Origin of the sequence: Methyloceanibacter sp. (assembly GCF_050726195.1) — a bacterium.
Lineage (GTDB): Bacteria > Pseudomonadota > Alphaproteobacteria > Rhizobiales > Methyloligellaceae > Methyloceanibacter.
In genome coordinates, this window is record NZ_JBOHJC010000003.1 from 57,672 (window position 1) to 115,342 (window position 57,671).

The window sequence follows — 57,671 nt, forward strand, 5'->3', positions numbered from 1 at the left end:
GCGGACCGCGCAGGCAACGCTGCCTCGAAGATCGATCGCACACGATCGGTTTCTCGACGCAGCGTTTTTGTTTTCGCGCGCCGGACGGCGCGAACAAGGAGAACTAGATGACGAGGTTGGGATTTAGGGTAGCGAAGAACTGGGACCTTGCGGCGAAGGGGTTCGCGTTCGCAGCGGCGTTCGGACTTATCGGCGCGCACGCGTTACCGGCGCATAGCGGCGAGCTGGAGAAGGATCAGCTCAAGTTCGGTTTCATCAAACTTACCGACATGGCGCCGCTCGCCATCGCCAAGGAAAAGTTCTTCTTCGAGGAGGAGGGACTGCAGGTCGAGCTCGAGGCGCAGGCCAACTGGAAGGTGCTGCTCGACCGCGTGATCACCGGCGAGCTCGACGGCGCGCATATGCTCGCTGGCCAACCGTTGGGTGCGACCATCGGCTACGGGACCAAGGCCGACGTGATCACCGCGTTCTCCATGGATCTCAACGGCAACGCCATCACCGTGTCGAACGCCGTGTTCGAGGAGATGAAGAAGCACCTCGAAATGGACGCCGACGGCAAGCCGAAGCATCCGATCTCGGCAGCGGCGCTCAAGCCGGTGGTCGAGCGCTATCGCGCCGAGGGCGAGCCGTTCAGCATGGGCATGGTGTTCCCCGTATCGACCCACAATTACGAGCTGCGCTACTGGCTCGCGGCCGGCGGCTTGCATCCGGGCTACTACTCCGCTGACAACACGGCAGGGCAGATCCAGGCCGACGTGCTGCTCTCGGTGACGCCGCCGCCGCAAATGCCGGCGACGCTCGAAGCCGGCACCATTCTCGGCTATTGCGTCGGCGAGCCGTGGAACCAGGCCGCGGTGTTCAAAGGCATCGGCGTTCCCGTCATCACCGATCACGGCATCTGGAAGTTCAACCCGGAGAAGGTGTTCGGGGTGACGGCCAAATGGGCCGAGGAGAATCCAAACACCCATCTCGCGGTGGTCAAGGCGCTGATCCGCGCGGGCCAGTGGCTCGACGATCCGGCGAACCGTGCCGAAGCGGTGAAGATCTTGTCGCATTCCGCCTATGTCGGCGCCGACGAAAAGGTGATTGCCAACTCGATGACCGGCTCGTTCGAGTACGAGAAGGGCGACAAGCGCCCAGCGCCAGAATTCAACGTCTTCTTCAAGCACTTCGCGACCTACCCCTATTACTCCGACGCCATCTGGTACCTGACCCAAATGCGGCGCTGGGGGCAGGTCGGCGAGGCAAAGTCCGACGACTGGTATTTCGAGACCGCCAAGAGAGTGTATCGGCCCGACATCTATATGCAGGCCGCCGAGGCGCTGATCGCCGACGGCCACGCCAAGAAGGAAGACTTTCCCTTCGGCACCGACGGCTTCAAGGCGCCAACGGCCGAGTTCATCGACGGCGTCGAATACGACGGCAAGACGCCGAACGAATACCTGTCGAAATTCCCCATCGGCCTCAAGGACAAGCAGACCGTGGCCGGCAACGAGGTGGTCGGCGGCTGATGTCGCGGACCCTGCCATTCACCCAAGAAGGACATCCGCGAATGACGATCATGGACCACGCCGTCGCGCCGCCGCGCCCGTCGCTAAAAGAGCGGCTTGCGCCGGCCTTCGAACGGCTCGACCGGGCCTTGAAGCCGCTTGGCCTTGGCTGGCTCGTGCCGTTGGGGCGCTTGTCCGTCGGCGACCGGCCACAAGCTCAGGTCAAGGAGATCTGGCACAGCCTCCTCGTGCCGCTCATCGCCATTGGCTGCTTTCTCCTGCTGTGGGCGACCCTCGCGCCGCGGGTGGTCACCTCGCTCGGCGCAATCCCCGGACCGGTGGAGGTCGCCAAGCAGGCCGATGTGCTGTGGCAGGACCATTTGTCGGAGCGCGCGAAAGAGGCGGCGTATTACGAGCGGCAGGAGCAGCGGAACGCAGAGGCGCTGGCGAAGGACCCCAACGCGGAGGTGAAGTGGCGGAGCTATATCGGCAGGCCGACCTTCGTCGACCAGATCCTGACCTCGCTCAAGACGGTGTTCACCGGATTCCTGCTGGCGAGCCTCATCGCCATTCCGCTCGGCGTGTTGTGCGGGCTGTCAGGCACGTTCAACGCGGCACTCAACCCGATCATCCAGATCTTCAAGCCGGTGTCGCCGCTCGCGTGGCTGCCCATCGTCACCATGGTGGTGTCGGCGGTCTACATCGAGGAGTACGCGGGCTTTCCGAAGAGCTTCGTGACCTCCGCGGTCACGGTGATGCTGTGCTCGCTGTGGCCGACCCTGATCAATACCGCCGTCGGCGTCGCCTCGATCGACCGCGACCTCGTCAATGTCGGTCGGGTGCTGAAGCTGTCGTGGACGACCAAGGTGTTCAAGGTCGTGCTGCCGTCGGCGCTCCCGTACATCTTCACGGGCTTGCGGCTTTCGCTCGGCGTCGGCTGGATGGTGCTGATCGCCGCGGAGATGCTGGCGCAGAATCCGGGTCTCGGAAAGTTCGTGTGGGACGAGTTCCAGAACGGCTCGTCCGACTCGCTTGCTCGCATCATGGTCGCGGTGCTGACCATCGGGATCATCGGTTTCCTGCTCGACCGCCTGATGGTGGCGCTGCAGACCGCCGTCACCCACAGCCCGGCACGCTAGGAGGATCGAGGATGGCAATTCTCGAGCTCAAGGCCGTGTGCGCGGGCTATGGCTCGGCGCAGGCCCGCACCGAGGTGCTCAAAGGCATCGACCTTGCGGTCGAGGACGGGGAGATGCTCGCCGTGCTCGGCTTCTCCGGTACCGGCAAGACCACGCTGATCTCGCTGCTCGCCGGCCTGAAAGCGCCGGACAGGGGCGAGGTGCTGTTCAAGGGCAAAAGCGTGGCGGGCCCGGGGCCGGAGCGCGGCGTCGTGTTCCAGAGCTACGCGTTGATGCCGTGGCTCACCGTCGAGGACAACATCGCGCTCGCCGTCAATGCGGTACACGCGAAGGCACCCCGCGCGGAGCGTCAGGCATTGACCAAAAAGTACATGTCCATGGTCGGCCTGACGCATGCGCGGGACCGGAGACCCGCTGAGCTGTCGGGGGGCATGCGTCAGCGGGTCTCCGTCGCCCGGGCCCTCGCCATGCAGCCGGAAGTGCTGCTCCTCGACGAGCCGCTGTCGGCGCTCGACGCGCTGACGCGCGCCAAGCTCCAGGACGAGTTCGCCGAGATCCGCGCCGAGACCAATGCCACCATGGTGCTCATCACCAACGACGTGGACGAGGCGATCTTTCTCGCCGACCGCATCGTGCCGCTCAATCCGGACGGTTCGCTCGGACCGGACTACAAGGTGGAGCTGCCGCGTCCGCGCAACCGCGTCGCCCTCAACCACGACCAGACCTATCACCGGCTGCGCGGCGATATTACCACCTACCTGATGAAGGTGGGCGCGCTGCGCAAGACGGAGGGCGACGGCGGCATCGCCTTGCCCAACGTTGTGCCGTTCTTCGCCAAGGAGGAGCTGCCGAGAGCCTATGTGAAGGCGGCATCGGAAGCGCGGCGCGAGGACCGCTATCTCGACTTCAGCCAAATCTCCAAGACTTACCCGACGCCGAACGGTCCGCTCACCATCGTCGACGGCTTCGACCTGAAGATGGACAAAGGCGAGTTCGTCTCGCTGATCGGCCATTCGGGCTGCGGCAAGTCCACCGTGCTGTCGATGGCGGCCGGGCTGCAGAACGTGAGTCTTGGCGGCATCTTCCTCGACAACCGCGAGGTGCACGAAGCAGGGCCCGACCGCGCCGTCGTATTCCAGTCGCCGTCGCTGGTGCCATGGCTCACAGCGGAGCAGAACGTGGCGCTCGGTGTCGACCGGGTCTATCCCGACGCTACCCGCGCCGAGCGCCAGGACGTGGTCCATTACTATCTCGCCCGTGTCGGGCTCGGCGACGCCATGACCAAATACGCCGTCGAGCTGTCGAACGGCATGAAACAGCGGGTCGGGCTTGCGCGAGCCTTCGCGCTGTCGCCGAAGCTGCTGCTGCTCGACGAGCCGTTCGGCATGCTCGACAGTCTCACGCGCTGGGCGCTGCAAGAGGTGCTCATGGAGGTGTGGACGCGCACTTCGGTCACCGCGGTGTGCGTGACCCACGACGTGGATGAAGCGATTCTCCTCGCCGACCGCGTGGTGATGATGACCAACGGCCCGCAGGCGCGGGTGGGGCGCATCGTCGATATCGACATCCCGCGGCCGCGCACGCGCCAAGCGCTGCTCGCGCATCCCCGCTATTACGAATATCGCGAGGCGATCCTCGGCTTCCTCGACGAGTTCGAGCACGGCGCCGTCAGCAAGTCCGATGCCGAGAAGCCTCTGGAGGCCGCGGCATGAGCGAGCCGCTCGTCATTGTCGGCAATGGCATGGCGGCAGCCCGCCTGGTCGAGGAGCTCACCGCGCGCGCGCCGGGCCGCTACGCGATCGCCGTGATCGGCGAGGAGCCGGCGCTTGCCTATAACCGCGTGCTCCTGTCCTCGCTGCTTGCGGGCGATGTGGCGGAAAACGACATCGAGCTCAAGCCCCGCTCGTGGTGGCTCGCGAAAGGTGTGACCCTCATCTACGGGCGCCGGGCGGTGGGGATCGACACCACCGCGCGACATGTGCGTCTCGACGGGAGCGCAGAGCTTTCCTTCGCAAAGCTTGTGCTGGCGACGGGATCGGAGCCGATCCGGCTGCCGCTTCCCGGCACCGCGCTTCCGGGCGTCCATACGTTCCGCGACGTGCGCGACGTCGGCGCCCTCCTTGCGGGCGCCGGACCAAAGCGGCGCGCCGTAGTCATCGGCGGCGGCCTCCTAGGGCTCGAGGCGGCCTACGGACTCCGCAAAGCCGGCGCGGAGGTGGCGGTCGTGCACCTCATGGACCGACTCATGGAGCGCCAGCTCGATGCGCGGTCGGCGATGATGCTCAAATCCGCCCTCGAGGCGCGCGGCATCGAAGTGCTGCTCAATGCCGACAGCGTCGGCGTCGAGGGGCGGGGTCGGGTCGAGGGCCTTCGCCTGGCCGATGCCCGCGTCGTTCCCGCCGATCTCATCGTCATGGCCGCCGGGATCCGACCTCGGGCCGAGCTTGCCCGAGCTGCCGGGCTCGAGGTCAAGCGCGGCATCGTCGTCGACGACCACATGCAGACAAGCGCGCCCGGCGTCTTCGCTCTCGGCGAGTGCGCTGAGCATCGGGGGATCTGCTACGGCCTGGTCGAGCCGGCCTACGAGCAGGCGAAGGTGCTCGCACACCATCTCGCCGGCACGCCGACGCGCTACGAGGGCTCGCTGCTCGCGACCAACCTCAAGGTCTCGGGCGTCAACGTGTTCTCGGCGGGCGACTTTCTCGTCGCGCCGGGGAGCGAGCCAATCGTGCTGACCGACCCCGAGCACGGCATCTACCGCAAGCTCGTGGTGAAGGATGGGCGGCTTTCAGGCGCGGTTCTGCTTGGCGATACGGCAGACGCGCTCTGGTATCTCGATCTCATCCGCTCCGGGGCGCCGATCGGGCCAATGCGCCAAAGTCTCGTGTTTGGGCGGGCCTTCTGTGCCCTGCCCGACAAGGTGGCCTGCGGGCCGCAGGCGGAGGCGGCATGAGCGTCATCGAGACCAAGACCGAAACCTTCACCGGCGAGCAGAAGAGCTATCTCGAAGGCTTGGTCTCGGGTCTCCAAGCCAAGCGCGCTTCCCAGGGCTTGAAGCCGCTCGGCGAAGGCAGCGGCGCGGCGGAGCCCGTCGGGCCTGACGCCGCGCATCTCAAGGCGCAACGCACGGTCGAAGCGGCGGGCAAGAAACTCTGCGACCAGGAGAAGTGGAAGCGCGAGGAGCATCCCTTCGACGCCTATGCGCGCCTCAACGACCAGGCGGCCAAGTCCGAGTTTCCCAAGCCGGCAGACAATTTCCGCTGGCGCTATTACGGGCTGTTCTACGTGGCGCCGAACCAGGACAGTTATATGTGCCGGCTGCGCATCCCGAACGGCATCCTCAGCGCGGCGCAGTTCGAAGGCGTGGCCAAGGTGGCGGAGGAGTTCGGCGGCGGCTACGCCCATGTCACCACCCGCGCCAATCTGCAAATCCGCGAAATCGGCGCGGCGAACGCGGTGCATGTGGTCGAGGCGATTCAGGGTTTGGGCCTTACCACCCGCGGCTCCGGCGCCGACAACATTCGTAACGTCACCGGCACGCCGACCGCCGGCATCGACCCTCAAGAGCTGCTCGACACGCGGCCTTTCGCCCGCGCCTGGCACTTCCATGTTCTGAACGACCGGTCGCTCACCGGCCTGCCGCGCAAGTTCAACGTGGCCTTCGACGGCGCCGGAAAGGTCGCGGTGCTTGAAGAGACCAACGACATCGGTTTCCAGGCGGTGGAAGTGGCCGAGGGCGCGCCGGTGCCTCCGGGCATCTATTTCCGCCTCGTGCTCGGCGGCATCACCGGACACAAGGACATCGCGCGTGACACCGGCGTGGTGTTGGCGCCTTCCGAGGCAACGCGCGTCGCCGACGCCATCGTGCGCGTGTTCATCGAGCACGGCGACCGCACCAACCGCGCCAAGGCGCGCCTAAAATACGTGCTCGACGCCTGGGGCTTCGACAAGTTCCTGGCCGCGGTCGAAGACAGGCTTGGGGGCAAGCTCGCACGAATCGAGCCGGCGCACATCCGCCCGCGGCCGCAAGCCGACCGCATGGCGCATCTCGGCGTGCACAAGCAGAAGCAGGGCGGGCGCAATTGGATCGGGCTTGTACTGCCGGTGGGTAGACTCACAGTTGCGCAAATGCGCGGGATTGCGGCGCTCGCCGGCGATCTCGGCGACGGGGATATCCGGCTCACGGTGTGGCAGAACCTGCTCATCTCGGGCATTTCCGATGCGAACGTGCCGGAGGCGGTCGCGCGCATCGAGGCGATGGGCCTGTCGGCCAAGGCCACGGCGATCCGCGCCGGTCTCGTCGCCTGCACCGGCAATACCGGCTGCAAGTTCGCCGCCGCCGACACCAAGGGCACCGCCGAGGCGATCGCCGCACACATCGAGGGCCGGCTCGAGCTCGATCAACCGGTCAACATCCACCTCACCGGCTGCCATCATTCCTGCGCGCAGCATTATATCGGCGACATCGGCCTGATCGCCGCGAAAATCCCCGTCAACGACGAGGGCGACACGGTCGAGGGCTTCCACATCGTGGTCGGCGGCGGCACCGGCGCGAACGCGCGCATTGGCCGCGAGCTGACGCGCGACATCAAAAAGGAAGACTGCCCGCGGAAGATCGAGCAGTTGCTCCGCGCGTATCTCGCGCATCGCATGAGCGAGGACGAGCCGTTCTTTGCCTTCGCCAATCGCCACGATATCGAGGCGTTGAGCCGGCTCGCGGAGGAGCAAGCCGCATGACCATGCAGAGCCCGCCTCCCGCGACGCCGCTCATTCCGGACTCCGCGCCGTTCAACGCGGATCAGCGCGCTTGGCTCAACGGCTTCTTCGCCGGGCTGTTGTCGCTCGACCCTGGGGTGACGCCGGCGTCGGCTGGTTCGGTTGTCCTCCCCGGTGCGGCCGCAGACGGCGACGACGGCGAGGCGCCGTGGCACGACCCGTCCATGCCGCTCGACGAGCGCATGAAGCTCGCCGATGGGCGGCCCTTACGCCGGCGCATGATGGCGGCCATGGCCCAGCAGGACTGCGGCCAGTGCGGCTACAACTGCCAGGACTACTCCGCGGCGATCGCCGAGCAGGCAGAGCCGCGTCTCAATCTGTGCGTCCCCGGCGGCAAGGCGACGGCGCGCATGTTGAAGAGCCTCGTCGAGGAGATGGGCGGCGGCGTGCTCGATCCCGACGAGCAGGCGGCTAAGGAGGCCGCGCGCCCGCCAAAGTCCGAGGATCTGCGGCCCGGCCGCTGCCGCGAAAATCCCGTCGTCGCCACGTTCAAGTCGCGCCGACGTCTCAACAAGGAAAGCTCGGAGAAGACCACAAACCACATCGTCATCGACCTTTCCGAGAGCGGCCTTGATTACGAGGTTGGCGACAGTCTCGGGGTGTTCGCGGCGAGCGATCCGGCGCTCGCGGACAAGATCATCGCTCAGATCGGCGCGCCACCAGACTTCCCCGTCATGGACAAGACGCTGCGCGAGGTCCTGATCGACGACACGGCGCTTGCGCCAGCGCCCGATGCGCTGTTCGAGCTGATCTCGTACCTGACGGGCGGCGAGCGGCGGAAGAAGGCGAAGGAACTCGCCAAAGGTGGCGACCCGGACGGCGACGCCGAAACGCTCGACGTGCTCGCCGCGCTCGAGAAGTTTCCGGGCATCCATCCCGATCCCGAGGCTTTCGTCGAGGCCCTCGAGCCGCTTCAGCCGCGCCTCTATTCCATCTCCTCCTCGCCAAAGGCCGACCCGGGCCGTGTGTCGCTCACGGTCGACGCGGTGCGCTACACGATCGCAGGGCGCTTACGCGAGGGCGTCGCCTCCACCTTCTTCGACGGCCGCATCGCGCCGGGTGCCAAGCTCAAGGTCTATGTGCAGAAGGCGCATGGCTTCGCCCTCCCCTCAGACGGTGCGACACCCATCATCATGGTCGGTCCCGGCACGGGCATCGCACCGTTCAGGGGTTTCCTTCAGGAGCGGCTGGCGACTAGTGCGACCGGCCCGGCGTGGCTGTTCTTCGGTCACCAGCGCAGCGCTTGCGACTTCTTCTATGAGGAGGATCTGGATGGCCTGCAAGCCGCCGGCGTCCTGACCCGGCTCTCCCTTGCCTGGTCGCGCGACGGCGACAAGAAGGTCTACGTGCAGGACAGAATGCGCGAGGAGGGACCCGAGATCTTTGCGTGGCTCGAGCGCGGCGCGCGTTTCTATGTATGCGGCGATGCGCAGCGCATGGCGAAGGATGTCGACACGGCGCTCACCGACATCGTCGCCGCTTGTGGCAACACCTCGCCTGACGACGCAAAGGCCTACGTCGAAGACCTGAAGTCGTCCGGTCGCTACCAGACAGATGTCTATTGAGGGCCGGCATGGAGCTATCGCTGAAGGTCCCTCCGGTGCGCACCACCTGCCCCTATTGCGGGGTCGGCTGCGGCGTGCTGGCCAGCCCGGATGGAAGCGGCGGTACGCAAATCACAGGCGATCCCGACCATGCAGCGAATTTCGGCCGGCTCTGCTCCAAGGGCTCGGCGCTCGCCGAGACCTTGAGCTTCGAGGGACGGTTACTGCATCCCATGATGCGCGGCCCGGACGGCGTGATGGCGCAGGTCTCGTGGGATGCGGCGCTGAGCCGCGTGGCGCGCGGCTTCCGCGACACGCTTCAGCGCCACGGCCCTCAATCCATCGCCTTCTACGTCTCAGGCCAGTTGCTCACCGAAGACTACTACGTCGCCAACAAGCTGATGAAGGGGTTCCTCGGCTCTGCCAATATCGACACCAACTCACGGCTATGCATGGCGTCGTCCGTCGCGGGCCACCGGCGCGCGTTCGGCGCCGACACCGTGCCCGGTTGCTACGAAGACCTCGATCAGGCCGACCTCTTGGTGCTGGTCGGCTCCAATGCCGCCTGGTGTCACCCGATCCTGCACCAGCGCATGGTCAAGAACCGGCGCGAGCGGGGCGCGCGCATCGTCGTCATCGACCCCCGCCGTACGGCAACGACGGAAGACGCGGACCTTGTGCTGCAAATCGCGCCGGGCACCGACGGCGTGCTGTTCTCGGGGCTGCTGGCGCATCTCGCCGAGCGCGAGGCCCTCGACCAAACCTTCATCGGTGATTGCACCAGCGGCTTCGCTGCGGCGCTGGCTCGCGCCCGGAAGATTGCGCCCGACCCCGCCACGATCGCCGAGTCATGCGGGGTCGCGCGCGAGGACGTGACCACCTTCTTCGACTGGTTTCGCGTCACGGAGAAGGTGGTCACCCTCTACTCGCAAGGCGTCAACCAATCGGCGCAGGGCACGGACAAGGTCAATGCCATCATCAATTGTCATCTCGCTACGGGACGCATCGGACGCCCCGGTATGGGCCCGTTCTCGTTGACAGGCCAGCCGAACGCCATGGGCGGACGGGAGGTCGGCGGTCTCGCCAATCAACTCGCCGCCCACATGGATTTCGAACCGGAGAACGTCGACAGGGTCCGGCGCTTCTGGAATGCGCCGGCGATGGCCAAGGCGCCAGGGCTGAAGGCCGTCGATCTGTTCGAGGCGATCGAAGCGGGGCGCATCAAGGCGCTGTGGGTGATGGCGACCAACCCGGCTGTAAGCCTGCCGCGCGCCGACGCCATGCGCGATGCGCTCGGCAGGCTCGATCTCCTCGTCGTATCGGAGGTCGTGGCCTCCAACGACACGGTCGCCGCAGGGCCGCACGTTCTCCTTCCCGCCGCAGCGTGGGGCGAGAAGGACGGCACGGTCACAAACTCGGAGCGGCGCATCTCTCGGCAGCGCACGTTCCTCGTACCGCCGGGCGAGGCGAAGCCTGACTGGTGGATCGTATGCGAGGTGGCGAAACGCTTGGGGTTTGCCAAGGCCTTTGCCTATCAGTATGCGAGCGAGATCTTCCGTGAGCACGCGCAACTTTCCGCGTTTGAGAACGGCGGCACGCGCGATTTCGATCTCGGCGGCTTGAGCGACCTCTCGCCCCACGCCTATGCCGAGCTCGCACCGACTCAGTGGCCGGTCACAGAGGAGGGGCGCGACGGCCACGCGCGGCTCTTCGCCAACGGCCGGTTCTTCACGCGCAACGGGCGCGCCCGATTCGTGGCGATCGATCCCCCGGGGCTTCACGAGACGCCGGAGGCACCCTACCCGTTTCTCCTGAATACCGGCCGGGTGCGCGATCACTGGCACACCATGACGCGCTCAGGGAAGTCCCCTCGCCTCAGCGCTCACACCGACGAGCCATTCGTCGCAGTCTCCCGTGAGGACGCCGCCGCCCTAGGCCTCGCGGACAGCGGGTTCGCCCGGGTATTCTCCAAGCACGGCATGGCCGTGCTGCGGGTCAGGCTGAGCGAAGGGCAGCGGGCGGGCGAGCTCTTCGCGCCAATCCATTGGAACGCCGAGACGGCATCGCATGGGAGGGTCGGCGCGGTCGTACATGCGGCGTGCGATCCTCACTCCGGACAGCCGGACTCAAAAGCGACGCCGGTGGCAATCGAGCCGGTGAATTTCGCCGCGCACGGCTTTCTTCTGTCGCGCGAGCCGATCGTCCTTCCCGACGACTTCTGGTGGGCGCGGACCACCGTCAGGGGGGGCACCTTGGTGCGGTTCGCCATGAACGCGCCGGCGGATGCCTGGATAGGAGTGGTGCATCGCCTGCTCGGCGACGACGGCGCCATCATCGAGCTTCATGACGCAACGGAGCAAACCTACCGCGCTGCGAGCCTGAAGGACGAACAGCTCAAGGCGTGCCTCTATCTCGCCGCCGGGACCCGCCCCTTGCCCGGGCTCGACTGGCTCAAGCATCAGCTCAGCGCGCCCATGATCGAGAACGGCGCGCGGAAGGCGCTGCTCGCCGGCCGCGCTCCCGACGGCATGGCCGATCCGGGGCCGCTCGTGTGCGCGTGTTTCGGCGTCGGGCTGGCAGCGATCCAAGATTTGATTGCCAGCGGCGCGGCCGGCTCGGTCGAGGCGGTCGGACTGCATCTCAAGGCAGGCACCAATTGCGGCTCCTGCCAGCCGGAAATCAAAAGACTTGTAACGACAATCAATGGAGGACGCGTCCTTGCGAGCGCCGATGCCTAGCGCCGCGCGGCCGGATATTTGAGTTCACCGCATGGCTTTTACATCAACAACAAGCATAAGATTGGGTGGCGAGAATGTTCGGTGCGAATTCGCGGGGACTCCACATACCGGCACGGCCTCTCTGGGTCGGGCTATCTTTGATCGTTTCACTGGGGGCCGGAGTTGCTTCAGCCATGGCGCAGAGCGCCTATTACGACCCTCAACAAGGCTCCGAGACCGGCTACCAGCCGCCCTATACGGGCTTCTTCAACGGCAAATTTTGGACCGATACGCGCTACCGCTATGAGTTCGTCGACCAGGGCAATCTGCCGAAGGACGCGCGCGCCTCGACCCTGAAGAACAAGACCGGCGTCGAGTCCGGCTTCTTTCATGGCTTCCGCGCCGGCGTTGAGGGCGAATTTATCGTCGAGCTGGGGCCCGACGACTTCAACAACACGATCAACGGCAAGACCGAGTTCCCCATCGTCGCCGATGTCGAATCGGCCGAGGTCGATCAGGCGTATCTCGAATCGCACAACATTCCGGGCGTCGCACTCCTTGGTGGGCGGTTCTTGGAGAATCTCGACAACGAGCGCTATGTCGGCTCGGTCGCCTGGCGCCAGAACGACCAGACATTCGACGGCGGCAAGGCGACGATCACCGCCCTCCCCGGCATGACCGGGCTCTACGCCTATATCGGCAACGTGAACCGCATCTTCAGCGACGACTCGCCGGTCGGCAACATTCCCGCCAACACGCACCTATTCCATCTCGAGAGCAAGAAGATGACGATCGGCACGCTGACGGGTTACACCTACCTGATCGACCTGTTCGATCTCGACCCACTATCGAATGCGAGCTTCGGTGGCTTTCTCAAGGGCAAGCAGCCCCTGGGCGACGGCTTCGACTATCACTACCGCCTGGAGTACGCCCGGCAGATCGACTATGGCGACAACCCCATCGACTACGCGGTGAACTATGCGCGCATCGAGCAGGGCTTGTCGTGGAGCGGGTTCACCACAACGCTTATTTATGAGTTTCTCGGCAGCGACAACGGCGTGGCCGCGTTCCAGACGCCGCTCGCCACGGGCCACATCTTCAACGGCTTTGCCGACGTGTTCCTGGTGACACCGCCGACCGGCCTTCAGGATTTCTACGTGGAGACCAAGTACAAGGTGTCGGCCAAGTCAGGCGGCCCGTTCGGCTATTTCGACGGGCTCCTGCTCCTTGCCCAGTATCACGAGTTCCGGTCCGCCGTGCGGGATCTCGACTACGGATCGGAGTTCGACTTCTACGCCTACCTCCCCTTGCGCAACGGCGTCTACGCGCAGCTCAAATATGCGAACTACAGGGCAGACGAGTTCTTCACCGACGTGGAGAAGGTGATCTTCGGGCTCGGCTGGCAATATTAGGGGGAGGCGACGGCGGGGAAGATGGCCGGCTTTAATGGTACCGCTGGGGGGATTCGAACCACCGACCTCCTGATCCACAGTCAGGCGCTCTAACCAACTGAGCTACAGCGGCACACGGGCAATTGCCTAGGCCGGAACCTAAGGGCAGGCAGGAAAGGTTGCAAGCGGGCGGAGACATCCTCGCGCGGGCTGTCCGCTCGGGGATCGCACACAAACAAAAAGGCCCGAGGCTGGCCTCGGGCCCTACGCATTACTTGACGCAGTACTCGTTTACACTTGTTTGGCGCGACGGCGCCATGCGCGTCCCGAAGGAGAGACTTACGACGCCTTACGCACCGCCTCGAAGGAACGCGAAACCTGATCCTTGAGGGGCTCGGTGGTGTCCTGGGCGATCTTGGTGGTCAGCGCCCGAACCTCCTGGGCCTGGCTCGCGAACACGTCGAACTGGCCGCGAATGAAGGCCGACTGAAGCTCGACGATCTCGGCGAGGTTCTTGGCGCCGGCCAAGCTCTTCGCCAGGTCGAAAGCGGAATTGAGATTGCGCTGGGCAATGTCGATAAGCTTGCGGTTGAAGGCGGTCGCGCCCTGGCCAGCGGCGTCAAAGGAACGCTCCAGCGCATCGATCGACTCTTCCAGCGCTTCCTTGCCGCGCTCATACGCCTCGCGGGTCTGGTTCACGGTCTTCTCGGCGAGTGCGCGTACGCTCTCGGGTACGGTGGTATCGATTTTGAGCGCCTCGAACTCCTTGGTGGCTTTCTTGAAGGTATCGCGCACCTGTTCGGCAGCTTCTTGCGGGGAAAAGGTCTCACTCATGATGGCACCTCTTTGTCGATCTCCTCGATCGCTCTGGCGGGGGAACAGCGCGGATCTGCACGAATGCAGCCGCCTCTTTTTGTTGCACCGCAATATAAATGGTGCACTGCGATAATGCAAGAGGCAGTTTGCCTAATCCGGCGTCTTTTTCGACCTGTGGCGAATTTCCCGGTTTCAGGCTATGCAATGGAGCGAATTCGCCTAAATTTAGTGGTTGAGTCGAGTAATCGCCCCAATAGGGGGGTTCCCGAGGCCGAGCCGGACTTTGCGCCAGGGCGCCAGAACGAGCTCTTTTTGTTGGTTGATTGGGGCCGAGTATGGCCGAACTTAGACCGCAACGGCGCATCGAGGACGGGGATCGCGAGGCGCTCGAGCATATTGCGCGGGCTCTGGAGGGCCGCGTGTTGCTTGGCCCCGGCGCCCTCCCCGTAAGCCCTGACTCCGGCGAGGCGAAGCGCCCCATTACCATTTCGTCCGAGAGCCTGAAGCTCCTGCTTGAAGCCATGCCGGCGGCCATCGGTCTCCTGCGCGGGAGCGACCTCGTCTATATCAACAGCGCCTTCGCCTACGCGTTCGGCTATCGGTCTCCAGTCGAGATGATGGAGGCCGGCGGGCTCGCCGCCATTCTTCCCGGCGGCGCCGATGTGCTTCAGGGCGATGCTAGTGCCGAGCGCACGGGCGAGATCGATGCGCTCACCCGCTCGCGCCGGCGCCTCAAAGTGGCCTTCGCGCTGAGGCGACTCGACTCCGACGTGACACTTGTCAGGCTCATCGATCAGACGAGTCTCGATGCCGAGCCTGCGCCTGAGCCCGAGACGGCTGCGCCTGCTCCACAGGCGCCGGCAAGCGCCAGCTTGCCGGCGGCGGACGCGAGGACCACATTCGATGCGGACGCTGCGACACGCCGTCTCGATTTCTTGGCCAAGGTCAGTCACGAGGTGCGCACGCCGCTCAACTCGATCATCGGCTTTACCGAGTTGATGCTCCAGGAACGCTTCGGGCCGATCGGCAATGCGCGTTACAAGGGCTATGCCGAAGACATCCATCAAAGCGGCCTCTATGCCCTTAGCCTGCTCAACGACCTGCTCGACATTTCGAAAATCCAGGCGGGCAAGTTCGAGCTCGACTTCACCGCGGTCGACGTCGGCGAGATCGTCGAGATGTGCGTCGCGAGTCTGCAGCCGCTCGCCAAACGGACGCGCATCGTGCTGCGGACCTCGCTCGCGCCAGACCTGCCGCTTGTCGTCGCCGATCCGAGGCGGCTCAAGCAGATTCTGCTCAACCTGCTCACCAACGCCATCAAGTTCACAAACGAGGGCGGCCAGGTCATCGTGTCGGGCACGATCGTCGACGGAGAACTCCGGCTGCGGGTGCGGGACAGCGGCGTCGGCATGAGCAAAGATGAAATCGCCTACGCCATGCAGCCATTCCACCAACTCGGCACGGCGCCGCGCCGGCAGTCGGGGACGGGACTCGGGCTGCCGCTCACCAAAGCGCTGGTGGATGCCAACCGCGCGCGGCTCGAACTGTCGAGCGAGCCAGGGGTCGGCACCTCTGCCGATGTCATTTTCCCCGCGGAGCGGCTGTTCTCGTCCTGAGGATGACTCAGCGCCGGCACGCGCACGGCGTGCTTTTCGCAAATTGCTTTCGCAATCGCGAAGATCACTGCGTTATGACAGCACTGTTGCAGTGATTTCTGTCAACACTACTTTACATAGGGCAATAACTACTTATTTCCTTGAATTCTTCTAATGTAACGTCATCAGTTAGAAGGCTTCTAAGTTTGGTTCAATTTCGATATTCTTGTTGACATCGCGCAAGTCGAGGCTTTAAGCGAGGAAATGCAGCCTTCGGCCTTGGCCTTGGGCAAGTTTTTTCGGTCCGATACCGGGGCCTTGAACCCCGGACATTGGAGGATGTCGATGCGCTCCGGCCTCGCGCGCGCACTTGCGCTTGCGCTCCTTTTCCCCGCCACCGCACTTCTCACCGCCCATGCCGAGCAGGCGGGCGAGGTCAATATCTACTCCTACCGGCAGCCTTATCTGATCGACCCCTTGCTCGCGGAGTTCGCCGCCGAGACCGGCATCAAGGCCAATGTGATCTACGCCGAGAAGGGGCTGATTGAACGCATCGAGGCGGAAGGCCGCAACAGCCCTGCCGACGTGCTGCTTACCGTCGATATCGGCAATCTTAGTCAAGCCGCCGCGGCGGGCATCGCTCAGCCGATCGACTCGGAAGCGATCGAGGCAGCGATCCCGCCTTCTTATCGCGGCGAGAGCAACGAATGGATCGGGCTCACGCGCCGCGCCCGCGTCGTCTATGCCTCGAAGGATCGGGTCAGCCAAGACGCGATCACCTATGAGGAACTGGCCGATCCCAAATGGCGCAACAAGATTTGTGTCCGCTCCGGGCAGCACGTCTATAACGTCGCGCTGATCGCTTCGATGATCGCCCATCACGGTGAGGAGTGGACGGAGCAGTGGCTACGCGGCGTGAAGGCCAACCTCGCGCGCAAGCCCGCCGGCAACGACCGCCTTCAGGTCAAGGGCGTCTATGCGGGCGAATGCGACATCGCCCTCGGCAACACCTATTACATGGGCGCCATGCTGACGGACGAAAAGAATCCTGAGCAGAAGGAGTGGGCGAACTCGGTCAGGATCCTGTTCCCCAATACCGAAGATCGCGGCACCCATGTGAACGTGTCGGGCGCGGTGCTGGCAAAGCACGCGCCGCACAAGGAGAATGCGGTCAAGCTCATCGAGTTTCTAGCCTCGGACAGAGGACAGCAAATCTATGCCGAGGTGAACAACGAATACCCCGTGAAGGACGGCGTGCCGTGGTCGGCGCTGGTTCAGTCCTGGGGCGCTTTCAAGCCGGATCCGATCTCGCTCAATGAGATTGCGGCCTCGCGCAAGAAGGCAAGCGAACTGGTCGACGAGGTCGGCTTTGACGATGGGCCAAGCTCATAAGGGGACGAAGATGAGCTTTCATAAGAGAATCGACAGACAAGTCGGTAGCAGGGCAACGCAACAGACCTACATCCCTCCACGGAGCGGCGCGGAATGGCTGGTGGGCGTCGGGTTCCGATGCTGGCTGGCCGGCTACGATACCGGCGACATCGCCTGCTGGGAGAATGGCTGGAACGAATATAACCGCCTGCTCGGGCCGTCGCGGGCGAAGCGCGCGGTAACGGAGCTTGCCTGCTGGGTCAGGGCGGTGCGATCCACGGCCTCGCGCAAGATCGAATATTATCCGTTCGGCTGCGCCGGATTTTGTGCCGACGAGTGCATGGCGATCTCGTTGATCGCCGCATCGCAGCATCATCGCTGTCCGGCCATGCGAGCTTGCGCGCTGGCGCTGACCGGCTCCGATCTCGTGGAACCTGTGATCGACGCAGCCAACGCCTTTGCCGACGCTCTGCAAGAGGCCGATCAGCGCTTGTCGCAGGAGGCGGTCGCTGCGCTCGTGGCGGGCGGTCGCAAAGCAGGCGGAGAAAGTTTCGCTGACCGGCCTTGAGCAAGACGCCGCGCAGCGCGGCAGGACCAAGGAGCGGGTCCGCCTGCGCCGTAGGCTCGCGCGTCTTTCAGAAAGCGGCAATCTCGGCTGGTCCGTGGCGGCGCTCGTTCTCTCGCTCGTCGCTCTGGCACCGCTGATCGCCATCGCGGTGATCGCTTTTCAGCCGAGCGGCGACACCTGGCCTCACCTCATCGCCAACGTGCTTCCGGGAGCCGTGCGCCGTACGGTTGGCCTGTTGCTGGGGGTGGGGATTCTAACACTCCTGATCGGAACTGGAACGGCATGGCTCGTCACCATGTACCGATTCCCTGGACGCCGTTATCTGCAATGGCTCCTGCTCTTGCCGCTGGCGATGCCGACCTACATCATCGCCTATTGCTATCTCGAACTGTTCGACTATTCCGGCACGGTGCAGGCCGTTTTGCGCTCCCTGTTCGGCTGGCACAACGCGCAGGATTACTGGTTTCCCGACATCAGAAGCTTGGGCGGCGCCGTCTTCGTGATGAGCGCCGTGCTCTACCCTTACGTCTACATCACCGCACGAGCGAGCTTCCTCGCCCAGTCGGTATGCGTGATCGAGGCAAGCCGCGCGCTCGGGCGGACCGCATCCGAGACCTTCTGGGAGATCGCGCTGCCGCTCGCTCGGCCGGCGCTCGCCGCCGGCGTCGCGCTTGCGCTGATGGAGACTTTAAACGATATCGGCGCCGTGGAGTTCTTCGGCGTGCGGACGCTCACCGTCGCGATCTACGACACTTGGCTCGATCGCGGCAGTCTCGCCGGGGCCACCCAGATTGCCTGCGTCATGTTGTTCTTTGTTTTCGCGCTGCTTCTGATTGAGCGGACGCTTCGTGCCGGACGGCGATTCCACCATACGACCGGCAAATATCGCGACTTGCCGGAGGACGAACTTCGCGGTTTGAAGGGCGCGCTTGCCGTGCTTGCCTGCGCGTTGCCGGTGCTTGTGGGCTTCGTACTACCGGCCGGGGTACTGGTCAGCGATGCCATTGCACACATGTCCGCAGGCCTTGCGCCTTCGTTCTGGCGCGCCGCAACCAACAGTCTGCTGCTCGCGTCTGCCGCCGCGCTGCTCGCAGTCACTTTCGCTGTGGTTCTCGCCTATGCGAGGCGGCAGACGCGCTCCAAGCTCGTCCAAACCGCAAGCCTCGTCCCTGCGATCAGCTATGCCGTTCCAGGTACCGTGCTGGCAATCGGCCTCCTCATTCCGCTCGCGGGGCTCGACAACAGCATCGACGCGGCCATGCGGTCGCTGTTCGGCATTTCCACCGGGTTACTGTTCTCCGGCACCGCCTTCGCCATCGTACTTGCCTACACGATCCGTTTTCTGGCCGCCTCGCTCGGAGCCGTTGAGGCGGGCCTCAGCAAGATCTCGCGCAATATCGACGCGGCAGGGCGGACACTAGGCGCCACCGTAGGCGAGATGCTGTGGAGCGTACATCTTCCCCTCTTGCGGCCCGCGCTCGGCGCGGCGGCTCTGCTCGTCTTCGTGGACTCCATGAAGGAGCTGCCGGCGACTTTGCTGCTGCGGCCCTTCAACTTCGATACTCTCGCGACTCAGGTGTTCACCCTCGCCTCCCTCTATCGCTACGAGGAGGCAGGAGTTCCGGCGCTTACTATCGTCGCGGTCAGCTTGGCCCCGGTTCTCCTCCTGCACGGGATTATTGCCAGGAGCCGCCCGGGAGCGTCTTCGAGCCGGCCGGTTGGCGCTCAGCCAAGTACGGACTGGGCGTTGCGGATATCTCGATAACTCAAGAGGAGATGTGGGGCGTTGGGCTCGCACTTCCCTGACAATCGGGCTAAAAGGAACTGCTCTCGCGGCGATCATGACAAGGTGCCGAAGCTCCTTCCAAGGGCTTCGCGCCGAACGGGTGGAAAGGTCGGTATGAAGCCTCGCCAATTTTCCTGGAAATGGCTTCTGCTCGGCCTGGTTGCGCTCCCTGTTGCGGCGCTAGCGGTGCTTCAGCCGCAAATCGGCACGACACCCGAACTTCGCGACCGGGTCGCGGCTGCGCTGTCCGCCTGGACAGGCGCCACCATCACCCTCACCGAGCCGTTAAGCATGCAGTATTTCCCGCCACTATCGCTACGCGGCGGCTTCGTGCTCACCAACGCCACCAAGTTTCCATTGGTGAAGTCGATCACGGCTCGTGAGGTCAAGATCACCCTGAGTCTTCCGGACTTGCTGATGGGCCGCATGAAGATCGACGCGCTGCGGCTCAGCCGGCCGAAGATCACGCTGAAGGACACTGTCGACACCGTTACTTTGCCGGAGCAAACACTGGAAGCTCTCATTACCAACGCGCTTGTTGGCGCGCCGGTCGGTTTTGTTCGCATTGGCAACGGCACGATTGGGACGGCTTCGGGTAAACGCTTGGCCAGCACGCTGAATGCGCGGCTGGACGCGAGCGAAGGGGACGGCACGCTATCAGTGCTCGGCTCCGTTGATTTGCGTGGCGAGTTAGTCCGCTTCGCCATTGACAGCGGCGCAATCTCGAAGATCGACGGGCATGCAGTCGCCCCGACTACTCTCAGGATCACATCCGATCCCGTTACTGCCAAGCTTTCCGGGACAGTGCGCCTCGGGGAGCGGCTGGAGCTCGATGGCAAAATGCAGGCGGAGATGCCTAGCGTTCGCGGCTTCCTGAATTGGACTGGGGTGACCGTACCGAAGGGCCAAAGTCTGCAGGGCCTATCGGCGGCGGGAACGATGCATTGGAGTGGGTCTACGCTCACCATCGAAAACGGGTCTTTCACCTTGGACGGGAATGCGGCCGATGGGCTTCTCGCCATCACCACCGGCGAGCGGCCGAGGGTCGAGGGAACACTCGCCTTCGAGCAACTCGTTCTCGATCCTTATGTCAGCCCAGACGACGAGCAGACCATGCCGGCCAACGGGGCACTCTTCGAATGGGCGCTGCTCAAATATTTCGACGCGGACCTGCGAATTTCGGCCGCTGAGGTCCGGGCCTCGACCATGAAACTCGGGCGAGGCGGGCTCACGATTACCGCTAAGGACGGATCGATATCGAGCGAGGTCGGCGAGCTCGAGTTATGCGGCGGTCAGGCCGCCGGCCGGGCCGGGTTCGATCTTTCGGGCGCCAGAATCAAAGCTACCTTGACGGGCGACCTCTCTCACGTGGCGGTCGAGACTTGCCTTCAGCCCCTTGGCCTGGGACTTCCGATCAAGGGCTTAAGTCACCTGAAGATCGACGTATCGACCGGGGGCCGCACATGGGAGGACCTCATCCGCGGGCTCGCCGGTGAGTTCAAGCTGAAGGCTCGGAATGGGGCCGTTCCGGTCGATTTTCCTCAGCTGACGACGGAAGGCGACGATGCTGGCTCGGCGGGCTGGAGCCAAGAGCGGGTCACTTCATTCGAATCGCTCGATGCCGACTGCCGCCTCTCTGCTGGCCATATTTGGTGTCAATCATTCAACATGCAGACACTCCAGGGACCTATTTCTGGGTCCGGCGGTGTGGATCTAGGAAGGCAAACACTTGATTGGGACTTCTTGATCGCCAATCCTGTAGCCCCGTTGGACGCATCGCAACTCGTCATGGAGATCCCACCGCGGCTGACGATACGCGGTTCATTGGCACAACCCCTGATCCAGAGAGCGAACCGCCCGACACTTGGCGACCGATCAAAGCAGATAAGCCCAGGGAGTGCCCGGGTTTCGCCGCGCTAAAGGCGCTGGAACGGACATTGAGATCAACCGTGTTTGGGCAAATCGATAACCCAACCTTAGAGACCCGCGCCGCGGTCGGCCGCATGAAGGTCGGGTTGCTGCTCGCCGCCGGCCTGGGGCTCGTTATCTCCGGCGCGAGTGCGCAGCAGTCCACAGGGGCGACCGGCGCAACACTCAACGTCGCGACGTGGGGCGGCGCCTACGGCCAGTCGCAAGAGATCGCCTTCTTCGAGCCCTTCGCGAAGGAAACCGGGACAAAGATCGCCATGGAGATCTATGACGGCAGCCTCGCCAAGCTCAAAGGCATGATCGACGGCACCAGCACGACGATGGACGTGGTCGATGTTTCGAGCAGCGCCCTCGGTACGTTGTGCAACGACGGCCTCCTTGAGAAAATCTCGATCACGACCCTTGGCGCACCGCCCGGCGGCCAAAGCATCGAGGACGACTTCTTGGCCGGAGGCCTCTCCACTTGTGGGGTGGCGAGCGTCGCCTGGTCGACAGCCATCGCGTTTGACCGCAAAGCGTTTAGCAAAGGCGAGCCGACCGAGATCAGCGCGCTTCTGGACACGACGCGTTTTCCAGGCAAGCGGGCGTTGCCGAAGGCGCCGCGCTACACTCTGGAACTGGTGCTGCTCGCGGACGGGGTACCACCCGAGAGCATCTATAGCGAGCTGGGGACGGAAGCGGGTGCCGACCGTGCCTTCGCCGCACTCGACAAGATCAGGGACAACATTCTGTTTTGGGACAACGCTGAAGAGCCGATCACTTGGCTGTTGGAAGAAAAGGCGGCGATGGCCGCCGGCTATAGCGGACGCATCTTCCGCGCCGCCGTGGGCGATCAGCGTCGCATCGGGGTCCTGTGGGACGGCCAGATCTACGACATCGACGCTTGGGCCATTCCCAAGGCGGCAAAAAACAAGGAAGAGGCCATACGCTTCATCAGCTTCGCTACCTCGCCGGCGCGGCTCGCGGAGCAAGCGCAGCTCATCGCCTACGGGCCGATGCGCAAATCGGCCGTCGAGCTGGTGGGCAAGCATCCAATTATCAACGTGGAGATGCAGGGTTTCCTGCCGACGGCTCCAGACAACTTCAAGAAGGCGCTCAAGTTCGACGATGCCTGGTGGAACGCTAATGGCGCGGCGCTCACCAAGCGTTTTGCCGATTGGCAGACCCAGGTCGAGGCAGCAGCAGCGGCTAAGGAGGCTGAGCGCAAGGCGAAAGAGGCTCAGTCAGCTGAACCTGTGAGTAAGGCCGCCCCCTAGGATTGTTCCACGATGGTGTCTCCGCACGGCGCGAATTCGTTGCGCGCAGAGTCTTGCGACCAATCGGCGACTCCCAACTCTATTGGAAGAAATTGCGGATAAGCGACAACTCCCGTTTGCCTTAGCTGTCGTCTTCGTGTCATGCTTACACTTGGAGCGAGTCCTCTGGGGCAAGACCTGAGGATGTCCTCTTGCGCAGAATGCACGACCAGAGAGCGCGGCGTCGCCTGAGAGGATCTCAGATCACGCCCACGACGTTAAGCACTGCCGGGGCGGGGCCGGCAGTGCACTTTCGTTTTCAGCTCTAGAAGGTCTGATAGAGACCAATCGCCACGTAGCCGCTGGGCTCGTCTTCCAGATAGTTGCCGGTGAACCCGCCGGAGAGCGTGGCTTCGAAATTGCGGACATTGACACGGACGAAACCGCCGCCACGGCCGGCATCGTACTCCTCATTGCCCAGCACGCCGCCCTCGAGCCCAAGGGAGAGTTTCGGTCGGACGCGAAAGCCGAGCCTCGCGAGTCCGAAATATTCCTGGAAGGCGGTGCCGTACGAGGTGTCGGCGGACGCGAACCAATTCGGCGAAATGTCGTACCACGTCTCGGCCAATAGCCTCGCGCCGAGCGCGCTGCCTTGCACGGAGTTGTTCGGATCGCGTGGCACGATGTGTTGGTCCTCGCCCTCGATGCCGGCGAACAGCTTGACGATGACGGCGCCTGGGTGGAACTGATAACCGATCAACGCTGCTCCATAGCCGACCTGGCCGTCGAAGCGCGTCGGTACGAAGACCCCGCCAGTAAACAGCGTGCCGTCGTAATGATAGCGGCCATAGGCGCCCACGACCCGGAGCCGGAAACCCGGGTCGTACAGTCCCTTGCCGAAGGCGTAACCGGCGCCCACATAGCCGCTTGCGTAGTTGTCACTGGCCTCGAAGCCAGTGAACAATTCCGTATGCGGGACGTCTGATTCGGCGGACGCTTCCGGAGCGGCAGCGCAGACAGCAAGCACGGCAGCACAGCCCGCTCCGCAAAGACGGAGCCGCGATCGAACGCGTTGCTTGTTGCCCCCCTGCACGGAAGAATACTCGACCGCCACCCGGTTTGCCGGACTACAGCTTAGGCGCGAAGGCCGTAGCAAGGTAGTGGGCCACTCAATTGTGGCAGCCCAAAAGTGGTCCTAGAAACGGCACGTTCCAAGCCCCATACTGAAAGCATGGACCCGAAGCACCCCAAGCGCCCTAGCGATCTGAACCAATGGGCGAAGCGTATGGTCGATATAGCTTCCGGCGGCGCCGAGGATCGTGAGCCAACGTCAGAGGAAAGTGGTAAGGACCCCGCCGCCGTAGCTCTCGGGCGTAAGGGCGGCCTGAAGGGCGGCAAAGGTCGAGCAGCCAAACTAACTCCCGAGGAACGCGCGGCAATTGCGCGCAAAGCCGCGGCGGCTCGTTGGCAACGGGAACCAAATTAACTACCTATCAATTTGACAGGTACATGGTCATATCATTATGATATGATTCATGACGGCGAACGTGGTGGCACTGCCAGTACGACTGGCCACACCAACGGCCGACCAGTTGGTCGCCCGCATTCGTGCAATGGCAAAACAGTCAGGTCGAATGCGGTTTGACCATCCGCATTTTCAGCAGCGCTTAGGCGCAAGAAGGCTGACGATGCGTCATGTTTTGGAAACAGTGAGGAAAGGATGTCCAGTAGGAAACCCCGCCATAGACCAATGGGGAGATTGGAGGATCAAGCTACGAAGGAAAGTCGCCGGGAGGCGAGTACAGGTGGTCGTTGCCGTGAAGGCCGATCACTTCGTGGCCGTCACGGTGACATGAGAGGAGTGACAACGATGAAGAACGGAATCTACCATTATACCGAGTGCGGACTCGATACCGTCTTCCTCGTAAACGGCTATAGTTACAATAAGACCTCGGGAGGAAAGACAGTCACGATCCACGATGTTGATGGCCTTCACCGCGTCATCGGTCTAGCGCTTGTGTCTCAGCGAGAGCGGCTATCCGGAAAGGAGCTTCGATACCTCCGTACCGAACTACTGCTCTCACAAGCCATGCTGGCCAAAATCTTGGGCGTGAGAGAGCTAACGATAGGACGCTGGGAAAAAGGTCAGACCGAGATTCCTGTTTCGGCTGAAGCTATCGTTCGCATGTTGTTCGCCGAGAGCGTTGGCGAAAAGAAGGGTCGCGTAAAGGACCTTTTGGAGCGTATAGCCGACCTGGAGGACGAAATTGACCGCTGTAAATCTGCCCGCCACACCAGGCTAACCCTAGATGAATCAAAGGGCCGCTGGACTTCGCAAGCGGCCTAAACGTCCGGGAAAAGAGACTAAGAGGCGACCGCCACCCCACGGTCGCCTCTATCATTTTCGCCTATCAATATTACATATCATTTTGATAGGAGCTATTGACATTCCCTGAGCGGTCAAGCATAGTGGTCAGCATGAAAAGGCTGGACCGTTCGCTACGCTCGCAAATCCTCCACCTACTCTGCGAGGGCAATTCTATCCGCGCCACGGGCCGCATAACCGGCGCGAGCAAGACGACCGTCACCAAGCTCTTGGTCGATGCCGGTCAGGCCGCCGCTTGGTATCAGGATCGGGTGTTCCGCAGCCTCGAATGTCAGCGGGTTCAAATTGACGAGATTTGGGGCTTCGTCGGCGCGAAGCAAAAGAACGTGCCAAAGGAAAAGAAGGGTGAGGCTGGCGACATTTGGGTTTGGGTTGCCACCGATGCCGACACTAAGCTAGTTCCCCAATGGCGCGTCGGCCCGCGCGATCTAAAGAGCTGCGCTTGGTTCATCGCCGGCCTTGCCGAGCGCGTCGAAGGTCATTTCCAACTGACCTCGGATGCCTTCCACATTTATGGCGGGGCCGTTGAAGGGTTCCTTGGCAAGCGCGTTGACTACGCGCAAGTCATCAAGGTCTTTGGCACGGATAGCGGCAACCAAGGCCGCTACAGTCCGCCGACTTGCATTGGCTGCCGGACTAAGAAGGTGATCGGCAACCCGGATGAGAAGCACATTTCGACAAGCTACGCCGAGCGGAACAACCTCAATATCAGGATGCACCAACGCCGCATGACGCGGCTGACCAATGCCTTCTCAAAAAAGGTCGAGAACCACGCTCACGCGATGGCGCTGCACTTCCTCTATTACAATTTTGTCCGCGTACATCAGACGCTCAAAATGACGCCCGCGATGGCTGCTGGCGTTACGAGGCGGCTTTGGGAGATGGGCGACGTTGTAGACATGCTGGAGGCGTGGGAGGCGGCCGTAGTTCGCCAATCCCTGGGCATAAAGTGAGCACGTTCCGACCTAACAAAATGATAGACAGTGACCTATCAGGATGATAGGTAGAAAGCAGGGCGCGATTCCGCGCGTCGTCACAAAGGAGAAGTTAGAATGGCTTTCCCTGCTCAAACTCCACAGCCCTTCACGCGGGCTGGCATCGAATGGCTAAATCCAGGTCAACGCGGTGTGTATGGCATCTTCCGCCAAGGCCTTTGGATCTATGTCGGCAAAGGTGATCTTCGGAACAACTTGCTCACCCACTTCAACGGCGACAACCCTGACATCTTGAAGCATCAACCCACACACTATGTCACCGAAGTAACCGCAAACGAAGATGCGCGGGAAAAGCAGCTTCAACTGGAATTGAAGCCAGTCGCCAATAAGCGCGTCGGTTAAGCGACGCTTGAACCCGTGCCGGTGAAGCGGCCGGTGAAGCGGTCGAAATAGAAATCTCGCCCATTGACCGTCAAGCATACCGAGAGTGTGCCGACGGAAATGGCGATGTGTTGGCCTGTAGTCTGGTCGTGAATTTCGGTTGGCACGATTGCCCCCGGAATACCTAGATAGCTGACAAATCGGCCGAGCCGTTCGCGGAGACGACCACCTGCTACGTCCAGGGGCGTCGCCGGGCCGCGCGCCGGATGGCCTGTCCGCTCTGCCGGAAACCTAATAATGGCGTTCTCTGGGGCCATGTGTTTCACAACGAACTGATCCGCTTAAGGTTTCGTCAAAAGGCTACTTACTGGCTGCCACAATTGAGTGGCCCACTACCCGTAGCAACGCCCGCAACTATGTTGCGAGCAACCGGCTATAACTCAATCTTAAGTTGGTAGAATCGTGACTTTCTCGACACAGACCTGAAGAAATGCAAGCAGATCGCTTTCACACTTGGCTCAAGGCCGACGCCAAAGGCCTCTATTGCCGCCCCGGCGGCTTCTATATCGACCCGTCCAGGCCGGTCCGGCGCGCCGTCATTACCCATGGCCATTCCGATCATGCCCGGCCAGGGCACGACCATGTACTTGCGACTAAAGAGACGCTCGCCATCATGCGCACGCGGCTCGGCGACCTGGCGCCGCGCCGAGTCCACGAAGCCGCCTACGGTGAGAAGGTCACAATTGGCGAGGTCGCGGTCACCCTCTTCCCGGCCGGCCATGTGCTCGGCAGCGCCCAAATCCTGATCGAGTACAAGGGCGCCCGGGCTGTCGTATCCGGCGACTACAAGCGGAGCGCCGACCCGACATGCGCCGCGTTCGAGCTTGTCCCTTGCGATCTCTTTGTCACCGAGGCGACTTTCGCACTGCCGGTGTTCCAACATGGCGAGGCGAGCGCCGAGGTGGCGAAGCTGCTGAAATCGACCGCACAGTTTCCCGAGCGCGCGCATGTGGTGGGCGTATATGGGCTCGGCAAATGCCAAAGGGTGATCGCCCTCCTGCGCGAGGCAGGGTACGAGCGCCCGATCTATCTGCATGGGGCGCTGCAAGCCTGCTGTGACCTCTACGAGTCGTTCGGCGTGCCGCTCGGGGCATTGCGGCCGGCAACGGGTGCCAAGCGCGACGACCTCAAGGGCGCGATCGTGCTCGCGCCGCCGAGCGCCATCGCCGATCGTTGGTCGCGGCGGATGCCGGATCCCGTGACCTCGTTCGCCTCGGGCTGGATGCGCGTACGTGCGCGAGCCCGCCAGCAAGGCGTCGAGCTGCCGTTGGTGATCTCCGACCATGCCGATTGGCGCGAGCTAACCGAAGGCCTTTGCCGAACTCCTCGACCGGCTCGCCTATACGCCGTCGCGCAACGACAAGCTGCGCTTGATGGCGGATTACTTCGCCGCGACACCCGATCCCGACCGTGGCTATGCGCTCGCGGCGCTCACGGACGGGTTGTTCTTCAGACTGCCGCTCCGCCGCATCCTGACGGAGATGCTGGGCACCCGTGTTGATCCCGTACTGTTCAATCTCTCGCGCGACTATGTGGGCGACACGGCCGAGACCATCGCCTTGCTGTGGCCCACGACGCACGAAGGCAAAGCGTCGCCTCGCCTTTCAGACATCGTCGAGGCGGTGCAGGGCGCGGCGCCAGCCGAGGTGCCGAACCTGCTTGCGGGCTGGCTCGACCGGCTCGACGCAACGGGCCGCTGGGCGCTGCTCAAGCTGCTGACCGGTGCGCTCCGCGTCGGCGTATCGGCGCGACTCGCCAAGACCGCGCTCGCCGAGTGGTCCGGCACGCCGCTTGCCGACATCGAGGAGGTTTGGCACGGGCTCACCCCACCCTATGTCGCGCTGTTCGTATGGCTGGAAGGGTCGGGCGCGCGGCCCGAGACTGGGGTCACGCCGGTGTTCAGGCCGCTGATGCTGTCCCACGCCATCGATGACCGGGAACTTGCCGGCATCGACCCGGCCGAGTTTGCCGCCGAATGGAAGTGGGACGGCATCCGCGTGCAGGCAAGCCACCAAGGTGGCGAGAAGCGGCTCTTCTCGCGGACCGGCGATGACATCTCCGGAGCGTTCCCCGATGTGGTCGCGGCACTGCCCGAGGGCGTCGTGCTCGATGGCGAGCTTCTCGTCGTGCGCGGCGGCGAGGTCGCTCCGTTCAACGACCTTCAGCAACGGCTCAATCGCAAGACCGTGAATGCGGCGATGCTGAAGTCGCATCCCGCCCATATCCGGCTCTACGACCTGCTGTTCGAGGGGGACGAGGACCTCCGCCCCCTCCCCTTCGCGGAGCGGCGCGCGCGACTCGAGGCGTGGCACATGACCCACGCGCCGAACCGCACCGACGTCTCGGACGTCATCGAGTTCGCTTCGATTGCCGAGCTCGAGGCGCTGTGGGCCGGCGCGCGCGCGACCGGCATCGAGGGCTTGATGCTGAAGCGCCGCGACAGCCCCTACATCGCCGGGCGTCCGAAGGGCCATTGGTACAAATGGAAGCGGGCGCCACTCGTCATCGACGCGGTGCTCATGTACGCTCAACGCGGCAGCGGCAAGCGCTCGTCCTACTACTCGGACTACACGTTCGGCGCCTGGCGCGACGGAGAGAATGGCGAGCCGGAGCTCGTGCCCGTGGGCAAGTCCTATTTCGGGTTCACCGACGACGAGCTCCGGCAGCTCGACGCGTTCGTGCGCAACCACACGGTGGACAGCTTTGGCCCCGTGCGCCAAGTCGAGCCGAGACTCGTGTTCGAGGTGGCATTCGATTCGGTACACCGCTCAACGCGCCACAAGTCCGGGGTGGCCATGCGCTTTCCCCGCATCCATCGCATCCGCTGGGATAAACCCGCTGCGGAAGCCGACCGACTGGAGACGTTGACCGCCATGATCGTGGACTAGGCATGAAGAATAATCCCTCCGAGAATGAAGTCGCGCGCCTCGCCTGGGACACAGTCGCGGCGCGGCTAGCGGCCGGCGGCGCCGCAATCCTGCCGATCGGCGCCGGCGCCAAAGAGCATGGCTTGCACATGCCCATGGGCGCCGACCAGGTGATCGCAGGCTACTTCGCGCACCAACTCGCCCAACGAATCGACGCGCTGATCTGGCCGACCCTGACCTATGGCCACTACACGGCATTCGTCGCGTATGCGGGGAGCGTGAGCCTCCGCCCGGCGACGTTCCAGGCTGCGGTCACCGAGATCGCCGACGCGCTTATCAGCTTCCGGGCCCGCCGCGTGCTTATTCTCGATACCGGCCGATCAACCATCGAGCCAGTTTCCGCCGCCATTGCCGCTTCGCGCAGGCCTTCATCGATCCGTCATTTGAAGGTGTTCGCCGGGTCGCGATATCTCGCGACGGTGCGCGCGATCGCCAAGCAGCCGTATGGCAGTCACGCCGATGAGATCGAGACGTCGCTGATGCTGGTGATTGCTCCTGAACTCGTCGACATGACGCGGGCAAAGCCGTCACCTTTCTCGCCCGCAGGCCCAGCGCCCGGACCACTGTCACAGGACGATCCGTCCTCGCCGAACTACTCGCCGGGCGGCAGCTTCGGCGATCCGACTCTAGCGTCGGTCGAAAAGGGGCGCAAAGTGCTCGCGGCCATCCTCGACGATTTGCTCGAGGCGGTCGATACTTTCTGAACGGAGGAAAGGGTCTCTCCTCAGACGTGGTGGGCGTGATCGCCGGCGGCAAGCTTCTTGAGGGCGGCGCGGTCGACCTTGCCGGTGGGATTGAGCGGCATCTCGTCGAGGAACACGATCTCCTCTGGCGCCTTGTAGCCGACCCGCGCTTTGGCGAACTGGATCAACTCGCCGGCCTTCGGCTGCGCCGCTCCAGATTTCAACTCGACATAGGCCCGCACACTCTCGCCATGGGCCTCATCGATCACGCCGACAACCCCCGCGAGTTCCACGGCGGGATGCTCAAGCAACGCATCCTCCACCTCCTGAGGCGAGATGTTGGAGCCGTCATGCACGATGATCTGCTTCTGGCGGCCGCAAAACCACAGATAGCCGTCCTTATCGACCTTCATCACGTCGCCTGTGTCGAACCAGCCTTCGCGTACAACCTCGGCGCTTGCCTCCGCATCGCTCCAGTAGCCGGCACATTGACTCGGGGTCCTCACCCAGAGGCGACCCTCCTTCTCCTTGGGCAGTTCATGACCTTTGTCGTTACGAATGGAGAAGATAAAGCCTGGGCTCGGCAAGCCGATCGAGCCGAGTTTGTCGACGCCGATCGGCGGGTTGAGCGCGGCGAGGCCGAACTCGGTCATGCCGTAACCTTCGCTTACGGTATGTCCGGTGAGCGCTCTGTACTCCTTCTCCAGCTCGGCGGACACCTTATCGCCGCCGGAGCGGGCGAGCCGCAGCGAGCTGAAGTCTGCCGATGTCATGTCATGCTCGCGAATGAGATGGAGCAGCGCCGTCGGTAGCATGGATAGCAGGGTCGGCCGCGTGGTGCGCAACAGGGGCCCGATCTCGTCATGGTCGAAGGATCTTGCGACGACGACCCGTGCGCCGGCCAAAAGCGCCGACATGGAGAAGCCAAATCCACCGATGTGCGAGCAAGACGAGCCAGGGAGCAGGATGTCGTTGGGAGTCAGCTCGAAGCCCTGGGCGGCGCTCGCGAAGATGCAAGCGAGTGACTCGCGCGTATGGGTCACGCCCTTGGCCGGGCCGGTCGAGCCTGAGGTGAAGAAAATTGCCGCCGGCGCCTTGGCCTCTATCGGGGGAAGCGAAGCGTCTTTCGGCTCCGCGGCCATCAGGTCCTCGAAACTTGGCTTCTGGCTGCCGTCGCCGCCATACCACATGACACCGAGCGGCAAGCTTGCAGCCTTGCTCCCGGCGATGTCGGCGGCGCGCTCGTTATGTGCGAGGATGATGCGCGCCTCGCTGACATCGAGCGCATGATTGATCTCGGGCGGCATGTAGCGGTAGTTGAGCGGCGTGACGACGAGGCCGGCCTTGAAGCAACCGATATAGTGGACGAACAGCGCCGTCCGGTTCGGCATGAGCGAGGCGACCCGGTCGCCGGGCTTCAGCCCGAGCGCGAGATAGTTGGCAGCAATCCGGCTCGTCGCGCGTTCGAGCTCCGCCCACGACCACACCCCTTCCATCGACACGAGCGCCGCGTCATTGGGCCGGCCCTTGAGCCCGGCGTTTAGCAGATCCGAGAGCGGCGCGGGCTCTTCCAGCAAGGGTCCAGCGTGGGGCATGGGTGATTTCCTCTTCGAGTGGATCCTACCAATCGTAGCGGTAGAGACCGTAAAATCCGGTGGGATCGAGAAAGACCTGGCGTGCGTCAGAGAAGCCCGCCTCGTGGCCGAGCGCGCACCAAGTGGCCGCGCTCTCCGGCAGATCGCTCGTGGTGACGTGTTGGTCGATCTGCTCCCACTCTTCCGGCGTGTAGTAGGTCCAGAGAGGCTTGTTCACCCGCCGAAACCTGTCGAGATAGCCCGCACGGTTTTCGCCGTCGGCCAAGGTCGGCTCATAGATCATGAGGAAATCGCTGGTCGAGCCATGGATTGCCGACAGCAGCTTGCGTTTTCCGTCCGTGGTGAGGTGGTGGATGGAAAGGCCGCACCACGCCACGTCGGCGGGCTCCGGGCGCTCCGTCAGCGCCTCGACGAAATCACGATGATCGAGGTCAACCTCGAAGGGCACGCCTTCCAGGTTTTTCGCGGCCAACTCGAGCGCGGGCTGCGACAGATCGATGCCGTGGTAGTGGCGAACCTTGGTCGTTTGGAGCGCGCGCTTCATCTGCCCTGCGTCGCCACAGGCGATATCAACGAAGGCGAACGGCTTGGCGAGCGGGAGGAGCGCTTCATGCAGAAGATCGCCTACCCGCTTGTGCGAGAGCGAGTCGTGGTCGACCATTTTCTGGTAGGTCGCCCATTGCTTCTGAAATTGCTCGAGCGCGCCTTCGTCGTCGACCGGCCCACGCCGAACCAGGTGATGAATATGTATGCTCATGCGTGCGCGAAACCCCCTCCGGTTCATGACCCGTGGAGCGTCTTACCTCAAGCCGGTTGTATAAAAGGTTAGCGGATCGCCACTTGGCCGACGGTTAGAACGTCCAGCCGGGGTCGTGGATGATGTCGTGGAACGCCTTGTGGATGGCGCCTCCCCATCCCTCGCGGATTGCCTGCAAATAGGGATCGTCGTCCTCGAGCCTGATGTGAAAGCCCGGCTTCAGCGAATTCCGGCGATAGATCATGAGGTCGATCGGGGGCCCCACAGAGACGTTGGAGCGCATCGTGGAGTCGAACGAGATCAGCGCGCATTTGGCGGCGTCGCTCAGACTCGTGTCGGATTGAATGATGCGGTCGAGGATAGGTTTGCCATATTTGACCTCGCCGATCTGGAAATACGTCGTGTCTCCCATGGCCTCAATGAAATTGCCGGCGTCGTAGATCATGAACAGGCGTAACTGACCACCCTTGAGCTGGCCGGCGAGAATGAATGACGCCGAGAAATCCACGTCATGCTGCTGGAGGTAGCCGGCGTCGCTCTTGTGGATCTCACGAACCGCGGCGCCGACGACCCGGGCCGCCCCGAACATCGAGCCCACGGCGAAGAGATCGCGTTCTGGGTCCTCGTTGTTGAGCCATTCGGTGAGCAGGCTGACGACGCCCTGGGTCAGCGAGAGATTACCAGCGGTCAGCAGCGCGAAAAATCGTTCGCCGGGTTTCTCAAAGGTGAACATCTTACGAAAGGTCGACACGCGGTCGATGCCGGCATTGGTGCGCGAATCCGACGCAAGAACCACCCCCTCATCGAGCAGAACGCCGATGCAGTACGTCACGCTTTTCACCCTCACTGGGCCTGCTGGCTTGGGAAGCTAACTCGGACAGTCATGGTCTCGACGCCGCCGCCGGCACGAACCCCCCGCACCGGGCCGGCCTCACCATAGTCGAGGCCAACGGCGGTGCGAATATACGATTCGTCGGGGCAGGCGCGATTGGTGGGATCGAAGCCCACCCAGCCGAGAGAGTCAACGAGGGCTTCGGCCCAGGCGTGGCTCGCCGCGTGCGCGTCATGGCCAAGACCGTGCGTCAGGTAGCCGCTGACATAGCGCGCGGGAATGCCGAGCGCGCGGCACACGGCGCAGAAGATATGCGCTTGATCCTGACAGACGCCGCTCCCCTGCTCGAGCGCCTCGGCGCCCGTGGTATGCACATGGGTGTCGCCCGGGCGGTAGTCGACCGCGTCAGCGATCGCCAGCATGATTTCGTGGAGCGAGGTAATGAGGTCCTCTTTGGGTCCAGTCTCGAAGCGCTCGGCAAAGGCACGGATCGATTCGGTCACCACCGTGTAAGGTGTCTCGCGCAGATAGAGCCCGGAGGGCAGCTCGGAGGACGCTGTTCCCACCACGCCGTTCGTGTCCCTGGTACGAACCAGCCCGCAAACCTTGATGTCGAGATGCTCGACCGGATTCGGCACGGTCAGCGTGTGGCAGACATTGCCATACTGGTCGTGCCAGGGGGTCATCACCGCGCCCGGGCAGCTGAGCGCCCAACTTTCGACCGCCTGAGTGCGCCCCGACAAGGGCGTCATGCGCAGATACTGGGTCGTCGCCAGCAAAGGCTCGGAATACTCGTAGGACGTGGCGTGCTCGACCCTGATCAGCATCACGCTACGCCGCTCCCGCCATGGCCAACGGCCGCATCAAGAAGTCCTCTTGGAGCTGGACGCCGAGCGCATTGTTGCGAGCGATGAAATCGGTCAGAAATTCGTGCAGCCCCTCCTTGAAGACGCTGTCGATCCGGCCGTAGCGGAGCTGCGCATAGGTCTGGCCGGCGATCCGCCGGCATTCGAGCTGCTTCTTGCCGGCGAGCTCGTCCAGGGTGTGGATCACCACCTCGTAACAATGATGCAGCGAGCGTGGCATGTCCTCGCGCAAGATCAGCAACTCGGCGATGCGCCACGGATACACCGTGTCGTGATAGACCCGGCGATAAGCGCGGAAGGCGCCGACGGAGCGCAGCAGCGCGCCCCATTGATAGTAGTCGACGACGCCGCCGACCTGCTCCGTATCGGGTAGCAGGACATGATACTTGACGTCGAGGATGCGCGCGGTGTTGTCGGCGCGCTCGATGAAAGTGCCGAGCCTGATGAAGCGGAAGCCGTCGTCGTGCAGCATGGTGCCGAACACGACGCCGCGGAAGAGGTGCGAGCGCTCCTTCACCCAATCGAAGAAGTCGCGATAGCCCCAACGCATGAGGCCCTCGTAGTCGAGATTCTGCACCTGAAGCCACGTGCTGTTAAGCCTCTCCCACGCCTCGCTCGAAATGGCCGAGCGCTGGGCGCGGGCATTCTCCCGCGCGTTCTTGATGAGCGAGCAAATGGAACCCGCGTTCTCAGGGTCGAGCGCCACGTAGCGGATAATGTTCTCATGGCTGAGCATGCCGTAGAGCTCGTCGAAGCGGCCGTCGCCGGGCGCAATGGAGAGGATCGGCTCGAACTGCGCCTGCTTGTCGCGCGAGGACGGCAGTAGGGACATGCGGAAGCTGACGTCGAGCATACGCGCCGTGTTCTCCGCGCGCTCCATGTTCCGCGCCATCCAGAATAGGTTTTCCGCGGTTCGACTCAGCATGATCAGTGCTCCAGCACCCAGGTGTCTTTCGTGCCTCCGCCCTGGCTCGAGTTGACCACGAGCGAACCCTCGCGGAGGGCGACACGCGTCAAGCCTCCCGGGATCACGCTCGTTTCCTTGCCGGACAGCACGAAGGGGCGCAAATCGACGTGCCGCGGCACGATCTTGCCGTTGCGCAAGGTGGGCGCCGTGGACAACGAGAGCGTCGGTTGGGCGATATAGTTGTCCGGATTTTGCAGGACGCGGGCCTTGTATGCCTCCCGCTCCTCGGCGGTCGACGCGGGCCCGATCAGCATGCCGTAGCCGCCAGAGCCTTGCACTTCCTTGACCACGAGGTTCTGGAGATTGTTGAGCACGTGCTGGCGCTGCTTGGGGTCGCGCAGCATGTAGGTGTGCACATTGTTCAGGATCGCGTGCTCGCCGAGATAGAACTCAATCATGCGCGGTACGTAGACATACATCGCCTTGTCGTCGGCGACGCCGGTGCCGAGCGCATTGGCAAGCGCCACGCGGCCCGAGCGAACCAGCGACAACAGGCCGGGGACTGCAAGCACGGAGTCCGGCCGGAAGGCGAGCGGATCCATGAACTCGTCGTCGATGCGGCGATAAATGACGTCAACTCTGACCGGACCTTCGGTGGTACGCATCCACACATGGCCGTCGCGCACGAACAGATCGCCGCCCTCGACGAGCTCGATGCCCATCTGCTCGGCGAGGAACACGTGCTCGAAATAGGCGCTGTTGTAGCGGCCGGGGGTGAGAAGCACGACCACGGGATCGTCGGCGCCGCTCGGCGCCACCGCGCGCAGGTTCTCAAGCAGGCGCTCCGGGTAGTTGCCGACCGGCGAGATGCTCTGACCGTCGAAGGCATCGGGAAACAGCCGCATCATGATCTCGCGGTTCTCCAGCACGTAAGACACGCCCGACGGCGTGCGCACATTGTCCTCGAGCACGAAGAAGTCGCGCTCGCCGGTGCGGATGAGGTCGATGCCGGCAATATGCGCATAGACATCGTTGGGGAGGTTGACCCCGTGCATCTCCGGCCGGTAGGCGGGATTGAGCAGCACAAGCTCGGGCGGGATGAGCCCGGCCTTCAAGATCTCCTGGTCGTGGTAGATGTCGTAGAGGAAGACGTTGATGGCCCTGACGCGCTGGAGGCAGCCGCGCTCGACGAGATCCCACTCGGAGCGGTCGAGAATGCGCGGGATGAGATCGAAGGGGATCAGCCGCTCGGTGGAGCCGCCCTCGGCATAGACGGCAAACGTAATGCCAAGGCGCCGGAACAGCTCGTCCGCCGCGTTCTGCTTGGTGACGAGGGCCTCGATGGAGAGATTGTCGAGGAGGTCGGCAAGCGCGGTGTAGGCGGGGCGAACCTCGCCGTCGGGGCCTCGCATCTCATTGAAAAATTTGGCGTAAAGGTCGGAGGCGGCGTCTTCCTCCACCTCAGCGGCCACTGTGTTAGTTTGCGGCAAACAAGCCCGTCCTGGTCTTAGCGCTTATCTCCGCCCTCTTCGCCCGCGTTTCCCGCCCCAATGGTATGTTTTCAGGCATCATAGTCCGATGCTGCTGCCTTGGGCAACTCTCGCTCGTAATGGCCGGTTTCCAGACTTTCCGTCGAAGTGCTAGAAGCGGAACCCCAGCCCCGGTCAACTCCCATGCTCGAAACGGCCCTTACCGCTTTCACCACCTTCTTCGCGGTCGTCGGGCCGGTCGATTCCGCTGTGCTCGTCGCCTCGCTGACGCCCAGCATCACACGGGCGGAGCGGCGGGCGATCGCCTTCAAGGCGGTGTTTATCGCGACCACCATTATCCTGCTGTTCGCGCTGGTGGGCGAGCCGGTCCTCCGGCAGCTCGGCGTTTCGCTCGCCGCACTACAGACGGCCGGCGGCATCATCCTGTTCATGATCGCGCTCGACATGACGCTGTCGAGGCGCCCCGGTCCCCAGGCGACGCTGACCCTGAGGGAAAGCGCGGAAGCCGAGAGCAAGGCCGAGGCGCATGCGGAGATCGCGGTGTTTCCCCTCGCCACGCCGCTCCTCGCCGGGCCTGGCGCCATGACCGGCGCCATCGTGCTCGCCGCCGGCACCAAAGGCGATGCCACGCTGCTTGCCGCCGTCGTCGCCGGCATCCTCGCCGTCATGCTGGTGACCCTCGCGCTGCTGCTCGTGGCGCAGGAGGTCCACCAAGTGATCGGCGTGACGGCGCGAAAAGTAATCGTGCGGGTGTTTGGCGTGCTGCTCGCGGCGCTTGCGGTGCAGTTGATCTTCGACGGGATCGCCGACACGCGCATTTTCGGCTGACGCAGGCTACTCGGCGGGCGTCGGCCGCGGGCTTGGGTGTTCCTTGGGAGCGCGGGCGAATCTACGCACCACCACGTAGAAGATCGGCGTGAAGATCAAGCCGAACAGGGTGACGCCGATCATGCCGAAGAACACGGCGGTGCCGAGCGACTGGCGCATCTCGGCGCCGGCGCCCGTGGCGATCACCAGCGGCAGCACGCCGAGGATGAAGGCGAAGGACGTCATCAGGATGGGCCGCAGGCGTACCCGGGCGGCTTCCATCGCCGCCTGGAAGCGGTCCTCGCCATGCTCCTCGTTCTGCCGCGCGAACTCCACGATCAGAATGGCGTTCTTGGCGGCAAGGCCTATCAGCACGACGAAGCCGATCTGGCTCAGAATGTTCACGTCCATGCCGCGCAGGAGGAGACCGCTCACGGCCGCGAGCAGACACATGGGCACGATGAGAATGACGGCGAGCGGCAGCGCCCAACTTTCATATTGGGCGGCAAGCAGGAGGAAGACAAAGACCACGGACGCCAAGAACACGAATATCGCGGTACTGCCGGCCTGCTTCTCCTGAAAGGCGAGCTCGGTCCACTGATAGGCATAGCCCTCGGGAAGAGCCTGTTGGGCGAGTTTCTCCATGACCTCGAGGCCGTAGCCCGAGGAGTATCCCGGCTTGGTGCCGCCCTGCACCGCGGCGGACGGGAACAGGTTGAAGTGCTCCACGCGGTAAGGTCCGGTGATGTCGTAGAAGGAGGCGACCGAGCCGAGCGGAACCATCTCGCCGTTGGCGTTGCGGGTCTTGAGTTCGGAGATGGCATGCAGGTCTTGACGGAATTGGCCGTCGGCCTGGGCCGTCACCCGGTAAGTCCGGCCCAAAAAGTTGAAATCGTTCACGTATTGTGAGCCGAGATAGACTTCGAGGGTTTGGAAGATGTCGTCGGCGTTGACGCCGAGCATCTCTGCTCGCACCCGGTCGATATCGGCGTAAATCTTCGGCGTCCGCGTGTTGAAGGTGGTGAACACGCCGGCGAGACCCGGCTCCTGGTTGGCGGCACCGACCAACGTTTGCGCCACAGCCTCGAGCTGCGAGAGCTCTGCTCCCCTGGTGTCCTGCACCTGCATCTTGAAGCCGCCCGTGGTGCCGATGCCCCGAACCGGTGGTGGCGACACGCTGATCACGAAGCCTTCCTGGAGCGAAGCGAACTTCTGATTGAGGGTGGTCATAAGAGCCTGCGCGCTCTGACCCTTCTCAGCGCGTTCCTTGAAGGGATCGAGGGGGGTGAACACCACGGCCGCGTTGGGCGCAGTGGTGAAGGTCGCGCCGTCGAGCCCGACAATGGGAACGGCGTGAGCGATGCCTGGCGTATCGAGAACGATCGCAGTGACCTTGCGCGCCACCTCATCGGTCCGCGCCAACGACGCGCCCGGCGGCAGCTGAATGATGTTGATGAGATAGCCGAGATCTTGGTTCGGAATGAAGCCGGTCGGCGCGGCCCTGAACTGGACGAAGGTCAGTCCGATGAGGCCCGCATAGACGAGCAGCATGATGCCGGAAATGCGCACCAGCCGGCCGGTCAGAGCGCCATAGCGCGAGGCGACCCACTCGAACCCCCGGTTGAAGCCGTGAAAGAACCGGCCGATCAGGCGCGAAATCACGCTTTTGCGCTCGTGGTAGGGTTCGTGCGGCTTGAACAGAAGTGCACAGAGCGCAGGACTCAAGGTGAGCGAGACGACAAGGGAGATCGCCGTCGCCGTGGCGATGGTCACGGCGAACTGCCGGAAAAACTGACCGAGAATGCCGCTCAGGAACACCGACGGAATGAACACCGCCGTCAGCACGAGCGCGATGGCGATGAGCGCCCCGCCCACCTCCTCCATGGTGCGGTAGGCGGCCTCGCGCGGCGACAGGCCCTCGCGGATATTGCGCTCGACATTCTCGACCACGACGATGGCGTCGTCGACGACGATGCCGATGGCGAGCACCAATCCGAACAGTGACAGGTTGTTGAGCGAATAGCCGAGCGCGGCCAGCATGGCGAAGGTGCCAACCAACGACACGGGGATCGCCACGATCGGTACGATCGACGCACGCCAAGTCTGCAGGAAAAGGACGATCACGATCACGACGAGGATCACGGCCTCGAAGATCGTTTCGATCACGGCATCGACGGATTCAGAGATAAAGACCGTGGGATTATAGACGATGTCGTAGCGGAGACCGGCGGGGAAGGATTTCGACATCTCCTCCATGGCCGCGATGACCTGGTCGGCCGTCTGGAGCGCGTTGGACCCGGGACGCTGGAAAATACCCAATGGGATCGCCACGCGCTCGTCGAGATAGCCGTTACGGTTGTAGTCGGCGGCGCCAAGCTCGACCCGGGCGACATCGTTCACGCGAACCACGCGACCGTCACCCTCCGCCTTGACGATGATGTTGCCGAAGGCCTCCGGCGTGGTCAGGCGGCCTTGCGTCTCAACGTTAAGCTGGAACGCTCCCGGCTGCGGCACTGGCGGCTGATTGATGACGCCCGCGGCGACTTGAACGTTCTGGCCGCGCAGGGCGCTGAGCACATCGCCCGCCGTCAGATCCCGAACCGCCAGCTTCTCGGGGTTGAGCCAGACACGCATTGAGTAGTCGCGCGCGCCAAAAATGGTCACATTGCCTACGCCATCGATACGGGAAAGCACGTCCCTCACATGCAGCGTGGCGTAGTTGGAGATATAGAGCAGATCGCGGGAGTCGTCGGGCGAGCTCAGATGAATCACCATCATGAGGTCCGGCGACTGTTTATTGACCGTGACGCCAATGGCACGAACTTCCTCGGGCACACGGGGCAATGCGGTCGACACGCGGTTCTGCACCAGCACCTGCGCCGTATCGAGGTCGGTGCCGAGCTTGAACGTTACGGCGAGCGACATGGAACCGTCGCTCGTCGACTGGGACGTCATGTAGATCATGTCGTCGACACCGTTGACTTCCTGCTCGATCGGCGTGGCGACGGTCTTGGCGACGATTTCGGCGGAGGCTCCCGGATAGCTCGCCGTGACCTGGATCGACGGCGGTGCGATGTCGGGATATTGCGCGACAGGCAGGCTGAAATAGGCTACAGCCCCAATCAGGGTGATGAGTATGGAGACGACCGCCGCGAAGATCGGCCGGTCGATGAAGAAATGCGAGAGGTTCATTGGACGCTGGCGCCGACCGGCAGTCCCTTCGCCTGGATCGTGCCCTGTTCGGGCGTAACCTTCTGCCCAGGACGTGCGCGAAGGATCCCGTTGATGATTACCTCGTCGTCGGCGGTTATGCCGCTCCTGATTATGCGCAAGCCGTCGTCGGTGACCGAGCCGAGCTCGACCGGTTTCGGCACCACGGTGCCGTCCGCCGACACGGCGAAGAGCAGCTTCATCGACTGATCGGTGACCACGGCCGCGTCGGGCACGAGTATGGTCGGCTTCTCCTGCGACATGGGCACGCGGACCCGGCCGAACTGACCGGGCGTGATAAACAGGTTCGGGTTGGGGAAGGCGGCGCGGACCCGGATGGTCCCCGACGAGCGGTCATACTGGTTGTCGACGAAATCGATGGTGCCCTTGAGCGGCCAGTCCTTCTCGTCCATCAACTGCCCCTCGACCTCGATGTCGGCGTCACGGGCAGATCTGATCTCCCCCTTCTGCACCAGGCGCTTGTAGGTCATGCCGTCGCCCTCGCTCACGTTGAACATGAGCCAGATCGGATCGAGCGAGACGATGGTGGTCAGTAAGGTGGTGGACCCTCCGGTACCCCCCATGACCAGATTGCCGATGCTGACCTCGTGGCGTCCGACACGGCCCGATACCGGCGCGAGGACCCGCGTATAGTCGAGATTGAGCTCAGCCTGATTGACCGACGCGATGGCGTTGTCGCGCGATGCGGTGGCGCTTTTGACCTCGGCCGCGCGCTCGTCGTAGGTCTGTTGCGAGGCAAAGTCGTTCTTACGGAGCTGCGCCGTGCGTTCCAGCTGGACCTCGGCGAGCTGGAGCTGCGCCTCGGCCTGCGTGAGCTGTGCTTTGGCCGAATCCAGCGCAATCTCGTAAGGCCGCGGCTCGATGATGAAGAGCAGGTCGCCCTTCTTGACGAGCTGGCCGTCGGTGAAATTCACCGATTCGAGGTAGCCGCTCACGCGGGCGCGGATCTCGACCGATTCCTGGGCCTCGAACTGGCCGGTGAAATCGCGCCACTCCTTGAGGTTCTCGACCAAAGGCTTCGCCACAGTGACCGCGGGCGGGGGCGGCGCGGCAGCCTGAGCCGGCTCGCTTTGTGGCGGCGCCATGTAGCGATAGGCGAGCGCAGCGGCGGCAATTACGGCGAGAACAATGAGGAGGATGCGGCCGCCGCGTCGAGCCGGCGCCGTCTGCCCCGGCGACGGTTTGGCAGCCGGGGCCTCGGTCCTGGCCTTCTGCTCCCCGGCGGAAGCTGAGGCGCCGGGGGCTTCCTCCGCCTCGTCGCGCTTCGCGGTTCGAGTCTTTTGCTGCATCATTGTCGCATCTCAGCGTCGTACGCCCGCTTCCGGGGTGCCGCGCCGCTCTTGGTAGGAACGCTACTCCAAACGGATCGCCGAACCCAGGGGCTATGTGTCGTGTCAGAAATAATCCAGGAAAACGGCCATTGCAGCGCCGTTTTCCAGTACATCACGGCAATTTGTCCTTGCTGCTGAGGGCGCGGGCTTTGTTCCTATACCCTTGGTCAAATTCTGGGCAGTGTGTTCGGTGACGCAGCCGGAATCGACACATCCGGCGTGGAAGGAGTGTCGTGTACGAAAGGTTTGCACTCTCACTGTTGCCGTCCCTGCTGGTGCTTGGTCTGGCCGCCTGCGGAGACGAGGCGACCTTGCCGGTCGCGGCCGGAACGGGCCCGAATCCTGAGTTGCCGCCGCCAGTCCAAACCTTCTTTCCCACGGTCGTTATCGCTCCGGCCGAAGGCTGGCCTACGGACGAGAGCCCCAAGCCCGCGCCCGGCTTCGCGGTGAATGCCTTCGCCAAGGGCCTCGAACATCCGCGCTGGCTCTACGTCCTGCCGAATGGCGACGTGCTCGTGGCCGAGACTTCGGCGCCGCCACAGCCCGAGGCGATGCGCGGCCTCGTGGGCTGGGCCATGCAAATCGTCCTGCGCTGGGCCGGCGCCAGCGTGCCGAGCGCCAATCGCGTCACCTTGTTGCGCGACGCCGACGGGGACGGCGTGGCCGAGACGAGATCGGCCTTTCTCACACGCCTCAATTCGCCCGTCGGCATGGCGGTGATCGGCGACGACTTCTACGTGGCGAACACGGACGGGGTGGTGCGCTTTCCCTACACGGAAGGCGCGACGGAAATCGCCGCAAAAGGCGAGACGGTCGCCCACCTTCCGGCGGGGCCAATCAACCTCCATTGGGTGAAAAACATCGCGGCGAGCCCCGACGGGGCGCGGCTCTATGCGGCCGTCGGCTCAAACAGCAATGTGGGCGAGAACGGCATGGCGGCCGAGCAAGGCCGCGCCGCAATCCATGAGATCGACCTAGAGTCTGGCGCATCGCGCATCTTCGCATCCGGGTTGCGCAATCCCGTCGGCCTCGCCTTCGAACCTGAGAGCGGCGCGCTGTGGACCACGGTCAACGAACGCGACGAGCTCGGCAGCGACCTCGTGCCCGACTATATGACCACGGTGCAAGACGGCGGGTTCTACGGCTGGCCTTACAGCTATTTCGGACGTCACCTCGATCCTCGAGCGCAGCCGCAGCGGCCGGACCTCGTGGCCAAGGCGATCGTGCCGGACTATGCGCTGGGGCCTCATACTGCCTCGCTCGGCCTCGCCTTCTATGACGGCGAACTGTTTCCCGAGCGCTATCGCGGCGGCGCCTTTGTCGGGCAGCACGGCTCGTGGAACCGGAGACCGGTGAGCGGCTACAAAGTGATCTTCGTGCCGTTCGAGGACGGCCGGCCTTCCGGTCCGCCGGAGGACATTCTCACCGGCTTCCTGAGCGATGGAGGCGACGCATATGGGCGTCCCGTGGGCGTCGCCGTCGACAAGTCCGGCGCACTCCTCGTCGCCGACGATGTCGGCAACACCGTGTGGCGCGTCGTGCCCGACCGAGCCAGGCCGACGCGATGATGATCGGTGTGTGGTCCGGTTACATTTGTGAAACGGTTGCTGCCTAGGTTGTACCCCATGACCAGTTCCGTCCGGCACGATAGCGACGGCGCGACCTTCGCTGTCTATCGCGAAGACTTCCGCGATGTCGTCGGCAGCGATTTTCGGCGTCCTGTCCTGATCGAGACCAACGCCCACGAGGGGCCGGTTTATGTGGCAGCCGAGCACGCCCTCTATTTCACCACTGTGCCTGAGCCCGGGCCGAAGAACGTCGCCATCATGCGACTGCAACTCGCCGGTGACGACTTCCCCTTCACCGCGCAGAAACTCGAGAACGTGCGGCAACCATCGAACATGGCGAACGGCATGACGCTCGACCGCGAGGGCCGACTCGTGATCTGCGAACAGGGCACGAAGGAGACGCCAGCACGCATTAGCCGCATGGACCTCAAGACACGGGTGATCGAGACGGTAGTCGATCAATGGCGCGGCTTGCACTTCAACTCACCGAACGACGTGGTGGTGAAGAGCGACGGCACGGTGTGGTTCACCGATCCCAACTATGGCGAGATTCAGGGCTTCAAGGGCACGCCGGAGGTTGGCACCTTCGTCTATCGACACGACCCGTCGACGGGCGAGACGACGGTCGTGGCCGACTCGTTCAACAAGCCGAACGGGCTTGCATTCTCCCGCGATGAGTCCGTGCTCTACATCACCGACACCGGCGCCAATCAGGCGCCTGGCACGTATTTCGTCAACCTGCCACATCATGTTCGGGCCTTCGACGTCCACGAAGGGCGGCATCTCAGGGAGGACCGTTTGTTCGCCGTGGTCAGTCCCGGCGTCCCCGACGGCATCAAGGTCGACGTGCTTGACCGGGTCTATACCTCGTCGGCAACTGGCGTGCAGGTGTTGACTCCGGACGGCGATCTGATCGGCGAGATCATGGCGCCGGGCGTCGCCAACTTCACCTTCGGCGGTCCCCACAACGACGTGCTGTTCATTCTGGGCGACACGCGGATCTGGCAGGCCAAGCTTCAGGCGGCGGGCGTGATTGACGGCCTAAGGGCGTCCAGGCAAACGGCTAAGTCCGCGGCTTTGTTGCTTCGGCTACCCCGTCCGCAGCGCCACTACGCGCGAGCAGTTCGTGCACACCGGTGGCGATCTCCCGCAGGGCCTCGCGATGCGAACCGTTGACCTCCTTCAAGAGATTGAACTCGCTCCGTATGGTCTTGTGGTCCTCGAGCGCTCGCTTTTCCGAATCGCGGTTCAGGATTGCCGTGCCGACGGTAATGACCGGCAGGAAGACGAGCTGCAAGAAATTCGACCAGTAGAGAATCTGAGTCTCGTACTCGGGCCACAGGATCGGCGTCAGGCCGAAGATCACAAAGGCGTAGAACGCCCAGATCGAGCCAACCAACACGGTGATCTTGGTGGCAAGGACGTCGTTGATCCTCGATACGAGGCTCTCTTGCGGTACTTCCTTCATCGCCATTACCTCGGGGCCCGCGCACGCTGCGCTTGCAGAAGTCTGGCGCGACGATCTTAAGGAAGTCCTGCCCGGCGAGCCTAGGCGGCGTGCCCGCTCAGCCCGCGTGTTCGAGGATCAAGGTGGCGAGGGGCGGCAGGGTAAGGGTCAGCGAATGGGAGCGCCCGTGGCAGGCGGTGGCGCTGGCCGCGACTTCGCCGCCATTGCCCATACCGGAGCCGCCATAGTCCTTGGAATCGGTGTTGATGCGCTCGATCCAGCGCCGGGGACGCGGTACGCCGACCCGGTAGTTCTGGCGCGGCACCGGCGTGAAGTTGCAGACCACGAGCACAGGCACATCGCCCTCGCGGCCCCAGCGCAAGAACGAGACGACGCTCGCGTCGCGGTCACCGGCTTCGACCCACTCGAAACCGCGAGACTCGGCGTCGTAGACGTGAAGCGCGGGCGTGGTTTGGTAGAGCCGGTTGAGATCCCGCACCAGCGACTGCACGCCGCGATGCATGTCGTCGCCGAGCAGATGCCAGTCGAGGCTGCGCTCGTGACTCCACTCCGCCTCCTGCGCGAACTCGCCGCCCATGAACAGAAGCTTCTTTCCGGGATGGCCCCACATGAAGCCGAAATAAGCGCGCAGGTTGGCGAATCTCTGCCAGAGGTCGCCCGGCATCTTGCCGATCAACGACCCCTTGCCGTGCACTACCTCGTCGTGGGAGAGCGGCAGCACGAAATTCTCGGAGAAGGCATAGAGCAGGCCGAAGGTGAGCTGATCATGGTGATGACGCCGATGGATCGGCTCCTTCTGCATGTAGCTCAGCGTGTCGTGCATCCAGCCCATGTTCCATTTGAAGCCGAAGCCGAGGCCGTCGAGATAGGTTGGGCGGGACACGCCGGGCCAGGCGGTCGATTCCTCGGCGATGGTCGTCGTACCGGGGCGCTCGGCAAACACGAGCTCGTTGAGCCGCTTCAAGAAGGCGATGGCTTCGAGGTTCTCATTGCCGCCGTAGCGGTTCGGAATCCAATCGCCGTCCTCGCGGCTGTAGTCGAGATAGAGCATCGACGCCACGGCATCGACACGCAGGCCGTCGATGCCGTAGCGCTCGAGCCAGAACAGAGCGTTGGCCAGCAGGAAGTTCAGGACCTCGCGGCGTCCGTAATTGTAGATGAGCGTGTTCCAGTCGCGGTGGAAGCCGAGGCGCGGGTCCTCATGCTCGTAAAGCGCCGTGCCGTCGAACCGGCCAAGGCCGTGCGCGTCGGCTGGAAAATGTGCCGAGACCCAATCGACGAACACGCCGATGCCGGCCTCGTGACAGCGCGAGACGAACGTCGCGAGATCCTCGGGCGTGCCGAACCTCGAGGTCGGCGCATAGAGGCCGATGGGCTGGTAGCCCCAAGATCCATCGAAAGGAAACTCACTCACCGGCATGAGCTCGATATGGGTGAAGCCGAGATCGCGCACATAGGGGATGAGGCGGTCGGCGATCTCCATATAGCTCAGGAACCGGCCGTCCTCCCCCCGCATCCACGAGCCGAGATGCACCTCGTAGATCGAGATCGGTGCATCGATGGCGTGCAGCTTCTCGCGCTGCGAGCGCCATGAGCCGATGGGGGTTGGGCGGCGGGGCAGGCCGTGCACGACGGACGCCGTGGCCGGCGGATGCTCCTGCTGAAAGGCGAACGGATCGGCCTTGAGCGGCAAGAGTTCCTTGTTCGGCCCAAGCAGCTCGTACTTATAGAGCTCGCCCACGCCGAGGCCAGGGATGAAGATCTCCCACACGCCCGTCTCGGTGCGCTTGCGCATGACGTGGCGGCGGCCGTCCCACTGATTGAACGGCCCGACGACGCCGACCCGCCAAGCGTTCGGCGCCCAGACCGCAAAGCTGATGCCTGCCACGTCTTCATGGGTGATGGCGTGCGCGCCCATCTTCTCGTAGAGGCGCAAGTGATTGCCTTCGGCAAGGAGATGCAAGTCCAGTTCGCCGAGAATGGGACCGAAGCGATAAGGGTCGTCGACCTCGGCGGTCGCCGCGTCATGGGTCACGCGCAGCCGGTAGTCGCGGGGAAAATTCTTGGGAACTTTGCCGCCAAAGAAGCCGGCGCGGTGCAGCTTGTCCAATGCGAAGGCGTCGCCGGATTGCGGGTCCACCACCGATACAGCCTTCGCGCCAGGCAGGAAGACGCGAACCGAGGCGCCGTAGCGTCCGCGATGCAGGCCGAGGATCGAGAACGGGTCGCGGTGCTCGCCGCGCACGATGGCCTCGAGCCCGCCGCGGCTCGGCGCCCAATTGTTTGCGCGCTTCTCGACGGCGAGGGTCACCTGGTTCCTCTTCGGCTCAGTTCTCATGCCTAACTCGGGAGACGAGAGATAGTGCCAGGTCGGGATCGAAGCCACCCGCTAGCACATTGTTTCCGCAACATGATAGTGCGCGTCAACGAGTCGCGATACCGCGTCTGTACCTACATCCCCTCCGTCTCGAGCAGGAATCCAACCAGTGCCGATGATGTCACCAGCTCGGCCATGGTGACTATCGCATCACTGTATTCACAACAATCTGCGAGATTATTTCGGATTTTCCTCGCGAGTCGCGTTTCTCTTCTCATAAACTCTTCATAAAGGCGGAGAGGCAACAATATCCGCGATCGCGCCGACGCCTCTCTGAAGATAAAGTGAGCGACTGAATCGTCCATCACTCCGTTTCCAGATCGAGGAGTCAATGTCCCGTCTCGTTGCCTTGATTTCACTGACCATGACCTTGGTTTTCGCGACGCCGGCTGTCTGCGAATCGGCTGACGAGATTGCGTGGCCGGATGTCATTCAGGCTAAGGACTTCGACGAGCTTCAGCGGAAGTGGTGCGCAGCTCCGCGAGATGTCGAGCACATTTTCGTGCTGCCGGCGTCATTGTTTGTGGATAGCCGTGAATTGGTCTGCGATACCGGGACCTACAAGCTGTACAGAGTGGTGTCGGTCGATGATCCCGATGACTTCGAATATTATATCGACCCCCCGTTCGGGAAAGAGAACCGGTTGGGATGTGATGGAAAAGCAGGTCTGAAAACGAAGGTCGTCGCGGTCAACTGCCGGCCTGAATAGCCATGGTCGAATTTGTGAGAACAAATCGATGGCACGCGGGAGGCTTGGCTCTCGCTGGCGTGCTGGCATTTGCGATCGGCCTGCTCTCGATCGCCTGGATCGGCCCCGCAATTTGGGCCCAAGACGCCGCGGACACGTTCGATCCTTCCGTCCGGCACGAGCTCAAGGATCCGGTGACGCTCACGAGCAAGGACGGCTTGCTCGAGGTCCGACTTACGGCACAGCAGGGCGAGGCGAGCCTCGATACGGTAACCAAGCCTGTGCAGAGCTTCCTTCTGTTCGGCTACGAGGTGCTGCAGGGTACCGCATCGAATGGGCAGAAGACTGGATCGAACCTATATCCGGCCCCTACCCTGCAGGTCTATCCGGGTGACAAGCTCATCGTCCATGTGGACAACGCTCTCGCGGGGCTGACGATCCGGGATTTCTACAATCCCGCATTCACGCCGAAGGGCGGCACGCCGCCGATCTATCCGGAGCAGCTGACCCAGGCGCCGATCAATCTTCATACCCATGGCTTGCGGGTCAGCCCCAAGGGGAACTCAGACAACGTGCTGCTGCATGTCGGCGCGGGCCTGACAAACACCTACACGTATGAGATCCGCAAGGATCATCCGCATGGCGCGTACTGGTATCACCCGCACCTTCACCAGCTGACCGCGCCGCACACTTATTCGGGATTGGCCGGAATTCTTGCCATCGGCCGGCTTGACGGCAACATTCCACTGGTCACGGAGAAGAAGCTCCCGATCCGGAACATGGTTCTCCAGTACAATTTCGTGTTCGACCGCAAAGGTGGCGGTGCCGCGCTCAACAATCCCAACTGGAGTCAATATGTCAGCACGCTGACCAAGCCGAAGGGCGACGAACTCGCGGACGGCACGTATCGTCCGCTGCTGGCGCCAGTCAACTTCCTGGACTCCAAGAAGGGTACTGAGTATTTCACTGTCTGGTGGACCGGCCCGCTCGGCGTCAACAACAATCGCGGGCGCCTGCAATTCATTCCGAGCAATCTGCAAACTTTCCAGCAGAATCCTGGCGCGGGCGGACGCGCGGTCCCGGCCGACCCGTCGCTGCCCGACTATCAGCGCGACGTGCAGTTCACGGTCAACGGCCAGTTTCAGCCGATGATCAAGAGCACGCCCGGTCAGACCGAGATCTGGGTGCTCTCGAATATCAGCGACATTGCCTACATGAATGTGCAGCTCACGGAGACGGCCACAGGGCGGCACCCGAAGATCGCGATTCTCGCTGAGGACGGCAATCCCGGCACGGTCGTTCGTTATCCGCCCACCGACGATGGCACGCGGCTGCTTATCCCGCCGGCGACACGCTACGCCATCGCCGTGACCATGCCGGAGGAAGGCGATCTCATCCTGGAAATGCCTCCAATCGGTGAAGGCATGAAAGCCATCAGCGAGCCGGCGATCCTCTACACCAACGACGGGACCGAAAATCCTCCCGCCGTTCTTGGCGTGGTGACCGCGTTGCCCTCAGCGCTCAGTCACGACGACGGCTTCTTCACGTTTCCCACGCAAGTGCTCGCAACGGCCAAGCCTGAGGGCGAGCACGGGGTCACCGCGATCTTTGCCGAGGGGCAAAAGATCAATGCACCGAATAACGGGTTTTTCGATACCTCAAAGGTAACCCCAGACCTCGTGCGCAGGCTCGATTCTACCGGCGGGTTTCTCAACAATCTCGCCAGCAACAACGATCCCAAGGCCTTCGTCTATGCGTTTAACAAGCACGGCTTTCCCAACGCCCCGCTCCTGCAGCCGCGGCTCAATACCGTCGAGGAGTGGCGGTTCTACAACCTCAACAACGACTCCCATCCGATTCACGTGCATGTCAACGACTTCCAGGTCACGCGCTACTACGACCCGACCGTCGGTCTGACACTTGGGCCGGGCGCTTGGGAAGCCGACACTGCCGAGCTGTCGCGGCCGACCTTGCTCGTGGGTGAGGACGTTGGCGTTCCGGCGGAGTTGTTCATCCGAACCAGATTCGAGGATTATATCGGCCTCTTCGTGATGCACTGCCATCGTCTGAACCACGAGGACAACGGGCTGATGCTGCTGGTGAACATCATCCCGAATGTGTCGACCTACGCGGTGGCAGTTCCCGGAGCTTCAGGCAAGCCGGCGACGGTGAATGTCTATGACGGCGCCGGCGATAAGCTCGTCGCTACGACCATCCCCTTCGAGACTTTCGAAGGCACGCCGAGCGCGTCGATGGGCGACGTGAATGGCGATGGCGTCTTCGACTTAATCGTGGGCGCCGGCGAAGGTCATGCGCCGGAAGTGGCCGTCTACTCCGGAAAAGCAGAGGGCGACAAGGCAGCGTTCGAAACTGAGCTGACGCGGTTCGAGGCGTTCGACTCAAAAGCAACGGGTGGTGTCACCATCGCATCGGATCAAATCGATGGCGGCACGTCCGACAATATTATCGTCGGGTCTGGGCCCGGCACTCCAAGCGAGGTCAAGGTCTTTACCTACAAACCCGACTCATCGCCCGAGCTGTTCTCCGCATTCGAACCCTACCCAGGCGACACCTCCGGGGTGAAAGTCGCCTCGGGCTTCGTCAGCTTCATGTCGGGCCGCAACAGCATCGTCACCGCGCCCGGCCCGGGCAGCCCGGCCGTGGTGAAAGTCTTCGACTACTGGCTGATGAAGCCGGCACCGATCAAGATCAACGAGACCAACATCCCTCTCCAGATGTGCTCGAAGGGTGACGGAAAGCCGGCCCAGCTCGCTGAGTTCGCACCCTTCGGCAGCGACTATCGTGGTGGGGTGTCGCTAGCGACTGGCTGGCTGTATGGACAGCTCGGCGGCAGCAAGCGGATCATTGTCGGCCGATTGGAAGGCCCCGGCGAGGTCAAGGTGTTCTCGACAGGTTCGGCGCTCCAGGGCGGACCGGAGGATGAGCTGAAAAGCCCCGTTGAGCACGGAGAGCCGCCCGCATACGCCGAGGACTTCAGCTTCGTTCCGTTCGACAGCCAGTCGGGCGTGCGTGTGGCAACGACAAGCACGACGATGGGCGCCGACCTTCTGGTAAGCGGTGCGCAGGGCGACACCGCGAAGATTCTGAAATTCGAAATCGCCCGGCCCGACGAGATCTCGACCAAGCTGCACGCCGTGCAGACCAATGAGGTCTACTCGGCTGCGGGCTCTGTCCCGCTTGTCATCGGCGGGGACTAGGCCTCATGTCCCGCTGGGCACTGACGCGGCGCCGTGCGATCGAGGGCGCGGGTCTGCTCGGTGCGAGCGCCCTGATCTCTGGTCTCTTACCGATGCGGTCGGCGCACGCCGCGGACCTAGTCGTCGGCCTTATCTTTATTGGGCCGCGCGACGATTGGAGCTGGAACCAGTCGTTCGCCGAAGCTGCCGAAGCCATCAGCGCCCTGCCGAAGGTCAAGATCGTTGAAGCGGGTTACCTTCCCGAGAGTACCGACTATTCGAGCGGAAAAGACTCGCCGGAAGCCGACGCCTACGCCAGGGAGCTTGAGAGGCTGATTAGCCCCGATGGCGCTGGCCTGGTCATTTCGACATCGTTCGGGAACGATCCTGTCCTGGACGGCGTAGCGACGAAGAATCCAGCTGTCGTGTTCCGGCATGCCACGGTGGCCGCAAGCGACAAAGACCCCATGAATCTCGGCGGTCTCAACGCCCTGATCAACCAAGGCCATTACGTGAACGGAGTCGCTGCCGGCCTTTGCACGAAAACGAATAAGCTCGGTTTCATCGCCGGGCTGCCGGAAGGCGCGGTCCTCGTCAACATCAATTCCTTCCTGCTCGGCAGCCGCAAGACCAGTCCTGATACCACGGTGCAAGTCATCTTCACCGGTGGATGGGAGAACGACGAGATCGAGACCGCGGCAACGAACAAGCTCATCGACGCGGGATGTGACGTCATCACCTGCCATTTGGACAGCCCGAAAGTTGTGATCGAGACCGCCGAGACCCGCGGGGCGAAGATCTGCGGCCACGCTGTCGACCAGGCGCCGCTTGCGCCCAAGGGCTATATCACCGGCGCCGAGTTCACTTGGACGCCGATGTTCGAGATGTTCGTCGACATGATGCAGAAGGGTGAAGCCTTGCCGCCCTTCGTGATCGGCGGCTACGATAAGGGCTACGTCCAGTCGAGTCCGTTCGGCGCAGGCGCGAATCCAGCTGCGATCAAGGCCGCCAAGTCCGCCATCCAGGCAATGAAGGACGAGACACCGATCTTCGTCGGACCGATCAAGGACAACACGGGCAGGCTGGTCGTGCCGGCCGGTACGACGTATGGGCCGTACGCCCCAGAACTGTTCCAGACGAACTATCTCATCGAAGGCGTCATAGGCTCGATTGCATGACCGGCAAGGCCGCGCGTTGAAGGCCCATTTAAGGTAGCATTCAAACAGCTACGATTCGCGATCATGAGAGGAGTAGCAACAACGTGCCGACCGGCTGGCTAACGCGGCGCGAGTTCCTGAAAGGCACTGCGGCGGCCGGCACCGCGGGCCTCCTCGTCTCCACGCTCGATCTCGGCCGGCTGGCGCCATCTCACGCAGCGACCATGAACCCGCCCGGCGGGTGGAGCGGGATACCGGGACAAGCGCGTTACCGCATCGACGGACTGGCCAAGGTCACCGGGCAAAAGATTTACGCGCGCGATTTCCGGCCCATCGATCTGCCCCATTGGCCGACGAAATTCCGGCACGCGCTCGTGGTGTGCGCACCGTTTGTCGACCGTGTCTTTGACGGGCTCGACCTGGATCAGCTGCCGAAAGAGCTTCAGCCAGCTGTCACCATCACCGCCGCCGACCTCGCGCGCGATTCGATCGGCATTGCCGAGGAGGACTATCCGGAAGGCGCGTATCTCGTGCCGAGCGGAAAGCAGCCGATATATCTCAGTCAGGCCGTGGCGATCCTGCTCTACGACGAGTTGGCCGCCTATAACGGAGCCAAGGAGCAGATCGTCTCAAATGGCAAAGTGATACGAACCGGCAAGGCCGTGACGCCACCGGCTCCCGTCAGCTACCAGCCGGAAACCAGTATCGTTCATGCCGTCACCAGAGAGAGCGGCGAGCAACAATTCGCGCAGACTATCCATGGACCGGTTCATCCCTCGCAGCCCGGGGCGAAGAACCAAGAGGCCATGGCGCTCGTCAATGAGATCAGCAAACGGCTCGAGTCGCCCGACTTGGACGTCTACCACCAGACTTACGAGACGCCGGTCGTCGATCCAATGTTCATGGAGCCTGAGTCGGGCTTGGCTTGGTTCGATCGTCAGGCAAAGACGCTGCGTATGCTGATCGGCACGCAGTCGCCCGGCTACGACGCGAACTCCGCGCGCGCTTTGTTCGCGCCGAAGACCTGCCCGATCGAGATCGACGACGTGCACCTTTATGCCACTTATCCAGGCGGTGGGTTTGGCGGACGCGACACGTCGATCCTGTGTCTCTATCTTGCGCTCGCCGCGGCTTATTCGGACACGCCGATCCGAATGACCGGTTTCAGCAATTCCAGTCCGGCATCAAGCGCCACGCGTCCAAGATCGAGCTTACGGTCGGCGTCAGCGGCGAAAATCTCATCGAAGCGTTCCGCAACCACTCGATCCTCGATGGCGGCGGCCGGCGCAATGTCAGCGTCTATGTCTGCAACGTGACCGGCATCACGGGAACGGGCGTGTACCGTGCGCCGCTCGCCGACATTTGGTCGCGCGCCATGCACACCACTTCGCAAGTTGGCGGCTCGATGCGCGGCTTCGGCTCGTTCCAGTCGACCTTTGCGGTCGAATCGATGATGGACGAGATCGCGGTGGCACGCGGGCTCGATCCTCTCGAGTTCCGCAAGCTCAACCTCCTGCATCCCGGGGATTCGATCGTCACCGGCGCGCCGCGCACGCCGCCGGGGCTGACTGACATCTGCGACAAGGCATTGGCCCATCCGCTGTGGACGAACCGCGCCGCCGATCAGAAGCTGTTGTCCACCGAAGCCGAGCGCTACGGGGTCGGCGCATCGCTCGCCATGAAGAATTTCGGTTCGGGCGCCGACGCGGTGATGTCGCAAGTGCGGATCGGCCCCGATGGCCGCATCACGGTCGTCACCAACAACATCGATATGGGACAGGGCGCCGCGACAGCGCATGCCCTGATGACCAGCAAGGCGCTGGGGCGCAATGCGGACGACATCGACACCGGGCGGACGGAGATCTTCCGCGAGCTCAAGCTGGTCGGCAGCTTCAAGGAGCAACCCGCCAACCCCCGCTGGACCCCGATCGTCTGGAACTCTACCAAGGCCACGGCCGGTGTCGGCCGTTGGCTGCATGCCACCGAGCAGGCGGCGGACGTTCTCTTGAAGACGGCGATCCTGCCCGCGGCGCGATCGATCTGGGGTGGCGTGGCCGACAAGGTCGGCGCCCCCGACGTGTCGTGGAGCGAAGAGCGCCTCGCCAGCGACGGCTTCGAGCCGATTCCGTTCTCGGTGCTGGCTGCCGAGCTCTACGCCAAAAAGCTCGTGACCAGCGCCATGGTGCACGCCTTTTTCAGCGGCCGCTGGATCGAGGCCAACTACACGGTCGATGGCATCACCGATCGCTGGGAGATCGATGCCTTGGCCATCCAGCGCGGCGATGAGCCGGCATACGTATTGATCGACCGTCAGAACCCAAAGCTCTTCACCACCGAGAGCATGTGGGAGCAGAACGGCCAGAGCTTCGCCGCCGCGGGCGCGATCGCGGCCGTCAAGGTCAACCGCAAGACCGGCGCAGTCCGCCTCGTCAAGGGCGTGCATCTCCTGGCTCCGGGCACGATCGTCCAGCAGGATCTGCTCGAAGGCCAGATGGACGGCGGCTGGGCCATGGGTGTCGGACATGCGTTACTTGAGGAACTGCCGGCTGACGCGAGCGGCGCGGCAAACGGCAAGTGGAACCTCAATCGCTATCACGTGCCCCTTTCGGCCGATTGTGCGATCCACGACGTCGAGAAGATTCTCATCCCGCCGGACACGGAGGATCCGAGCCCACGGGGTATCGCCGAGCTCGTTCTGACACCTGTGCCGGTGGCGATTTCCAACGCTGTCACGCACGCCACCGCTCATCGCTTCCGGTCGCTGCCGATCACGCCCGAAAAGGTGCGGGCAGTCTGGAGCTGACATGAGCAATATCGCTCTCAGCCTCACCATCAACGACGAGCGGATCGTTCGCGAGTCGATCGACGGCGATATGTGGCTCAACGATTTCCTGCGCAACGAGCTCGGTCTCACCGGCACCAAGTTCTGCTGCGGGATCGCCGTCTGCCGGGTTTGCACGGTTGCCGCCGCACGGGTCCCCGGCGCGCTTCCGGAGCCGCTCAGGACCTGCACCACGCCGTTGCGCGCGGCAAACGGCAAGATCATCACCACGGTCGAAGGTCTCAGCAAGAACGGCGAGCTTCACCCGCTTCAGCATGCGTTCTTGAAAAATTTCTCGTTCCAGTGCGGGTATTCGGCGCCGGGCTTTCTGATGGCCGCCTATTGCCTGCTCGATCGCCTGCAACGGAGCCCCATACCGAAAGGCGCCGTTGACGCCGCCATTGAGGATGCAGTCGGCCAGCATATCTGCCGGTGCAGCGGCTATGTCCGCTACCACCGCGCCATTCGCGAAGTGATTCTCGAGACCCCTGGGCTTGCCACCTGAGGCTTTGGAGACCCAAGGAATGAAACGGCAAAGGACTCTTGTCGCGATGGTCGCGCTGGCGGGTTTCATCCTCGCTGGGGCTGCGTCGGCTGCATTTATCTACGCTGGCGGCACTGACATCTCTGGGGGCGCTGAGGTCCAGCACAAGGACGACTACGACGTCCATGCCTATGGGCAGGAATGCGCTGAGCTGATCGCCGAGATACCGCCCTTCAACTGTCTCGACGGCGAAATCGTCCCGATCACCGTGAACGGCAAGACCCCCGAGACATACACGCGCCACATGCGCTGCGACCGGCCGGCTTATCTGCCTTATCCGGAGAAGACGGATGGCCAATGCACGCCATATACGCGGATTAGAGCGGCGCGCGACGACGACATCCAGATGGTTCTCTATTGTCGCCGAATGTACATTCGGCCGGCCGACGACCCGCGGTTCGATTCCATCGAAGCCATCATGCACAACGTCAAGACGGGCAGCACATGCTTCTTCATCTCGAAGAACTTCGGCGAGAACCCCGAAGGCGACGATGGCCGCCGCGTGCCGCCGCCAACCGAGGAGACGTCACCGGAGGGCTTTGTCTCGGCGGAGGAGCTGTGGACGTCACCCCAGCAAGTCGTCGATCACGGTTGCATCTTCTGTCACGACAGCGATCCGTGGATGCATACGCCCTGGATCGACCAAACCGCGCAAGTGCCGGCCGATCCCTGGGGATTCCATTCGGTGGATGTCGGTGGGCCGTTCGTCAATTGGCCCAAGCCGAAGAGCATTTCGACCCGTGGCAACACGTGTACGGGCTGCCACCGCATCGGATCGCTCAACACCTGTCAGGCTGAGTTCGTCGGCGATTTCGGCGAGCAGCCGGCCAAGATGCTGCAATCGATCGGCCAAGCGCCGCACGGTCTGTTCGGTGCGCCGAAGGGGACGGCCTACGACAACCCGGACCCGGTCTACACGGCTTGGGGCCAACAGCCCCATGGTTGGATGGGCACACGCCTTCCCGAAGTCGATAGCGAACTTTGGAACGAATACAGCGCCAAGATCAAAGACCTGCAACGCTGCTGCGCCGATCATTCGGCGCCCGGCTGTATCGTCGAACCCATCGAGAACATGAGGCAGTGGATCGCGAGGCAAGAGGCGGGACCCGGGAGGTAACTGTCCGGCAATGCACAAAATTTGCGCTTCCAAGGGCCGAGTTCCAGCCCCATAGTATGATGTCTTCCGTTGCTTGGAGGCAGTAAAGCGGCAAGCGGCTTTACCCGCGTAAAAGGGGTTTAGTCGATGACCTTCAAGATCAAGGTCAATGAGGTTGAGCACGAGGTCGACGTAGACAGCGACATTCCGCTGCTTTGGGTCCTACGCGACGTGCTGGGCATGACGGGCACGAAGTTCGGCTGCGGCAGGGCGCTTTGCGGCGCGTGCACCGTGCACGTGAACGGAGTGCCGATGCGCTCCTGTGTCGTGCCGATCGAAAACGTCGGCGAGTCTTCTGTCACCACCATCGAGGCCATCGGCGACACGCCGATCGGCGAAAAACTTCAGCAGGCGTGGCTCGACCTCGAAGTAGTTCAGTGCGGCTACTGCCAGTCCGGGCAGATCATGTCTGCGGCAGCCTTGCTCGCGGCAAACGCCGAACCGACCGACAGCGATATCGACGCCGCCATGGCGGGCAATATCTGTCGGTGCGGCACCTATCTCCGCATCCGCGAAGCGATCAAGCAGGCCGCTCAGGCTTCCGCGACGTCGCCCCAGGGAGGCTGACCGTGTCGCTGCATTCCACGGATCACAAACGAGGGGCCGTTCAATCGGAAGGTCTCTCCCGGCGGGGCTTCTTGCGCGCCAGTGCCGCCGTCGGCGGCGGTTTGCTCATTGCCTTCAGCATGCCATCGCGCTTTGCGGCGCTCGGAGAGGCCGCCGCGGCCGAAGGCTTCGCGCCTGATGGTTTCATCCGCATCGGCCAAGACGGTCGCGTGACCATCATCGTTCCTCAGGTCGAGATGGGTCAGGGAACCTTCACGTCCTGTCCGATGCTCGTCGCTGAGGAACTCGAGGTCAATCTCTCTCAGGTCGGTACGGAACAGGCGCCACCGAACCACACGCTCTATAGCAACAATCTCGTCGGGTTTCAGGTGACCGGCGGCTCGACCTCGATCCGCGCGTTTTACGAACCGCTTCGCAAGTCCGGGGCCACAGCGCGGGAGATGCTCATCGCCGCGGCGGCCGCGACGTGGAACGTCGAGCCCGCGAGCTGCCGTGCCGAGAACGGCAAGGTGATCCACGATGCTACCGGACGGAAGCTCGGCTATGGCGCGTTGGCCAATAAGGCGGCAACGATGTCCGTGCC

Annotated in this window: 43 protein-coding genes, 1 tRNA gene and 2 pseudogenes (1 of these 46 only partly in view); 32 read left to right on the plus strand and 14 right to left on the minus strand. The window is 63.2% G+C overall.

The window, feature by feature from the left end:
- The first annotated feature begins 107 nt into the window (after window positions 1-107).
- The 8 genes from ACRECX_RS02800 to ACRECX_RS02835 all read left to right on the plus strand — a co-directional run bounded on the left by ACRECX_RS02800 (window position 108) and on the right by ACRECX_RS02835 (window position 13,078).
- Window positions 108-1,511, plus strand: coding sequence for a CmpA/NrtA family ABC transporter substrate-binding protein (locus tag ACRECX_RS02800; RefSeq protein WP_431557295.1), 1,404 nt, complete (start codon window positions 108-110; stop codon window positions 1,509-1,511).
- Window positions 1,512-1,552: 41 nt separating this feature from the next.
- On the plus strand, window positions 1,553-2,629 hold the full coding sequence (locus ACRECX_RS02805; protein WP_431557296.1) for an ABC transporter permease: 1,077 nt from the start codon (window positions 1,553-1,555) through the stop codon (window positions 2,627-2,629).
- A gap of 11 nt (window positions 2,630-2,640) precedes the next feature.
- Entirely contained in the window at window positions 2,641-4,341 is a 1,701-nt protein-coding gene (locus ACRECX_RS02810; protein WP_431557297.1) for an ABC transporter ATP-binding protein, read from the plus strand.
- Window positions 4,338-5,582 (plus strand): NAD(P)/FAD-dependent oxidoreductase, encoded by a 1,245-nt coding sequence (locus ACRECX_RS02815; protein WP_431557298.1) that lies wholly within the window; start codon window positions 4,338-4,340, stop codon window positions 5,580-5,582. The genes ACRECX_RS02810 and ACRECX_RS02815 overlap by 4 nt, the downstream gene beginning before the upstream one ends.
- Window positions 5,579-7,366, plus strand: coding sequence for a NirA family protein (locus ACRECX_RS02820; RefSeq protein ID WP_431557299.1), 1,788 nt, complete (start codon window positions 5,579-5,581; stop codon window positions 7,364-7,366). Before ACRECX_RS02815 ends, ACRECX_RS02820 begins: the two co-directional genes overlap by 4 nt.
- Window positions 7,363-8,970, plus strand: coding sequence for a sulfite reductase subunit alpha (locus tag ACRECX_RS02825; RefSeq protein ID WP_431557300.1), 1,608 nt, complete (start codon window positions 7,363-7,365; stop codon window positions 8,968-8,970). Before ACRECX_RS02820 ends, ACRECX_RS02825 begins: the two co-directional genes overlap by 4 nt.
- A gap of 8 nt (window positions 8,971-8,978) precedes the next feature.
- On the plus strand, window positions 8,979-11,687 hold the full coding sequence (locus ACRECX_RS02830; protein WP_431557301.1) for a molybdopterin-dependent oxidoreductase: 2,709 nt from the start codon (window positions 8,979-8,981) through the stop codon (window positions 11,685-11,687).
- Between the two features lie 173 nt (window positions 11,688-11,860).
- Window positions 11,861-13,078, plus strand: coding sequence for a hypothetical protein (locus ACRECX_RS02835; RefSeq protein ID WP_431557302.1), 1,218 nt, complete (start codon window positions 11,861-11,863; stop codon window positions 13,076-13,078).
- Window positions 13,079-13,113: 35 nt separating this feature from the next.
- On the opposite strand, the gene ACRECX_RS02840 is transcribed toward ACRECX_RS02835, so the two are convergent.
- Both ACRECX_RS02840 and ACRECX_RS02845 read right to left on the minus strand, forming a co-directional pair.
- Window positions 13,114-13,190: transfer RNA gene (locus ACRECX_RS02840), tRNA-His, on the minus strand.
- Window positions 13,191-13,396: 206 nt separating this feature from the next.
- Window positions 13,397-13,891 (minus strand): phasin, encoded by a 495-nt coding sequence (locus ACRECX_RS02845; protein ID WP_431557303.1) that lies wholly within the window; start codon window positions 13,889-13,891, stop codon window positions 13,397-13,399.
- A gap of 317 nt (window positions 13,892-14,208) precedes the next feature.
- On the opposite strand from ACRECX_RS02845, the gene ACRECX_RS02850 reads away from it, so the two are divergent.
- The 6 genes from ACRECX_RS02850 to ACRECX_RS02875 all read left to right on the plus strand — a co-directional run bounded on the left by ACRECX_RS02850 (window position 14,209) and on the right by ACRECX_RS02875 (window position 22,378).
- Window positions 14,209-15,489 carry a sensor histidine kinase gene (locus ACRECX_RS02850; protein ID WP_431557304.1) on the plus strand — a complete coding sequence of 427 codons (1,281 nt, stop codon included), beginning with the start codon at window positions 14,209-14,211 and terminating at the stop codon, window positions 15,487-15,489.
- Window positions 15,490-15,807: 318 nt separating this feature from the next.
- A complete protein-coding gene (locus ACRECX_RS02855) occupies window positions 15,808-16,860 on the plus strand; it encodes a Fe(3+) ABC transporter substrate-binding protein (RefSeq protein ID WP_431557305.1) in 1,053 nt (350 codons plus the stop codon).
- Between the two features lie 100 nt (window positions 16,861-16,960).
- Window positions 16,961-17,407, plus strand: coding sequence for a hypothetical protein (locus tag ACRECX_RS02860; RefSeq protein WP_431557306.1), 447 nt, complete (start codon window positions 16,961-16,963; stop codon window positions 17,405-17,407).
- A gap of 94 nt (window positions 17,408-17,501) precedes the next feature.
- The gene (locus tag ACRECX_RS02865; RefSeq protein ID WP_431557307.1) at window positions 17,502-19,172 is read left to right on the plus strand and encodes an ABC transporter permease; all 1,671 of its coding nucleotides are present in this window, start codon (window positions 17,502-17,504) and stop codon (window positions 19,170-19,172) included.
- 135 nt (window positions 19,173-19,307) lie between these two features.
- Window positions 19,308-21,113, plus strand: a complete 1,806-nt coding sequence (locus tag ACRECX_RS02870) for an AsmA family protein (RefSeq protein ID WP_431557308.1) — start codon at window positions 19,308-19,310, stop codon at window positions 21,111-21,113.
- Window positions 21,114-21,196: 83 nt separating this feature from the next.
- On the plus strand, window positions 21,197-22,378 hold the full coding sequence (locus ACRECX_RS02875) for an extracellular solute-binding protein (RefSeq protein ID WP_431557309.1): 1,182 nt from the start codon (window positions 21,197-21,199) through the stop codon (window positions 22,376-22,378).
- Window positions 22,379-22,682: 304 nt separating this feature from the next.
- Here the strand turns inward: ACRECX_RS02875 and bcsS are convergent, their stop codons facing one another.
- Window positions 22,683-23,384 (minus strand): cellulose biosynthesis protein BcsS, encoded by a 702-nt coding sequence (gene bcsS / locus ACRECX_RS02880; protein ID WP_431557310.1) that lies wholly within the window; start codon window positions 23,382-23,384, stop codon window positions 22,683-22,685.
- A gap of 607 nt (window positions 23,385-23,991) precedes the next feature.
- Between bcsS and ACRECX_RS02885 the strand changes: the two genes are divergently transcribed.
- From ACRECX_RS02885 to ACRECX_RS02900, 4 genes are all read left to right on the plus strand, one after another.
- Window positions 23,992-24,213, plus strand: coding sequence for a DUF4258 domain-containing protein (locus tag ACRECX_RS02885; protein ID WP_431557431.1), 222 nt, complete (start codon window positions 23,992-23,994; stop codon window positions 24,211-24,213).
- Between the two features lie 14 nt (window positions 24,214-24,227).
- On the plus strand, window positions 24,228-24,704 hold the full coding sequence (locus ACRECX_RS02890; RefSeq protein ID WP_431557311.1) for a helix-turn-helix domain-containing protein: 477 nt from the start codon (window positions 24,228-24,230) through the stop codon (window positions 24,702-24,704).
- A gap of 131 nt (window positions 24,705-24,835) precedes the next feature.
- Entirely contained in the window at window positions 24,836-25,696 is an 861-nt protein-coding gene (locus ACRECX_RS02895) for an IS1 family transposase (protein ID WP_431557432.1), read from the plus strand.
- Between the two features lie 99 nt (window positions 25,697-25,795).
- Window positions 25,796-26,080 carry a hypothetical protein gene (locus ACRECX_RS02900; protein ID WP_431557312.1) on the plus strand — a complete coding sequence of 95 codons (285 nt, stop codon included), beginning with the start codon at window positions 25,796-25,798 and terminating at the stop codon, window positions 26,078-26,080.
- On the opposite strand, the gene ACRECX_RS02905 is transcribed toward ACRECX_RS02900, so the two are convergent.
- Window positions 26,077-26,226 (minus strand): hypothetical protein, encoded by a 150-nt coding sequence (locus tag ACRECX_RS02905; RefSeq protein WP_431557313.1) that lies wholly within the window; start codon window positions 26,224-26,226, stop codon window positions 26,077-26,079. The two genes, ACRECX_RS02900 and ACRECX_RS02905, sit on opposite strands and share 4 nt — an antisense overlap.
- A 323-nt stretch (window positions 26,227-26,549) precedes the next feature.
- Here ACRECX_RS02905 and ACRECX_RS02910 point away from each other — a divergent pair.
- From ACRECX_RS02910 to ACRECX_RS02920, 3 genes and pseudogenes are all read left to right on the plus strand, one after another.
- A pseudogene (locus ACRECX_RS02910) lies at window positions 26,550-27,443 on the plus strand (ligase-associated DNA damage response exonuclease); the annotation flags it as partial.
- A 40-nt stretch (window positions 27,444-27,483) separates the two neighbouring features.
- The gene (locus tag ACRECX_RS02915; protein WP_431557433.1) at window positions 27,484-29,007 is read left to right on the plus strand and encodes a cisplatin damage response ATP-dependent DNA ligase; all 1,524 of its coding nucleotides are present in this window, start codon (window positions 27,484-27,486) and stop codon (window positions 29,005-29,007) included.
- Between the two features lie 2 nt (window positions 29,008-29,009).
- Window positions 29,010-29,750, plus strand: a complete 741-nt coding sequence (locus ACRECX_RS02920; protein ID WP_431557314.1) for a creatininase family protein — start codon at window positions 29,010-29,012, stop codon at window positions 29,748-29,750.
- A gap of 20 nt (window positions 29,751-29,770) precedes the next feature.
- Here the strand turns inward: ACRECX_RS02920 and ACRECX_RS02925 are convergent, their stop codons facing one another.
- The 6 genes from ACRECX_RS02925 to ACRECX_RS02950 form a co-directional block, all read right to left on the minus strand.
- Window positions 29,771-31,324: a class I adenylate-forming enzyme family protein gene (locus tag ACRECX_RS02925; protein ID WP_431557315.1), complete on the minus strand. Its 1,554-nt coding sequence runs from the start codon at window positions 31,322-31,324 to the stop codon at window positions 29,771-29,773.
- A gap of 25 nt (window positions 31,325-31,349) precedes the next feature.
- Window positions 31,350-32,081 carry a class I SAM-dependent methyltransferase gene (locus ACRECX_RS02930; protein WP_431557316.1) on the minus strand — a complete coding sequence of 244 codons (732 nt, stop codon included), beginning with the start codon at window positions 32,079-32,081 and terminating at the stop codon, window positions 31,350-31,352.
- A gap of 94 nt (window positions 32,082-32,175) precedes the next feature.
- The gene (locus tag ACRECX_RS02935; protein ID WP_431557317.1) at window positions 32,176-32,913 is read right to left on the minus strand and encodes a peptidase; all 738 of its coding nucleotides are present in this window, start codon (window positions 32,911-32,913) and stop codon (window positions 32,176-32,178) included.
- A gap of 11 nt (window positions 32,914-32,924) precedes the next feature.
- Window positions 32,925-33,740, minus strand: coding sequence for a transglutaminase family protein (locus tag ACRECX_RS02940; protein WP_431557318.1), 816 nt, complete (start codon window positions 33,738-33,740; stop codon window positions 32,925-32,927).
- 4 nt (window positions 33,741-33,744) lie between these two features.
- Complete coding sequence (locus ACRECX_RS02945) at window positions 33,745-34,704, minus strand: alpha-E domain-containing protein (RefSeq protein ID WP_431557319.1); 960 nt, start codon at window positions 34,702-34,704, stop codon at window positions 33,745-33,747.
- Between the two features lie 2 nt (window positions 34,705-34,706).
- Complete coding sequence (locus ACRECX_RS02950; RefSeq protein WP_431557434.1) at window positions 34,707-36,098, minus strand: circularly permuted type 2 ATP-grasp protein; 1,392 nt, start codon at window positions 36,096-36,098, stop codon at window positions 34,707-34,709.
- A gap of 261 nt (window positions 36,099-36,359) precedes the next feature.
- Here ACRECX_RS02950 and ACRECX_RS02955 point away from each other — a divergent pair, with 261 nt between their 5' ends.
- A complete protein-coding gene (locus tag ACRECX_RS02955; RefSeq protein WP_431557320.1) occupies window positions 36,360-37,004 on the plus strand; it encodes a MarC family protein in 645 nt (214 codons plus the stop codon).
- A gap of 6 nt (window positions 37,005-37,010) precedes the next feature.
- Here the strand turns inward: ACRECX_RS02955 and ACRECX_RS02960 are convergent, their stop codons facing one another.
- Together ACRECX_RS02960 and ACRECX_RS02965 are read right to left on the minus strand one after the other, a co-directional pair.
- A complete protein-coding gene (locus tag ACRECX_RS02960) occupies window positions 37,011-40,175 on the minus strand; it encodes an efflux RND transporter permease subunit (RefSeq protein WP_431557321.1) in 3,165 nt (1,054 codons plus the stop codon).
- Complete coding sequence (locus ACRECX_RS02965; RefSeq protein WP_431557322.1) at window positions 40,172-41,506, minus strand: efflux RND transporter periplasmic adaptor subunit; 1,335 nt, start codon at window positions 41,504-41,506, stop codon at window positions 40,172-40,174. The genes ACRECX_RS02960 and ACRECX_RS02965 overlap by 4 nt, the downstream gene beginning before the upstream one ends.
- 272 nt (window positions 41,507-41,778) lie before the next feature.
- On the opposite strand from ACRECX_RS02965, the gene ACRECX_RS02970 reads away from it, so the two are divergent.
- Entirely contained in the window at window positions 41,779-43,113 is a 1,335-nt protein-coding gene (locus ACRECX_RS02970) for a PQQ-dependent sugar dehydrogenase (protein WP_431557323.1), read from the plus strand.
- A 57-nt stretch (window positions 43,114-43,170) separates the two neighbouring features.
- Window positions 43,171-44,289, plus strand: a complete 1,119-nt coding sequence (locus ACRECX_RS02975) for an SMP-30/gluconolactonase/LRE family protein (protein ID WP_431557324.1) — start codon at window positions 43,171-43,173, stop codon at window positions 44,287-44,289.
- Here the strand turns inward: ACRECX_RS02975 and ACRECX_RS02980 are convergent.
- Both ACRECX_RS02980 and glgB read right to left on the minus strand, forming a co-directional pair.
- On the minus strand, window positions 44,177-44,581 hold the full coding sequence (locus ACRECX_RS02980; protein WP_431557325.1) for a hypothetical protein: 405 nt from the start codon (window positions 44,579-44,581) through the stop codon (window positions 44,177-44,179). The genes ACRECX_RS02975 and ACRECX_RS02980 overlap by 113 nt on opposite strands.
- Window positions 44,582-44,678: 97 nt before the next feature.
- Complete coding sequence (glgB, locus tag ACRECX_RS02985) at window positions 44,679-46,919, minus strand: 1,4-alpha-glucan branching protein GlgB (RefSeq protein ID WP_431557326.1); 2,241 nt, start codon at window positions 46,917-46,919, stop codon at window positions 44,679-44,681.
- Between the two features lie 370 nt (window positions 46,920-47,289).
- Here glgB and ACRECX_RS02990 point away from each other — a divergent pair, with 370 nt between their 5' ends.
- The 8 genes and pseudogenes from ACRECX_RS02990 to ACRECX_RS03025 form a co-directional block, all read left to right on the plus strand.
- Window positions 47,290-47,667 (plus strand): hypothetical protein, encoded by a 378-nt coding sequence (locus tag ACRECX_RS02990; RefSeq protein ID WP_431557327.1) that lies wholly within the window; start codon window positions 47,290-47,292, stop codon window positions 47,665-47,667.
- A gap of 44 nt (window positions 47,668-47,711) precedes the next feature.
- Window positions 47,712-50,864 (plus strand): multicopper oxidase domain-containing protein, encoded by a 3,153-nt coding sequence (locus ACRECX_RS02995; RefSeq protein WP_431557328.1) that lies wholly within the window; start codon window positions 47,712-47,714, stop codon window positions 50,862-50,864.
- Between the two features lie 5 nt (window positions 50,865-50,869).
- Window positions 50,870-52,021: a BMP family ABC transporter substrate-binding protein gene (locus ACRECX_RS03000; RefSeq protein ID WP_431557329.1), complete on the plus strand. Its 1,152-nt coding sequence runs from the start codon at window positions 50,870-50,872 to the stop codon at window positions 52,019-52,021.
- Between the two features lie 94 nt (window positions 52,022-52,115).
- Window positions 52,116-54,800 (plus strand): annotated as a pseudogene (locus ACRECX_RS03005) (molybdopterin cofactor-binding domain-containing protein); the annotation flags it as partial.
- A gap of 4 nt (window positions 54,801-54,804) precedes the next feature.
- The gene (locus tag ACRECX_RS03010; RefSeq protein ID WP_431557435.1) at window positions 54,805-55,326 is read left to right on the plus strand and encodes a (2Fe-2S)-binding protein; all 522 of its coding nucleotides are present in this window, start codon (window positions 54,805-54,807) and stop codon (window positions 55,324-55,326) included.
- A gap of 19 nt (window positions 55,327-55,345) precedes the next feature.
- Window positions 55,346-56,482: a hypothetical protein gene (locus ACRECX_RS03015; protein WP_431557330.1), complete on the plus strand. Its 1,137-nt coding sequence runs from the start codon at window positions 55,346-55,348 to the stop codon at window positions 56,480-56,482.
- A 126-nt stretch (window positions 56,483-56,608) separates the two neighbouring features.
- Complete coding sequence (locus ACRECX_RS03020) at window positions 56,609-57,088, plus strand: (2Fe-2S)-binding protein (RefSeq protein WP_431557331.1); 480 nt, start codon at window positions 56,609-56,611, stop codon at window positions 57,086-57,088.
- A gap of 2 nt (window positions 57,089-57,090) precedes the next feature.
- On the plus strand, window positions 57,091-57,671 hold the beginning of the coding sequence (locus ACRECX_RS03025) for a molybdopterin cofactor-binding domain-containing protein (protein ID WP_431557332.1). Its footprint extends 1,609 nt past the window's final position; only the first 581 of its 2,190 coding nucleotides appear in the window; the start codon lies at window positions 57,091-57,093; the stop codon falls past the right edge of the window.

Bases quoted from the DNA above. Each gene is read 5' to 3' on its own strand.
- ACRECX_RS02800 (WP_431557295.1), top strand. From the start codon at position 108: ATGACGAGGTTGGGATTTAGGGTAGCGAAGAACTGGGACCTTGCGGCG.
- ACRECX_RS02805 (WP_431557296.1), top strand. From the start codon at position 1,553: ATGACGATCATGGACCACGCCGTCGCGCCGCCGCGCCCGTCGCTAAAA.
- ACRECX_RS02810 (WP_431557297.1), top strand. From the start codon at position 2,641: ATGGCAATTCTCGAGCTCAAGGCCGTGTGCGCGGGCTATGGCTCGGCG.
- ACRECX_RS02815 (WP_431557298.1), top strand. From the start codon at position 4,338: ATGAGCGAGCCGCTCGTCATTGTCGGCAATGGCATGGCGGCAGCCCGC.
- ACRECX_RS02820 (WP_431557299.1), top strand. From the start codon at position 5,579: ATGAGCGTCATCGAGACCAAGACCGAAACCTTCACCGGCGAGCAGAAG.
- ACRECX_RS02825 (WP_431557300.1), top strand. From the start codon at position 7,363: ATGACCATGCAGAGCCCGCCTCCCGCGACGCCGCTCATTCCGGACTCC.
- ACRECX_RS02830 (WP_431557301.1), top strand. From the start codon at position 8,979: ATGGAGCTATCGCTGAAGGTCCCTCCGGTGCGCACCACCTGCCCCTAT.
- ACRECX_RS02835 (WP_431557302.1), top strand. From the start codon at position 11,861: ATGGCGCAGAGCGCCTATTACGACCCTCAACAAGGCTCCGAGACCGGC.
- ACRECX_RS02845 (WP_431557303.1), bottom strand. From the start codon at position 13,891: ATGAGTGAGACCTTTTCCCCGCAAGAAGCTGCCGAACAGGTGCGCGAT.
- ACRECX_RS02850 (WP_431557304.1), top strand. From the start codon at position 14,209: ATGGCCGAACTTAGACCGCAACGGCGCATCGAGGACGGGGATCGCGAG.
- ACRECX_RS02855 (WP_431557305.1), top strand. From the start codon at position 15,808: ATGTCGATGCGCTCCGGCCTCGCGCGCGCACTTGCGCTTGCGCTCCTT.
- ACRECX_RS02870 (WP_431557308.1), top strand. From the start codon at position 19,308: ATGAAGCCTCGCCAATTTTCCTGGAAATGGCTTCTGCTCGGCCTGGTT.
- ACRECX_RS02875 (WP_431557309.1), top strand. From the start codon at position 21,197: ATGAAGGTCGGGTTGCTGCTCGCCGCCGGCCTGGGGCTCGTTATCTCC.
- ACRECX_RS02885 (WP_431557431.1), top strand. From the start codon at position 23,992: ATGCGGTTTGACCATCCGCATTTTCAGCAGCGCTTAGGCGCAAGAAGG.
- ACRECX_RS02890 (WP_431557311.1), top strand. From the start codon at position 24,228: ATGAAGAACGGAATCTACCATTATACCGAGTGCGGACTCGATACCGTC.
- ACRECX_RS02895 (WP_431557432.1), top strand. From the start codon at position 24,836: ATGAAAAGGCTGGACCGTTCGCTACGCTCGCAAATCCTCCACCTACTC.
- ACRECX_RS02900 (WP_431557312.1), top strand. From the start codon at position 25,796: ATGGCTTTCCCTGCTCAAACTCCACAGCCCTTCACGCGGGCTGGCATC.
- ACRECX_RS02920 (WP_431557314.1), top strand. From the start codon at position 29,010: ATGAAGAATAATCCCTCCGAGAATGAAGTCGCGCGCCTCGCCTGGGAC.
- ACRECX_RS02925 (WP_431557315.1), bottom strand. From the start codon at position 31,324: ATGCCCCACGCTGGACCCTTGCTGGAAGAGCCCGCGCCGCTCTCGGAT.
- ACRECX_RS02930 (WP_431557316.1), bottom strand. From the start codon at position 32,081: ATGAGCATACATATTCATCACCTGGTTCGGCGTGGGCCGGTCGACGAC.
- ACRECX_RS02940 (WP_431557318.1), bottom strand. From the start codon at position 33,740: ATGCTGATCAGGGTCGAGCACGCCACGTCCTACGAGTATTCCGAGCCT.
- ACRECX_RS02945 (WP_431557319.1), bottom strand. From the start codon at position 34,704: ATGCTGAGTCGAACCGCGGAAAACCTATTCTGGATGGCGCGGAACATG.
- ACRECX_RS02950 (WP_431557434.1), bottom strand. From the start codon at position 36,098: ATGCGAGGCCCCGACGGCGAGGTTCGCCCCGCCTACACCGCGCTTGCC.
- ACRECX_RS02955 (WP_431557320.1), top strand. From the start codon at position 36,360: ATGCTCGAAACGGCCCTTACCGCTTTCACCACCTTCTTCGCGGTCGTC.
- ACRECX_RS02960 (WP_431557321.1), bottom strand. From the start codon at position 40,175: ATGAACCTCTCGCATTTCTTCATCGACCGGCCGATCTTCGCGGCGGTC.
- ACRECX_RS02965 (WP_431557322.1), bottom strand. From the start codon at position 41,506: ATGATGCAGCAAAAGACTCGAACCGCGAAGCGCGACGAGGCGGAGGAA.
- ACRECX_RS02975 (WP_431557324.1), top strand. From the start codon at position 43,171: ATGACCAGTTCCGTCCGGCACGATAGCGACGGCGCGACCTTCGCTGTC.
- ACRECX_RS02980 (WP_431557325.1), bottom strand. From the start codon at position 44,581: ATGAAGGAAGTACCGCAAGAGAGCCTCGTATCGAGGATCAACGACGTC.
- glgB (WP_431557326.1), bottom strand. From the start codon at position 46,919: ATGAGAACTGAGCCGAAGAGGAACCAGGTGACCCTCGCCGTCGAGAAG.
- ACRECX_RS02990 (WP_431557327.1), top strand. From the start codon at position 47,290: ATGTCCCGTCTCGTTGCCTTGATTTCACTGACCATGACCTTGGTTTTC.
- ACRECX_RS03000 (WP_431557329.1), top strand. From the start codon at position 50,870: ATGTCCCGCTGGGCACTGACGCGGCGCCGTGCGATCGAGGGCGCGGGT.
- ACRECX_RS03010 (WP_431557435.1), top strand. From the start codon at position 54,805: ATGAGCAATATCGCTCTCAGCCTCACCATCAACGACGAGCGGATCGTT.
- ACRECX_RS03015 (WP_431557330.1), top strand. From the start codon at position 55,346: ATGAAACGGCAAAGGACTCTTGTCGCGATGGTCGCGCTGGCGGGTTTC.
- ACRECX_RS03020 (WP_431557331.1), top strand. From the start codon at position 56,609: ATGACCTTCAAGATCAAGGTCAATGAGGTTGAGCACGAGGTCGACGTA.